We start from the raw sequence: 57,671 nt of genomic DNA, 5'->3' as shown, positions 1-57,671 counted from the left end.
ATCGCGAACGACGCGTCCGGTGCGAACGCGAGCTCGTCGAGCATCCCCTGCACGTAATCGGCCAGTGCGCCGTGCGACACGACGACGCCCTTCGGCGTGCCGGTCGAACCCGACGTATAGATCAGATAGGCGCCCTGCTCGGGATGCGGCGCGACGCGTACGTCGCCCGCATGCGCGAGCGTCACGTCTTGCGCGAGTGTGTCGACGTCGAGCGGCTGTGCTGCGCTGCCGGCCGGCCACGCGGCCACATCCCGGCCCTGCGCGACGAGGGCCCAGCGCGCGCCGCAATCGGCGGCTGCGGCCGCGATCCGTGCGGCCGGCTGGGCCGGGTCGAGCAGCACGGCCAGCGCGCCGGCCTTCAGTGCGCCGAGCAGGCCGACGACGAAGCGGGCCGAGCGCTCGATGCAGACGATGACGGGTGCTTCGGCCGCCGCGCCGCGCAGCTTCAGCGCATGCGCGATGCGGTTCGACGCGTCGTCGAGTTCGGCGAACGTCAGCGACGCCGACGCATCGACGAGCGCGCCGCGATGCGGATAAGCGGCAGCCTGCCGCGCGAAGGCGGCGACGATGTCGGCGTGCTCGACGTTCAGCGCACGGCCGTCGCGCGGCAGGCGCGACGCCGGAGAGGCATCGCACGGCAGCGCGGCCGTCGTGCGGTGCGGTTCATTTGCAGCGCACGCGACGAGCGCCGCATAGCTGTCCAGCCACGCGCGCGCGGTGTCGGCATCGATGCAGTCGGTTGCATAGGCGGCGACCAGTTCGATTCCGTGCGCGTCGTCGGTGAAATCCAGTGCGAAGTCGAAGCGCGCGGCGAGATCGGGCCCCGGCGTCGCAACCGCGGTCGCGCCCGGCAGCACGCTGTCGTGCCGTGCATCGAACTGCTGCGCGAACTTCACGCGCAGCCATTCGTCGCCGCGCTTGACGGGCGGCTTCACCGCATCGACGACGCGCTCGAACGGCACGTCCTGGTGCGCAACCGCATCGAGCGCCGCCGTGCGTGCCGCGTCGACCAGCGCGCGGAACGGCAGCGTCGGCGCCACCCGCACACGCAGCGCGACCGTATTCAGGAACAGCCCGAGCAGCGCGCGCGTTTCCGGGCGCTGGCGATGCGCGACCGGCACCGCGACGACCACGTCGGTCTCGCCTGTCAGGCGCGACAGCCATGCGTCGAGTGCGGCCAGCAGCACCGTGAAGACCGTTGCCTGCGCGTCGCGCGCGAGACGCCGGATGTCGGCAGCGACCGCGTCGGGCAGGCGGACCGACACACGCGCGCCCTGCAGCGTGCGCGTCGCGCCCGGCTGGCGATCGACCGGCAGCGCAAGCGGGCCCGGCACGTCGCGCAATGCACCGCGCCAGTAGTCGAGCTGACGCTCGCCTTCGCCGCCGACAAGCATGTCGCGCTGCCAGTCCGCATAGTCGGCGTACTGGATCGGCAGTGCCGGCAACGACGGTTCGCGGCCTTCCGCAAACGCGCGGTACGCGGCCGACAGCTCGTCGAATGCGCAGCGCGAGCTCCAGCCGTCGGTGATCGCATGGTGCGCGGTCAGGAGCAGCCGGTGGCGATCGTCGGCGAGCGCGACGAGCGTCGCGCGCAGCAGCGGCCCGTCCGACAGATCGAACGGCATGCCTGCGTCGCGCTCGGCGATGCGCGCGGCTTGCGCGTCGCGGGTGGCCAGCGGTTGACCGCGCAGGTCGAGCGTCTCGATCGTAACGGGCAGATGCGCATGGATGCGCTGCATCACGATGCCGTCGTCGTTGTCGACGAGCGTCGTGCGCCATGCATCGTGCCGCTCGATCACGTGATCGAGCGCGCGCTGCAGTGCGGCGTGGTCGAGCGCGCCGTCGATCGTCCAGTGCGCGGCGATGTGATACGCGGCGCTCGCGTCGCGCGTTTGCGCGAGCACCCAGAAGCGCTGCTGTGCGAGCGATGCGGCGCGATCGACGTACGGGGCGCCCGACGCAGCGGCATCGGCCGGCGCGCGGCGTGTGGCAATCGCGGCCAGCGGCTCGCCCGTTTCGCGTTCCGCGCGATCGACGTGCGCAGCAAGCTCAGCCAGCGCCGGATCGGCGAACAGCGTGTCGAGCCGCAGGTTCACGCGCAACGCGGCGCGGATCGCGGCCTGCAGTTGCATCGCGGCGAGCGAATCGGCGCCCAGCACGAAGAAGCGGTCATCGCGCGTCGGCGTCGCGTCGAGGCCGAGCAGTGTTTGCCAGAGGCCCGCGATCTGCTGCTCCGTCGGCGTGCGTGGCTCGTCGCCTGCGGGTTGTTCGGTGTCGCGGAGGCCGGCGATGCACTCGCGTAGCGCGGCACGGTCGATCTTGCCGTTCAGCGTATACGGCAGCGCGTCGCAGCGCACGAAACGGTGCGGCTGCCACGCGGCGGGCAACAGCGCGCCCACGTGCGCCTTCAGCGTCGCATCGTCGGCGGCCGCGCGCAGCGCGACGCACGCGATCAGCCGCGTCGGCCCGTTGCCGGTTTCGGCGATCACGGCCGCGTCGGCCACCGCCGGGTGCGCACGCAGGCACGCGGCGATTTCCGCGGGCTCCACACGCACGCCGCGCACCTGGACCTGGTCATCGAGGCGGCCGAGATAATCGAACGCGCCGTCGGCGCGCTGGCGTGCGAGGTCGCCGGTTCGGTACACGCGGGCCCCGGGTTCGCCGTGCGTATCGGGAATGAAGCGTTCGGCCGTCAACGCCGGGCGGCCGTGATAGCCGCGCGCGAGGCATACGCCGCCGAGCAGCAGTTCGCCGCCCTCGTCGCCATCGATGCGCGCGACGCGCGGGCCGATCGCGCGACCGATCGGCAGCGATGCATACGCATCGTCATCGGCCAGCACCGGCATTTCGCCCGGCTCGACCGGCCACAGCATCGGGGAGATCACGGCCTCGGTCGGCCCGTAACCGTTGATCAGGCGAACCGACGGGAACGTGCGGCGCACGAATTCGAATGCCTGTTGCGGCAGCGCTTCGCCGCCGAACGCGAGCACGCGCAACGCCGGCGGCACGCCGTCGCGCGCGGCGACGGCCGCGAATTCGCGCAGATATGCGGGCGGAAACGCGGCGACGCTGACGGATTCACTCACCATCAGCGCATGGGCGGCGTCCGGAGTGAACGGCTGCGGCGGCGCAATCGTCACGCTCGCGCCGACCGCGAGCGGCGCGAGCCAGCATTCGTGCGCGGCATCGAAATTGACCGACGCGAAATGCAGCAGGCGGTCGCCGCCCTCGATCGGCAGCGCGGCCGCGAGCGCGTCGCAATGCGCGGCGAGCGGCCCGTGCTCGACGACCACCGCCTTCGGCGTGCCGGTCGATCCCGACGTGTAGATCATGTAGGCCGCCGAGCGCGGATGCACCGGCACGTCCTCGTCGTCGACGAAGGCGGCGGCACCTGCCTCCACGGACATCGCGTCGAACGCGTGTTCGAACGGCGTGCCGAGCGCCGCGCGGCCGGCCACATCGACGATCCCGTGGCGCAGTTGCGCATCGCGGACGATCCAGTCCAGACGCGCGGCCGGATGACGCGGATCGAGCGGCACGAATACGCCGCCCGCTTTCAGCACGGCAAGCAGCGCGACGAACAGCTCGCACGAGCGTTCGACGCAGACGCCCACCCGCACTTCCGCGCCGACCCCGGCCGCGCGCAGCTGGCGGGCAAGGTGCGACGCACGCGCGTCGAGCGCGCCGCGCGACAGGCGCAGGTCGTTCTGGAAAGGCGCGGCGAGCGCGGGCGCGTCGGGCGCGCGGCGCGCCAGTTCGCGAATTCGGTGATGCAACGCAGTCGGGAAACTCGTCATGTGCGTGAAGTCCTTCGGTCCGGCCGCTTCGGCCAAGTCTCGGGGCCGCATGGGGCGGCTTCACTGGTGTGACGAACGGCGCGGCCGATTTTTTACCGTTTTGCGCGCAAAGCGAGAACGGATGCGTTTTTTGAAGGCATGGCTAAATATTTGCGCGCCCCGTTCGTCTATCAGGGAGGAAAGCCGCGACTGGCCCGTCCCGCGCGCTGCTTTCGCATCAATCCCGCCGTTTCCGCAGGATTTGCCTGCCCTTCATTTACCGATGTTGCCGATGACCGCCGCCCACGAGCCTTCTTCCCCGCCGTCCCTCGACGCCTCCCCCGGCCGCCCCGCGGCCCGCCTGATCCTCGCGCTGCTGCGCGAAAGCCGCGCGTCGCTCGCGCTGGCGCTCGTCGCATGCGTGCTCAATGGCGTCGCGAGCGTGCTGCTCGTCGCGACGCTGAACCGCGCGCTCGCGACGCCCGGTGCGGCCGACGTGTCGCTCGCGTGGCGCTTCGCGCTGTGCGCGGTGATCGCGCTCGTCACGCGCATCGTGTCGGGCACGCTGTTCGCCCGGCTGTCGCAGGACACGATGGCGCGGCTGCGCGTGCATCTCGCGCGGCGCGTCGGCGCGGCCGAGCTGCGCGACATCGAGCGGATCGGCGCGGCGCCCGTGCAGTCGGTGCTGACCGACGACGCGACCAACGTGTCGATGCTGTTCTTCGCGCTGCCGAACCTGGTGATGCACGGCTCGATCGTGTTCGGTTGCCTCGGCTATCTCGCGTGGCTGTCGTGGCCCGTGTGCCTGCTCGCGCTGACCGCGATCGTCGCGGGCTCGCTCGGCTATCACACCGGCGATCGCCGCGCGATCGCGTCGCTCGAGGCGGCCGGCCACGCGCAGGATCGCCTGTTCGGCCATCTCGGCTCGCTGTTCTCCGGCGCGAAGGAACTGAAGCTGCACGACGCGCGCGCGCGCCAGTTCGTCGACGGCCAGCTCGGCGCGGCGATCGGCGAAGTGCGCGACCACCGCCGCCGCGCGTTCAGCGCGTATGCGGTCGGCGTCGGCTGGATCATCTTCCTGTTCTACGTGTTCCTCGGCGCGGCCGCGTTCTGGCCGCAGCTGGGCGTGCATGCCGATGCAGGTACGGCGGCCGGCTACGTCGTCGTGTTCCTGTTCATGCTGGTGCCGCTCGACGGACTGCTGAACAACCTGCCGACCGTCAATGCGGCGCGCGTGTCGCTCGGGCGCATCGAAGGCGTGATGGCCGAATTCGGTGCGCTGCGCACGGTGCCGCCCGCCAGCGACGCCCCCGACGTACCGCCGGCCGGCGCCGTCACGCTGCGGGGCGTCACGCACGCGTATTTCCACGAGCGTGACGAACGGATGTTCCGGATCGGGCCGATCGACCTGACGATCCGGCCGGGTGAGCTCGTGTTCATCGTCGGCGGCAACGGCAGCGGCAAGACGACGCTCGCGAAGGTGCTGACGGGGCTCTACGAGCCGGAGGAAGGCGCGATCGAGGTCGACGGCCGGACGATCGGCTGGCGCGAGCGTGCTGCGTACCGGCAGCGCTTCAGCGCGGTGTTCAACGATTTCCATCTGTTCGATGCGCTGCTCGGCATCGTCGATCCCGACGATCCGGCGCGCGCACAGGCCGATGCGCGCGCGAACGCGCTGGTCGCGAAGCTCGCGCTCGATCACAAGGTGAAGGTCGTCGACGGCGCGTTCTCGAACCGCGCGCTGTCGACCGGGCAGCGCAAGCGGCTCGCGCTCGTCGTCGCGTATCTGGAGGACCGGCCGTTCTACCTGTTCGACGAATGGGCGGCCGACCAGGATCCGTCGTTCAAGGCGGTGTTCTACGAGCAACTGCTGCCCGAGCTGCGCGCGCGCGGCAAGGCCGTGATCGTGATCACGCACGACGACCGCTATTTCGATCTCGCCGATCGGCTGCTGAAGCTCGACAACGGGCAGATCGTCAGCGACACGACGCCCGCGCGGTCACGCGCACGGGACGGTGCCGATGCGCTGAGCGCGTAGGCACGCGTGAACACCGGCCGCCTGCGCGCGGCGATTGCGGCGCGCAGGCAGTCGGTATTCGGCTCGGCGGAGCGCAACGGACCGGAAAAGTCGAAAGGAAATATCGTTCGTCATGCTGACGTATAGATGACGCCATCGCGACGCCGCGACACGCGAACAACTACGCGACGCTCGGCCACGCGCTTCCCCTGCCCGCGACGACGATTCGCTCGCTCAGCGCACGGCCGGCAGCTTCAGCATCGTATCGGTCATCACGTCGGCCAGCTTCAGCGCCGACATCGGCCCGCCGAACCCCCAGATGTTCCGTTCGACGAGCGCGATCCTGCGTTCGCGCAGCGCGGGCACGAAACGCCACACCGGCGAGTCGAGTTTCGACGACAGCGGCACGTCCATCCCCGTCGCGGTGACGAACAGCACGGCGAGATCGCGTTGCCGGAGCAGGTCGGCGGATGTCACGTAAAGCGTGCCTTCGCGCGTCGGCTTCTTCGGCCACGGGTCGAGCCCGAGCGCGCGCGCGAGGCCCGCCGACGTGCTGTTGCCGGTATATGCCCAGTAGCGGTCGGGCAGCCCGAGATCCTGCAGCAGTGCGATGCGATCGCCGCTGCGGCCCGCGGCCTTGAGCCGCGATGCATTGCGCGCGATCCCCGCGTCGAGTTGTGCTTCGACCGCCTTCGCGCGCGCGTCGCGTCCGGTCACGGTACCAATCGTCCGGAAGATCCGGCGCATCCAGTCGAGCTGCGTGACGAGCACGCCGCCTTCCGACACGTTCGGGCTGAACTGGAACAGGATCGTCGGCGCGATCCGGTCGAGCGCGGCGAAGATCGGCGCATGCCGGAAGCCGACGCCGAGGATGAGGTCGGGCTTCACGGCGGCGATCGCCTCGAGCCCCGGCTCCTGGCGCGAGCCGATGTCGGTCACACGGGCGAGCCGGTCGCTCTCGTAGCCGAGCCAGCCCGGATAGAACGCGGTATCGGCCATGCCGACCGGCACGATGTCGAGCGCGATCACGCTTTCCGCGAACATGAAGTCGAGCGCGACCACACGTTGCGGCTGCACCGGCATCGTCGCGCTCGCCTGCGATACGACGGGGTTGCCGGCGAGCGAGCGGCCCGATTGCGAAGGCGTGCTGCCCTGCCCGTCGCGCGCGTCGTTCGCGACCGCGGCGGCCGGCGCCGCATGCGCGCCGCAGCAAGCAGCGCCGAACGCGGCCAGTGCGGCAAGCGCATGGCGGCGGCCGGCATGCGGTGCCGGAGTCACCGGATCGCATCCTGCTCGGCCAGCGCCGCGTCGTCCATCGTCAACAGCAGGGGGCAGCTTCCACACAGTTGCGTTTCTCCAGGAATTTCATAGCGCAGGCAGCACACGCGGCGCGCGCGAAACGGCGTCGGCAGCAGCGGCGAGCGCGGCACGGCGTCGCGTACCGGCAGGCGCAGCGGATTCGGCTCACCTTCGACGCAGGCCGCGCCGAACAGCCAGTCGGCATCGCGAGCGGGATCGGCCGCGCACGGCAGCGAACGGTACGTGTCGAGCAGATAGTCGAGCAGGTTGCCCGCGTTGCTCCACAGCACGCGCGGCGTGACGCGGCCCATCGCCGCGAGCAGGCCGATCACCGCGCCGAGATGGGCGACGAGCCCCGCATAGCGCGGCGCGGGCGCGATGCACGGCGCGCCGAGCGCGTCCGGCGCGAAATACAGCGCGGCCGGCATCCCGTCGTCGAGCGCGACGAACGTGCGGTCCGGCGTCATGTCGAGCGGCCGGCCGAGCGTCAGCGCGGCGACGACGCCGGCCGGCGCCGCGCGGCCGAAATAGTATTTGCTCCATTGCGACATCAGCGCGCGCGCATGCAGCGCGGGATCGCCGCCGTAGTGGCGGACCATCGCGTCGAGCAGCGCATCGCGATGATCGGGCAGCGCGGCGACCGGCACGATGATCCGGCCCGGCGCGTGCGCGTCGTCGGGCATCCCGAGCCACACCGCTTCGAGATGCGCGGTGAACGGTTCGGGGGCGAACGCGGAGAAGCGCGTGGCGCGTGCACCGTCGAGCGCCGGTGTCATCGCCCCGCGCGCCGCGCGCGGCGCCCCTCGAGGATCAGCAGCCCGAGCAGATACGGCGCGCCGATCAGCGCGGTCAGCACGCCGGCGGGCACTTCGCGCGGCGCGACGACCGTGCGGGCGGCCAGGTCGGCACACCCGAGGATCAGCGCGCCGCATGCGGCCGCGAGCCACAGCCGCGTGCGGTGCCGGCGCGCGCCGAGCATCGTCGCGACGTGCGGCGCCATCAGTCCGATGAAGCCGACCGGCCCGACCGCCGCGACGGCCGCGCACGCGGCGAGCGTCGCGATCGTCAGCGCGAGCGGCCGCAGCGCGGCGACCGGCAGGCCGAGCGCGGCCGCCTGGTCGTCGCCGAGCGCGAGCATGTCGAGCGGCCGCGCGAGCCAGGCGAACACGGGGACCGCGAGCACGCACCACGGCAGCAGCATCGACACCTCGCCCCAGCCGCGGCCGTAGGTGCCGCCGACGAGCCACACGACGAAGCGCGCGGGCTGCACGCTTTCCTGCGTGATCAGCCATTGCGCGAGCGTGGTCCACAACGCACCGATCACGATGCCGGTCAGCGCGACCGCGAGCGGTGCATAACGGTGCCGGTGATTCAGCGCGAGCGTGATCGCAAGCGACAGCGCACCGCCGCTCAACGCGGCCACGGCGAGCGTCACGTGCCCCATCAGCGGCCACGTCGACAACGCGAACAGCGTGACGAGCCCCGCGCCCTGCGTGACGCCGAGCACTTCGGGGCCGGCGAGCGGGTTGCGCACGACGCTCTGCATCGCGACGCCGCTCACGGCGAGCAGCGCACCCGCGAGGAGCGCGCACAGCAGCCGCGGCAGGCGCAGGTCGATCAGCATTCGCGCGACGGCATCGTGACCCGACAGCGCGGCGGACCAGCGTGCCGGCGACAGCCATTCGGGGCCGGCCGACACGCCGGCGAATACGACGAGCACGCCGGCCGCGACGAACAGCGCGGTGCGCAGCGGCCAGCCGAGCTCCTCGAGCCAGGCGACCACCCGCGTCGACCCGCTGCCGGCCGCGCGTTCGGCATGAGCATGCAGCACGCCCGACCAAGCAGCACCGCGCCGGATCATCGCGAGCATCAGCGGCGTGCCGACGAGCGCGATCGCGACGCCGGTCGACAGCGTCGCGTCGAGACCCGACGCGAGCACCGCACTGTCGGTGACGAGCACGAGCGCGCCACCCGCAAGCGCCGACAGCGGCACCAGCACGCCGAGCCGGGCCGCGCGTGCGCCGCGCACCTGGCGCACCAGGTTCGGCGCGACGAGCCCGACGTACGACAGCGGACCCGCGATGCTGACGGCCACGCTCGTGAACGCGACCGCGACGATCGTCGCCGCGAGCCGCGCCGCGTCGACGCGCACGCCGGCCGTGGCCGCCGCCTCGTCGCCGAGCGCGAGCGGATTCAGCGGCCGGATCACGAACGGCAGCGCGAGCAACGGCACGACGAGCCAGCGCGCGGCAAGCGCGAGCCCGGTCGCGCCGGGTTGATAAAGACTGCCGTTGGTCCACAGCGCCGCGCCCGCGATGTTCTGCTCGAAGAATGCGAGCACGAGCGTCGACAGTGCCGCGAACAGCAGCATGCACACACTACCCGCAAGCACGAGCCGCAGCGGCGTCGCGCGCCAGCCGCCGGCCGCGACGATCGCGCACGCGGCGGCGATCAGCCCGCAGACGAACAGCAGCGGCACCGACGCGACACCGGCGAGCGCCGGCACCAGCATCGCCGCGAGCAGGCCGAGCTGGGCGCCGCCCGTCACGCCGAGCAGGTCGGGCGATGCGAGCGGGTTGCGCGTGAGCGACTGGAACAGCGCGCCCGCGATGCCGAGGCAGCCGCCCGCGACGAGCGCGGCCGCGACACGCGGCAGGTTGAGGTCGAACAGGAACACGCCCGCGAGCGCGGCAGCGTCGCTGCCCGGCATCGCGCTCCACCACGCGCGAAGGTCTGGAGCGATGCGCAGCACCGCCAGCACCGCGATCAGCACGACGAGGCCGAGCGCGAGCGCGCCGGCACGGCCGCCGGATGCCGCGCCCTGCCCGCTCGCCGCGAGCCGCTTGCGCATCGCGAACGTCGTCATACGGCGATATCCCGGTGAACGGCGCGATCGAACCCGTCCGCCGTGCCGGATGCCGGCGGCCCGTATGCCGGCACGCACATCGGCGCGCCCGTCTGCGGATGCGCGAGCTTCAGCATGTCGACGCCGAACGCCGCGCGCAGCCGCGCCGGTTCCAGCATCGCGTCGGGCGAGCCCTGCGCGACAAGGCGACCGGCACGCATCAGCACGATGTCGTCGCTGAACGCGGCTGCCTGGTTCAGGTCATGCAGGACCCACACGATCGTCAGCCCGCGCGCGCGGTTCAGTGCGCGCAGCGCGTCGAGGATGTCGAGCTGATGATGGATGTCGAGATAGGTCGTCGGCTCGTCGAGCAGCACGATCGACGCCTGCTGCGCAAGCGCCATCGCGATCCACGCGCGCTGCCGCTCGCCGCCCGACAGCGCGCCGACGTCACGCCCGGCGTCGCTGGCCAGGCCGCTCGTCTCGAGCGCCTCGTCGATCGCCGCATGGTCGGCGCGCGACAGCCCACGCAGGAAACCGCCATACGCGTAGCGGCCGTACGCGACCAGCTCGCGCACGGTCAGCCCCGACGGAATCTGGTTGAACTGCGCGAGCATCGTGAGCTCGCGCGCGAGCGCGCGACGGCGAAACGACGCGAGCGGCTTGCCGTTCACGTCGATGCGGCCCGCACGCGCGGGCTGCAGGCCCGCGAGCGTGCGCAACAACGTGCTCTTGCCGCAGCCGTTCGGGCCGCACAGCGCGGTCACGCGGCCGGCCGCGATCGACAGGTCCAGCCCGTCGATCACGACATGGTCGCGATAACCCACCGTCAATCCGCGCGCGGCCAGCGCGGCGGTACTACGCGTCATCGGTCCTCCGTTCGGCCGCGCGCGGGACCGTATGACTTTGCGCCATCGCGACGACCACCTTGCGCGGCCCTTCGAACGGGTCGCGTGCGTGCGCGGTCAGCATGTTGTCGAGCATCAGCACGTCGCCCGTGCGCCACGGGAACACGATGCGCTGGCGATCGAGCACGCCGCGGATTTCCGCGAGCGCGTCGGCCTCGAGCGGCGCGCCGTCGCCGTAATACACGTTGCGCGGCACGTTCTCGAGCCCGACCGCGTCGACGAGCGCTTCCTGCATGTCGTCGTCGAGCGCCGACAGGTGAAACAGGTTCGCCTGGTTGAACCACACGCGGTCGCCCGTGCACGGGTGGCGTGCGACAGCCTGGCAGCGTTCGCGCGTGCGCAGCAGCAGTTCGCCGTCGTCGTCCGTGCGCCATGTGCATTCGATGCCGCGCGCCGCGCACATCCGCTCGACCTCGGCCGGCTCGTCGGTGCCGAACGACTGCTGCCACGGCAGGTCGAGCCCCTGGCCGAAGTTGCGCACGTACAGCAGCTCGCGCTGCTCGAAGCGCGCGACCAGCGCCGGATCGAGCGCGCGGTAGACGACGCGGCTGTCCGCGATCGGCGTCGCGCCGCCTTTCGGCGCCGCGAGCGCGCAATGGAACCAGATCCGCAGCGGCCACTCGCGCGTGTACGACTGCTCGTTGTGCAGCGGAATCGCGCGATGCGGCGGGTATTCGGTCGACGTGTAGACGGCGCCTTCGACCTGGCTGCGCGGCGTCGACGCGTATTCATAGCCGATCAGCGGATCGCCGAACGACGCCGCGAACTGCTGGAACGCGTCGATCGACGGCACGTGAAAGCCCGTGAACAGCACACCGCCCGCCCGTTCGAGCGTGTCGGCCGCGATCGCATGCGCGAGCGGCGCGATCTCGTCGATCGACATGCCGCCGGCGCCGCGCGGCGACACGACGGTGGGCAGCCCCGGCTCGATACGCAGGTCGTCGAGCGTCGGCAACGAAAGCAGGGTCATGCAACGTCCTCTTCAGGTGGCGCGCCGCACACGCGGCGCAGCGGGTCACGACGCGCGCGTTGCGCGATCGCCGTCCATCGCGCGGCGCAGGCTCGCGGGGCGCATGTCGGTCCAGACGGTCTCGATGTGCGCGAGGCAGTCGGCTTTCGGGCCGCGCACGCCGACCTCGCGCCACCCGGCCGGCACGGGCCGGAACGTCGGCCAGATCGAATACTGTTCTTCGTCGTTGATGACGACCGTGTAGACGAGGTCGTCGGTGTCGGCGGAAGGCGTCGTGGCTTGCGTCATGATCGAAAAAAGCGGGAGGCGGTTGAAGGAGGCGAAGCGGCGAACTGTCGGATCGGCCGCTCCTGTCTTGAAGACGATTGGCCGGCGCGATTTTTTACCGGCGCCGCGCGCGGCCGCCGAGAAACACCGGGCACGCGTCACCGCGATGGCACGCGTCGAGGCATTCCGCGCAGTGCCGCTCCGCGTCGCGCACCATGAAATGCACGAGTGTCTGCGACACGTTCAACGCGCGCGCCGCGGTCTGCAGCGTCTCCTCGCGCAGCCGCACCATCTCGAACGCCGCGCGGCTGCGCGCCGGCAGGTCGTCGAGCGCGGCCCACACGCGGCGCAGCGTGTCGCGCGTCATCAGCGCGGCCTCGGGCGTCGGTTCCGGCGACGGCACGTCGAAGCCGTCGTCCTCTTCCGTGTGATAGACGTTCTCGAGGCTTTGCCGGCGGCACGCATCGATCGACGCATTGCGCACCATCCGCGTCACGTATGCGATCGGCTGGCGCACCGCGTCCTGGTTCGGGAATTCGACGAGCTTCACGAACACGTCGTGCACGACGTCCTCGGCGCGGCTCGCACAACCGACGAAGCCGCGCGCGACGTTGACGAGCATCGCGCGATGGGCGATCAGCACGTCGAGCAGCGCACCCTGCGCATGCGGCTCGGCGGTACGGCGCGCCCGCGGCGCGGGACGCGACGGCAGGTCCGGATAACTGCCGAGGAACGGGTTCGCCGTTGCCGCTGCCGGTCGTTCGAGCACTTCCGCCATAGCCATCGATCTGCTCCGTCAAATTCCGAGATAGCGCAATTTAACGTAAACGCAAATCATTCTCAATCCGATTACGAGATGACCCTTTCGGTTGTCAGGATTTGTCTGATTAATTGACGGATTCGGTGTTTTGACGAACGGGACAGGCCGAACGACAGGATCTCGACGAAGACGCCTCCGCCACCGTCGCACGGTTCGTGCCGGCCACCGCCGAAGCGCATCCGCGCCGCGTATGCGACTTCGCGCATCGCCATCACAAGGTGTGTCGCCGGGTGCTTTGAGCGGCGCGCCGCGAGCCTGGAAAAAAGCGCCGGCATGCCGGCGCTTGCACGTGAGGTGCGTGCGGTGCGTCGAGCCGCGCTCGCGCGGCTCGCGTCAGTAGATGAACAGCCGGATCGTTGCAGTCGCATCGAACCGCCCGATCTTCGGCGGCCCGAACGACTTCAGCACCGCGTCCATCAATACGCTCTGGTTCATGACGTTGGACGGAAACTGAGCGAGGTTGAACTGTTGGTTGAACGGAATGGCCTTGCCCTGGCTGTCCTCGATCCCGATACCGAAATTGCTGTCCTTCGCCGGCACCAGCAAGCCGTTCTGAACCGGATAGCTCGTTTCGAAATATCCGTCGACGCGTACCGCGACGTTGCATTTCTTGGTCAACGACAACGAGAACCGCTTGCGCGGCACCGCCGGCATGAAGCCGTTGCCCACGGCCTGCACCTGTCCGAAATTGACGATGCCCGGTTCGGGCGTCACGAGCACGTCGACGAAGCACGGCGTCGGCTTGAGGTTGCGCAGGCCGCTCAGGCGGTACTGGAAGCTCGGGTTGTATGCATTCAGCCCGAACTCGCCGTCGAACTGGAATACCGTGTAGATATCGCTCGGTGGCTGGACCCAGTTGCCCTTCTTGCGCACGACGACCTGATAGTCGATGCTGATACGGGTCTGCTCGCAACGTCCGCGATCGAAGTCGTACTTGCTGCACGGCGGTACCGAATAGCCGGTAAACACCCCTCCGCCGCGATTACTCGTCTTGTCGAAATAGTCGATTCCCTTGTAGCGGATGCCGATCTCCAGCCCCCACGCCGCCGGGTTCGTGCGATTCGGGTTCGCGTAGAAATAGATGTTGTCGACGACTTTCAGGCTGCCTGCATCGCCGAGGTCCTTGTAGCAATACCCTGACGTGGTGCGGACCGGCGACACCCAGATCACGTATCCGTCCGGCGCGTCGGTCGGATACGACGCGACACCGCCGATCGGCTCGGTCAGCGAGGTCGCACCGCTGTTCGTCAGGCATCTTAGCGCCCACGCCGGCTGCGCGGCCGCGACCAGCAATCCCAGCACGAGCCAGCGCAGCCACGCCGCCGGCAACCGCCGTTCGCGCATCCCGCCGCTCATTTCTTCACGCTCTTGCAGGCACCGGCCTCACACGCATACTCGACCGCCACCTGGCCGCCGTAATCGTCCACGTGCGTGACGAACAACGTCGACGGCGTCGCGACCTTGAACGGCACGTCGGCCGTGCTCATCGGGCTCACCATCACCGGGTCCAGCGGCACATGCGTCTTCTGCGCACCTGAAGCCACGTCGACGATCGTGATGTGATACGGCGTCGGATTGTCGAACACGAGCTTGTGCGCCCCCGCGTCGACGCGCAGCGTCATCGGCAGCGTCCAGTCCTCGTCACGCGCGGGCTGCACGCCCTTCGGCCGGTAGAACAGCTTCATCTGCGTATGCAGCGCGATCTGCAGCGTGTTCGGCGTATCGGTCTTCGGCGGCACTTCGCGGATGTTCAGGTAGAACACCGATTCACGATCGGCCGGCAGTTCGGTGCCCGGCAGCTTCGCGATGCGCAGCACGTTGCGCTCGTTCGCCTCGACCCGCTGCAGCGGCGGCACGACCATCAGCGGCGACGTGATCTTGTTGCCTCGCGTGTCCTCGAGCCACGACTGCACGAGATACGGATACGTCGTGCTCTTGTTCGTGATGGTGACGATCGCGGCCGGTTCGCCTTCGTTGAAGATCACGCGCGTGCGGTCCGGCACGATCGCCGCATGCGCGACGCCGGCGAGCAGCGCGCTGGCCACGGCCAGCATGCACGATGCGCGGCGCGGGAAGAAAAGAGAGAAAGCGTGGTTCATCGCTGGATCCGTCAAATCATCGTTCGGTCCGTGCGGCCGTTGCATGCGGCTCGCCGGGCGTCTGGCACGTCACCGGAATCGGCGTGCCTTCGAGTTGAAGCTGGTTCGGCAGTGCATTCACCGCGCACAGCGTGCGTTCGCCCGCACGCACCACGAGCGCGGATTTCGGCTGCACCTGGGTCAGGAACGCGGCGCCGGCTTCGCCGACGATACCGAGCTCCTTGCCGCTCGCCGCGTCCTGCACGGATGCGCCGAACGGCACCGGCTTGCCGGCCGCATCAGTCAGCGTCAGGTACAGGTTGCTGCCGCGTGCGGTGGAGAACTTCACGAAGCCGATCGCGCCGTCGGTCAGCACCATGCGCTGGATCGGGTTCGACACCTGCACCTCGAGCGGCAGTTTCTCGACGTTGACGGTCGCGTCGTACACGTTGTACGGGGAGATCCCGTCGAGCACCGCGTAGCCGCGCGAGTCGGTATGCGTGAGCGTGCCGGACAGCGGCACGTCGGGCACGCCGTCGGTCGATACCAGCAGGCGCGTATCGCCCGCGTTGCCGTTCGCATGCGCGGATACGCCGTACTGCGTCGCGACGAGCGAGCCGTCGACTTCGAGCGACGCGGCCGCGTACGCGTTGGCGAGCGTCGACGCCTGCGCGCTCAGCTGGTAGGTCGACGTGCGCTGGCGGAAGCTCGCGTTCGCCGACGCGCGGCCGTCGGTCGCGCCCGCATTGATCTGGTAGGTGCGGCCGTCCGGATCGTCGTAGATGTAGCCCGCGTTCACGCTCGTGCTGCCGCTGCCCGTCGTCAGGTTCGACGTGACGGTGTGGCGGCCGCCGATCGGCAGCGTCGCGGTCACCGAGAACTGGTTGCCGCTCGCGCCCGCACTCTGCGTGCGGAACGCCGACACGCTGACGTTCAGGTTGCGCAGTGCGCCGACCGAGAACGCGCGCGTCAGCGTGAGACCCACGCGCTGCTCGGACGAGCGCGCCCAGTAGGTCGTCTGGTCGTACGAGAAATAGGTCGACGTGTCGCCGAAGCGCTTCGACATCGTCGCCGAGTAGCGCTGCTTGCTGTTGGCGAGGCCGTACGCGGTCGGGTCGCCCGAGAACTGCGCGAAGTTGGTGTACTCGCGCTCGGAGAAGCGATAGCCGAAGAAGCGCACGTCCGCATCGAGCCCGTCGAAGTGCTTCGAATAGTTGATACGGTACGAGTTGCCGTTGCGCGTCGCGCCGTTCCACCACAGCCGCGCGCGTGCGTGCGTGACGTCGGCCGACACCGCGCCGAACGTGCCGAAATCGCGGCCGACGCCGAACGCGATCGACGTATAGCCCGATGCGGCGATGAAGCCGCCGTACAGCGTGATGTCGAACGGCAACCCGTAGGCGGCTTCGCCGAACCCGAAGAACGGCGTGATGCCGGCGCCGCCGAACTGCCGCGGCTTGCCGACGGCGGCCTTGTAGCGCAGTTGTCCGGTGCGCGCGAGGAACGGCACGGCGGCCGTCGTCACCTGGAAGCGCTGCACGCTGCCGTCTTCCTCGTCGACCGTGACGTCGAGCGTGCCCTGCACGCTCGTATTGATGTTCTGCAGCGCGAACGCGCCGGGCGACACGCGCGTCACATACAGCACGCGGCCCGCCTGCGACACGGTGACGGTCGCGTTGGTGCGCGCGACGCCCGAGATCAGCGGCGCATAGCCGCGCAGCGAAGGCGGCAGCATCCGGTCGTCGCTGCGGATCGACGCGCCGGTCAGCGCGAACGTGTCGAAAATGTCCGAGCTCAGGTAGTCGTCACCGAACGTCACCGTCGACTGGATCGACGGTAGCGCGCGAAACGCGTAAAGCCGGCTGAAGCGGAACGTGCGGTCCGCATACGCCGTGTTGCCCACGTTCGACTGCACCTGGTAGTCGCCGCGAAAGCGCCACGCGTCCCAGTTCGCGCCGATCGTTCCGTAGGCCTGGACCGAATTCGTCTGTCCGCCGCCCGAACCGAAGTTGCGGTTCGTGTTCGCGATCACGCGATAGTCGAGCATCGCGCCCGGAATCCCGTCGGACCAGCTCGACGGCGGCAGGTACGTCGAATCGGTGAATTCGAGCGCGGCCTGCGGAATCGTGATCTTCAGCCGTCCGTCGCTCTTCAGGTAGCGCACGGTCGCGCCCTCGATCGCGCCGAGATCGACGCAACGTCCGCCCTGAAAGCGCGGCAGGTCCTTCGCGAGCGATGGTTTCAGCCCGAACCGCGCGACGAGTTCCGGCGGCAGGCACGGCTTGCCCGCGCCGGATGCGTCGAGCGCGATGAACTGGATCGCCTGCAGCCCGTAGAACAGGTCGTTGACCTGCACGTCGAGCATGTATTCGCCGGGCAGCGTGAAGTCGGGCTGCGAGAACTGCGACAGGTCGACGTTGTTCGTGCCGTCGATGTCGAGGAACGACGAATTGAATTCCGTCGCATGGCTCTGGCTGCCGACCACCAGCACGGAGACGCAAAGGAAGGAATGTCTGATTCGCACGCGGCGCTACCGGAAATCCGGGGAAGGTGAGACGTGAAGGAAAGGAAGCCGGAGAAAGGGTGCGGACACCCCTTCCCCGGTACGGCCGCTTACTGGTAGCGGACCGTGAAGTTCGCGACGCCGTCGGCCGTACCCGGCGTCACGCCGGCGGCCGTGGCTTCGTACATTGCCGCGAAGCGTGCGGTGTTGGTGCCGTTTTGCAGCAGGGTCGGCGCCTTCTGTTCGGCGCCGTTGTCGAGGTATTCGCCCGACGCGGCCTGCAGGCGGATGCCGACGTTGGTTGCCGAACCGATCGTGGCGAGCAGCTTCGGCTGGCCCGCGCTCGACGTGCCCGTGAACGTGAAGTACGCGTTCTGCGCGATGCTGGTGTCGCAGTCCGTCAGCTTGATGTCGAACGACACCGCGTCCGACTTGTCGCCGGCTTGCTTGAACTTGTTGGTCGGCACCTTGCCGAGCTGCACGGTCTGGTTGACGGAGTTCGAATCGATGCCGCATGCGCCCGCGACGATCTCGCCCGTGAAGTTGATCGTGCCGGTGCCCGCTGCGAAGGCCGAGGTGGACAGGGCTGCGAGTGCGACCGCGCTCAGGAGGATTTTTTTCATGACGTTTTCCATGAGAATTGCAAAGGGAATGGACGACGTGGCGGATACAAAAGGCAGCGTGTGGTTGGCTCCCGTCCGTCACGAGGCGGCATTATCGAGATAAGAGTGAAAGAATTTTGTAAATCATTGTCAAATCTCAATGACAATCTTTGTTTTACGCATTTTTAAACCCCATTCCTTCCTGCCAATTCTCAATTACGACATTTTCTTCCGCAGTCCTTTTCTATTTTTCGGAACCGACTGAAAATTAAAGACAATTCGTTTTATCGATTGAAATATACCGGCTTCTCTTTGCTGGGCATGGACTTCCCAGATACCGGATGTGAGCCGACAAAATTCGGTCCGATCCCGCCATCGTTGCATGACCACAACGAAACAATTCAACGATTTTCAACCAACAAGAAATTAACGGGCGATATTCAACGACGCGAAACTTTCGCGCAAACGATTGCAATATCTGCACAAACGTTTCACCGCGACACTTCGTCGCCCCTGATTATTCGCAATGCGTGAATTAATCGAATCGTCAACCCGGAATTAAAGCGGCCGCATAAAGCCGTGCGCCGGGACGACATTCGCGACACTGGATGGAGTCGAAACTGGAGGAAGTCCGGCACGATCGGAGGCCGGCGGCGACGCAATCGGTCGCCGGGATGCGAGTCGAGTGAAAGGCGGCCCTTCAACCCGACTGCGTGGGGGAAAAACAGGCGCGACGAAGCGCGCATGCGCGTGTCGTCGATCGCGGCCGGTGACCCGACCGCAGCAACACCGACCGGGGTAGCGGCGACGCATCGCCATGCGCGGCCGCTACCTGCCCGGTCCCGGTCAAGACATCACGCGGCAGCTTCGCCAGCGGTGGCCGGCGCCCACCCGCCGCCCAGCGCGCGATACAGCGCAATCGCATTCGCGAGCCTGCGCTCCTTGAGCCGGATCAGCTCCTGTCCCGACTCGTACGTGCTGCGCTGCGCGTCGAGCAGTTCGAGATACGTCGCGACGCCGCCCGCATAGCGGCGCTCGGCGAGCTTCAGCCGCGCGCCGTCGGCCGCATAGACGTCCTGCTGCGCCGCGAGCTGGCGATCGATCCAGTCGCGCGCGGCGAACGCGTCGGCCACCTCGCGGAATGCGGTCTGCACGGTCTTCTCGTATTCCGCGACCGCGATGTGCTTGCGTGCGTTCGCGACGTCGAGATTCGCGCGATTGCGGCCGCCCGCGAAGATCGGCAGCGTGATGCGCGGCGCGAACGTCCACACGCTCGTGCCGCCCGCGAACAGGCTCGAGAACGCATCGCTGACCGAACCGTAGTCGGTCGTCAGCGCGATGCGCGGGAAGAACGCCGCGCGCGCGGCGCCGATCTGCGCGTTCGCGGCCTTGAGCCGCGACTCGGCCTGCCGGATGTCCGGCCGCCGTTCGAGCAGCGCGCTCGGCGCGCCGGGCGCCACCGGCGCGATCGCGAGCGTGTCGAACGCGGTGCCGTCGGCCGGCACGGTGCGTGCGAAATCGCCGGCGAGCAATTGCAGCGCGCGCACCGACTGCGCGTGTTCGCGCTGCAGCGCGGCCTGCGACGCACGCGCGGACGCGACCAGCATCTCGGCCGAACGCAACTCGATCGCGTCGCTCGTGCCGGCCGCGTAGCGGCGCTGCGTGAGCGCGGCGATGCGCTCGCGCGCGTCGAGCGTGCGCTGCGCCAGCGCCAGTTGCTCGCGCAACGACCGTTCGGAAACATACGCGCCGGCGACTTCGGCAATCACGCCGATGCGCACCGTGCGCTGCGCGTCGGCCGTCGCGAAATACTCGGCGAGCGCCGCATCGGACAGGTTGCGCACGCGACCGAACAGGTCGAGCTCGTACGCGCTGACGCCGACGCCCGCGCGATACAGCCCGCTCACCGCGCTCTCGCGCACGACCGGGTCGTACTGGCGCGTGCGTTCGTAGCCGAGGCTCGCGTCGACCGACGGCATCAGGTCCGCGCGCTGCACGCCGTACAGCGCGCGCGCTTCGTCGAGCCGGCCGGCCGCGATCCGCAGGTCGCGATTGTTGGCGAGCGCGGCATCGATCCACGCCTGCAACGCCGGATCGGTGAAATACGCGCGCCAGTCGTCGAGCAGCGCGGCATCGGCGAATGCAGCCGACTCGACCGCCGGCTGCGTGTCGCCATCGACCGGCGTGTAGCTGGCCGGCACCGGCGCGGCTGGGCGCTCGTAGCGCGGTGCGAGCGAGCATCCGGCGAGCGCGAACGCGAGTGTGGCGGCCAGCGCGACCCGAGCTCGCGGCGGCGCGCATGCCTTCAGGTAAAACGTCATTACGAACCCTCCATCGTCGCCGGCTGCGATCCGCCGCGCCGGCGCGGGCCGACGTCGAACAGGCGACCGACGCTCACGAAAAATAGCGGAACGAGAAACACCGCGAGCACCGTCGCCGTGATCACGCCGCCGAGCACGCCGGTGCCGATCGCCATCTGCGCGCCGGACGCGGCGCCCGATGCGAACGCGAGCGGCAGCACGCCGACGCCGAACGCCAGCGACGTCATCACGATCGGCCGCAGCCGCAGGCGCGCGGCCTCGAGCGCGGCGTCGACGAGCGACATGCGCTGCGCGACCAGGTCCTTCGCGACTTCGACGATCAGGATCGCGTTCTTCGCGGACAAACCGATCGTCGCGATCAGCCCCACCTTGAAATAGATGTCGTTCGGCATCGCGCGCAGCGTGACGCCGAGCACCGCGCCGATCAGGCCGAGCGGCACGACCAGCATCACCGCGAACGGGATCGACCAGCTCTCGTAGAGCGCCGCGAGCGCGAGGAACACGACGAGCACCGACAGCGCGAACAGCATCGGCGCCTGCGCGCCCGACAGCCGCTCCTCGAACGACTGCCCCGACCACGCGTGGCCGATGCCGGCCGGCAGCTTCGCGGCGAGCCGCTCGATCGCGGCCATCGCCTCGCCGCTGCTGTGGCCGGCCGCGGCCGATCCGTTGATCGTGAACGACGGATAGCCGTTGTAGCGCGTGAGCTGCGGCGGCCCGAGCGTCCAGTGCAGCGTCGCGAACGCCGCGAGCGGCACCATCTCGCCGCGCGCGTTGCGCACGCGCAGCTTCTTCACGTCGTCCGGATCGAGCCGGCGCAGCCCGTCGGCCTGCACGATCACGCGGCGCACCTGCGTGCCGTGCATGAAGTCGCCGATGTAGTCGGAGCCGAACATCACCGCGAGCGTCGTGTTGATCTCGTCCATCGACACGCCGAGCGCCGACGCCTTCGCGCGATCGATGTCGAGTTTGAGCTGCGGCGCATCCTGCGTGCCGGCGAACATCAGGTCGGTGAGCGCCGGATCCTTGCCGCCCGCCGCGAGCAGTTGCTCGCGCGCGGCACTGAACGCCGCGTAGTCGAGCCCGCTGCGATTCTGCAGCCGGAAGTCGAAGCCGCTGGTCGAACCGAGATCGGGCAGCGCCGGCGAGTTCATCGCGAACACCGTGGTGTTCGCCGCACCCGCGAAGCGCTCGTTGATGCGCGCGACGATCGCCTGCACGTGATCGCGCCCGGCCTTGCGTTCCTTCCAGTTCTTCAGCGTGACGAAGATCATCCCGCCGTTCGGCCCTTCGCCGTACAGGTTGAAGCCGCCGAGCGCGAACGTGTACGCGGCCGGCTCGTCGTTGCGGATATACGACTCGACCTCGCGCACGCTCTGCATCGTTTCCGCGAGCGGCGTGCCCTGCGGCCGGATCACCATCACCATGAAGTTGCCCTGGTCCTCGTCAGGCAGGAACGCGGTCGGCAGTTGCGTGAGCATCAGCGCGGCCGCCGCGGTCAGCGCGCCGTACACGAAGAGCCAGCGCACCGGCTTCTTCAGCATCGTGCCGACGCGCGTCGCATAGCGCTGCGTCGCACGCGCGACGAAGCGGTTGAACCAGCCGAAGAAGCCGCGCTTCTCGTGATGGTCGCCGGACACCGGCTTGAGCAGCGTCGCGCACAGCGCGGGCGTCAGCGACAGCGCGAGAAACGCCGAGAAGCCGATCGACACCGCGAGCGCGAGCGCGAACTGCCGGTAGATGTTGCCCACCGCGCCGCCGAAGAACGCCATCGGCACGAACACCGACGTCAGCACGACCGTGATGCCGACGATCGCGCCGCTGATCTGCGTCATCGCCTTGACGGTCGCGTCGTAGGGCCCGAGCCCCTCCTCGACCATCAGCCGCTCGACGTTCTCGACGACGACGATCGCATCGTCGACGAGGATGCCGATCGCGAGCACCATCCCGAACATCGTCAGCACGTTGATCGAGAAGCCGGCCGCGTACATCACACCGAACGTGCCCGCGAGCGCGACCGGCACGACCAGCGTCGGGATCAGCGTCGCGCGCAGGTTCTGCATGAACAGGAACATCACGAGGAACACCAGCACGCCGGCCTCGATCAGCGTCGTGACGACCTTGTTCATCGACACGCGCACGAACGACGACGTCTCGTACGGGATCTGGTATTTCACGCCCGGCGGGAAGTACGCGGACAGCGCGTCCATCGTCGCGCGCACGCGCTTCTCCGTTGCCACCGCGTTGGAGCCCGGCGCGAGCTTGATGCCCATCCCGGTCGCGGTCTTGCCGTTCACGTACGACGGATAGTTGTAGTCGTTGCCGCCGAACTCGACGCGCGCGACATCGCGCAGGTAGAGCGCCGAGCCGTCCGGCTGCGTGCGCAGCGCGATCGCGCCGAAGTCGGCCGGCGACTTCAGCGGCGCGTCGGCGAACACCGTCGCGGCGATCGGCGCGGTGTCCGGCACCGCGCCGCGGCCGATGTCGCCGATCGTCACGCGCGCGTTGTGCGCGCGCACGGCCGACGAGATATCCGACGCGGTGAGGCCGTGCCCGGCCATCTTCACCGGGTCGGGCCAGATCCGCATCGCATATTCGGCGCCCCAGAACTGCACGCGGCCGACGCCGTCGACGCGGCGCAGCGCCTGCACGACGTTCGCCGACGCGTATTCGCCGAGCTGCACGTCGGTCATCCGGCCGTCGTCCGACGTCAGCGACACGACGAGCTGGATGTTGTCAGCGGCCTTCTCGACCTGGATGCCGTCGCGCCGCACGGGCTCGGGCAGCCGCGCCTCGACGGTCTTCAGCCGGTTCTGCACCTCGACGGCCGCGAGATCGGCGTTGACGCCCTGCTTGAACGTCAGGTACAGCGACGCGGCGCCGGCGCTGCTCGTCGCGGACGTGTACAGCAGCCCCGGCGCGCCGTTCATCTCGCGCTCGATCAGCGCGGTCACCGATTCCTCGACGACCTGCGCGGACGCGCCCGGGTACGTCGCATAGATGCTGACGACGGGTGGCGCGATGTCCGGGTACTGCGCGACGGGCAGCGCGCGTATCGCGAACGCGCCGCCGAGCATGATGAAGAGTGCGATCACCCACGCGAAGACGGGGCGATCGATGAAGAAACGTGCCATGTTGGTCTCGGTGAACCGGTCAGGTTTGACGGGCGGCCGCCTGTGACGCAGCCTTCGTCGGCGTTGCCTGCTCGACGGGCTTGACGGCGGTATCGGGGGCGAACTGCGCGGCGTTGTCGACGATCACGCGCTCGCCGCCCGCGAGGCCGCGCGTGATGCGCCAGTCGCGTCCGCTCATCCGGTCGGCGACGACCTCGACGTCCTTCACCTTGCCGTTCGCGCCGACCACGCGCACCGACGTGCGGTCGGCCGTGCGCAGCAGCGCATCGCGCGGCACGAGGATCGCGCGCTGGTCGACGGCCGCGTCGAGCGCGATCCGCACGTACGCGCCCGGCAGCAGTTCGCGTTCGGGATTCGGGAACAGCGCGCGCATCTCGACGGTATCGGTAGTCGGGTCGACCGCGAGATCGCTGAACAGCAGCCTGCCCTTCAGCGGATACGCGGTGCCGTCGGCACGCAACAGCGTCACCGTGACGTCGTGCTGCGCGATGCCCGTCGCGCGACCGCTCTTCACCGCACGGCGCAACGCATCGACGTCGGCCGCCGGCTGCGAGAAATTCACGTAGATCGGATCGAGCTGCTCGACGGTCGTGAGCGGCGTCGCCTGGTCCTGGCCGACGAGCGCACCTTCGGTCACGAGCGCGCGCCGCGCGCGGCCCGAAATCGGCGCGGTGACGGTTGCATAGTCGAGCTGCAGTTGCGCGCGGGCGAGTTCGGCCTTCGCGGAAGCGACGCCGGCCTTCGCCTGCGCGTCGTCGGCAACGGCCTCCGTGTGATCGCGCTCGCTGACCGCGTGGTCGCGCACCAGGTCGTCGTAACGGCGGCGCTTGTCGCTCGCCGCGAGCGCGGCGGCCTGCGCCTTCGCGAGCGCACCCTGTGCGGCGTCGCGTGCGGCCTTCAGCGGTGCCGGGTCGATGCGGAACAGCACCGCGCCCTGCTTCACTTCCTGGCCTTCTTCATAAGTCCGCGCGGTGACGATGCCGGCGACCCGCGCGCGCACTTGCGCTTGCCGATACGCGTCGAGCCGGCCGGGCAATTCGACGGTCATCGGCACGGCCGTCGGACGCACCGTGACGACCGTCGCGTGCTGAATGGCCTCCGGCGCCTTGTCCTGTTCGCCCTTTCCGCATCCGGTCACGAGCAGCGTGGCTGCGAGCGCGAACGGCGCCAGCCGAAGGCGGCGCCCCAGGGAGCGTTTGTTGTTCATGTATGACCTCGGATCGTTCGCCGCCGATACAATGCGGCGGCTCAGGGTGGCCGATTATAATCAGTCACGACTGATTAAATACATGTGGTTGCAATCCGACCGCGTCACTGTGTCAATTAAGCGACAGCGAACTGTAAGGAAATTCACGCCATGGCCCGCAAGACCCGGGAAGAATCGCTCGCCATCAAGCACCGGATCCTCGACGCCGCCGAACTCGTCCTGCTCGAGAAAGGCGTCGCGCAAACCGCGATGGCGGACCTCGCCGAGGCCGCCGGGATGTCGCGGGGCGCCGTGTACGGCCACTACCGCAACAAGATGGAAGTGTGTCTCGCGATGTGCGACCGCGCGTTCGCACGCACGTCGGAAGGCTTCGACACGGTCGACAGCCTGCCCGCGTTCGCCACGCTGCGCCGCGCGGCGTCGCACTACCTGCAGCGATGCGGCGAGCCGGGCTCGATGCAGCGCGTGCTCGTGATCCTCTATACGAAGTGCGAACAGAGCGAGGAGAACGGCACGCTGCTGCGGCGCCGCATGCTGCTCGAGCTGCAGATACTGCGCATCACCTAGGCGCTGCTGCGCCGCGCGATCGCGGCCGGCGAACTCGCCGCCGATCTCGACGTGCATCTCGCGGCCGTCTATCTCGTGTCGCTGCTCGAAGGCGTGTTCGCGTCGATGATCTGGACCAACCGGTTGCGCGGCAATGTGTGGAACGACGCGGAAGCGATGCTCGACGCCGGCTTCGACGCGGTCAGGACGTCCAGCGCGCTACGGGTGCCCGCGCAAAAATTGCCTGCTTGAAGAAAAGCCGCGCAATAAATGCTGATTTAACCCGATTTACCGCAGTGCGAAACGAATGAGCTGACCCTCTTTAAAATTTTTAACGTTTCGCGGAACATCGGTAGACTGACGCTGTCATCTTTCTTTAGCGTCTTCGTGGTAATCCGGGTGCGACCCGGAAAGTTCACGCCGCCGTTCGAAGCGGGCCTGCCCGCGAGTTGGGTCGAACGGAAACGACACAGGCCCCTGGCGGGGCCTGTTTTGTTGCACGCCCGTCGCCTGCCCCCGTCGCCACCCGGCGGACATGCCGCCGATGGCTCCCGCCCACACCTCTTTGAACCGCTTTCCTGGATGTGGACACCTTTGGTCAAGCCTGCCGCAACCCCTGATGCTTTCGCGCCCGGCCGCGCGCAGCGCCTCGTGCGCGCGCTCGTGCCGGCCGCCGTCCTCGGCGCCCTCGCCGCCTTCGGTCTCGCCGCCGCGCTGCCGGCCGTCTCGCAACTGCCGGGGGCCGTCGATTCGGGCACGGCCGCGCTGCCGCAGCGCGTGCTGTCCGACACGCCGTTTCCCACCGCGCAGCATTTCGTAACGAGCGAACTCGCGCGCACGATCGGCGAGCGCAACGAACTCAATGAACGCGGCGAGCGCAGCCTGCAGCCGGGCCTGTTCGCGCCGCTCAGCGCGCACCGCAACGACATGCTCGGCTATACGAGCCTGTTCCAGTTCGCGCCGCCCGAACAGCAGCACGGGATGCGCGCGGGCGACATCGAACTCACGCTGTCCGATACGCTGAACCGTCTCGACGTACCGCCCGAGGTGCGCATCCAGCTCGGCGATCTCGTCACCGGCAAGGTCGATATGCGCGCCGGCGCACGGCGCGGCGACTACTACCGCCTCGCGTACGACACCAACAACGGCACGCCGCACCTCACCGCGCTCGAGCTGCGCGTCGCGGGCCGCACGTTCGGCGCGATCTGGTTCCGCGCGCCGGGCGCCGACCACGGCGCGTACTACACGCTCGACGGCGCACCGCTGGAGGCGGCCGCGTTCACGATGCCCGTCAAGTGGACGCGCATCAGCTCCTTCTTCGGCGAACGCATCCACCCGCTGTCGCAGGCGATGGCGTTCCATACTGGCGTCGACCTCGCCGCGCCGTCCGGCACGCCCGTCAATGCGGCGGCCGATGGCGTCGTGTCGTTCGTCGGCACCGATCCGGGCGGCTACGGCCACTACGTGATCGTCGATCACGCGGACGGTTATTCGACCTACTACGCACACCTGTCCGCGTACGCGCGCGGACTGAAGACCGGCGAAACCGTGAAGCAGGGGCAACGCCTCGGCTCGGTCGGGATGACCGGCGCGGCCACCGGCCCGCATCTGCACTTCGAAGTGCGCGTCGCGAACGATCCGGTCGATCCGCTCGTCACGCTCGCGAACGCGCAGACCGGGCTGTCCGACATGCAGCTCACGGCGTTCCGCCAGGAAGCGACGCAATGGCGCTTCCGCCTCGCGTCGATCAGTACGACGCCGTTCGCATTCGCGCAGACCGACGGCCCGCTGTGGGGCGACTTCGCGACCGGTCCGTCGACGCTGCGCGCGGTCTTCGATACGCACTACAGCGCGTCCTGACGCCGACGCACCGACGCACCCCGAACCTCATCACGCCCGTCGCCGCTCGAGCAGCGGCGACGCGGCCCGCAGCGGATCGCCGCAAGCGCCCGATCTTCATCGCCGGCCATGCGCCGCAGGCATCGCACGCGCCCGCCGTCACCGCGCGGGTTCCGTGCGCTCGGCCGCCGCCCGCGCGACGCGCTCCGCACGCGGGCGACGCGACAGCAGCCAGCGCGCCGCGCCGTCGAGCGAGGTGCAAAGCACCAGATAGATCGCCGCGACGAACAGGAAGATCGGCGCCGGATAGACCATCAGCCGGTTGTTCACCTGCGTCGCGACGAACGACAGTTCCGGCACGCCGACGATGTACGCGAGCGACGTGTCCTTCACGAGCGCGACCCACTGGTTGACGAACGACGGCGTCATGATCCGGATCGCCTGCGGCAGCAGCACGTAGCGCACGGTCTGCCAGCGCGTGAGCCCGAGCGACAGCCCCGCCTGCCACTGCCCGTCGCCTGCCGCGACGATGCCCGCATGCACGGCATGCGCGAGATACGCACCGCCGATCAGCGCCAGCGCGCACACGACCGTCGCGAGCCCCGGCACGTCCATGTGCAGCAGCATCGGCATCAGGAAATACGTCCAGAAGATCAGCATCAGCACGGGAATCGCGCGGAAGAAGCCGATGAACGCGAGCAGCAGCACGCGCAGCGGGCCGCGCGCGAGCGCCATCGCGACGCCGAGCGCGCCGTCCGGGAACGCGCCGACGAGCAGGTACGGCAGGTTGTCGAGCAGCAGCGAGAAGTCCATCGTCAGCGCCCCGCCCCGAGCCGGTCGCGCCATTGCGTGGCCGCATATGCGCCGGCCTCGATCGCGGCCACCGCGGCGATGTACAGCACGGTCGCGACACCGAACGCGGCGAAGGTCTTGAACGTCTCGGTCTCGACCTGCCGCGACGCATACGACAGCTCGGCGACGCCGATCGCCATCGCGAGCGACGAGTTCTTCACGAGATTCATGTATTGGCCGAACAACGGCGGCAGCGCGATGCGCACGGCCTGCGGCAGCACGACGTAGCGCAGCGACTGCATTGGCGTGAGGCCGAGCGCCGCAGCCGCATCGTGCTGCGCGCGGCGCACGCCGCGCAGCCCGGCTTCGCATTCCTCGGCGACGAACGCGGCCGTATACGCGCTCAACCCGAACCAGCCCGCGACGAACTCGAACGACGGCCACGCAAGCGTGAACGGGCCCGCGCTCAGTTGATGGCGCGCGTTCAGCCACGCGACCCACGTATCGGGCAGCAACGACGCGACGCCGAAATACCAGAACAACAACTGCACGAGCAGCGGCGTGTTGCGGAACGCGACGACGTAACCGGCCGCCAGCGTACGCGGCACGGTGCCGCGCACATGCCGCATGACGGCGAGCAGCAGCCCGCCGACGGTCGCGGCGAGCGCCGACGCGGCCGCGAGGCCGAGCGTCAGCAGGAAGCCCTGCCAGAGCCAGGACAGATATTTGGGAGCCAACCCGAGCATGCCGTGGTGCGCGCGCGAAGCGCGCGATCGAAAAGAAACGGAAAGCGCCGCGGCCCCTGCGCACCGGCGTGGCCGGCGGCGGAACGCGGCGCACCTGGCGTGGGACTCAGGTCTTGTCGCCGATGCGGAAGATGCGCGTGAGCGGCGTCTTCGTCGTCGGCCCGAACCACGCGTCGTAGATCTGCCCCGCGCGGCCGTTTGCCTCGAGGCCCTTCAGCGTGTCGTTGACGAAGCCGAGCAGGCGTGTCTCGCCCTTCGGCACGCCGACGCCCATGTAGTCGTTCGAGATCGTGAACGCCGGGATCTCGTAGTTCTGCTTGTCGGGCACGTTCGCGAGCAGGCCGATCAGTTTCGGCCCGTCCTGCGTGATCGCCTGCACGTTGCCGGCGCGCAGCGCGGCGAACGCGAACGGCGTGTCGTCGTACGCGACGATCGTCGCTTTCGGGAATTTCTCGCGCAGCGTGATTTCGTTCGTCGTGCCCTTGTCCGCGCCGACGCGCAGGCTGTTCAACTGGTCGGCCGATTTCAGCACGCCCTTCTTCGCGAGAAACTGCTGGCCCGACGAGAAATACGGGATGCTGAAGTCGACCTGCTTCGCGCGCTCGTCGGTGATCGTGAAGTTCGCGAGCACCAGGTCGACCTTGCCGGAAGTCAGGAACGGAATGCGGTTCGCGGGATTGGTCGGCTGCAGTTGCAGCTTCACGCCGAGCTTGTCGGCCAATGCCTTCGCATAGTCGACGTCGAGGCCGACGATGTGATTGCTCTTGCCGTCGACATAGCCGAACGGCGGATTGCTGTCGAAGGTCGCGACGCGCAGCACGCCGGCCTTCCTGATGTCGTCGAGGCGGTCCGCGTGCGCGACCGTGCCGGCCGTGACGAGTGCGGCCCCGACGAGCCACGTAGCGAGAGTGTGGATTTTCATGAGCACGACCTGATTTGTTTTGAAGGCCGCCGCGGATCGCGCGGCGGCCGGTTCGAGGAACATCGCGACGCTGTGTGTCGTCGCGAAGCCGCTAACGTATCAGCGCGTGCGGCGATTCCGAACCAACAAATGGTGCTTTGCTCTGCGGCTTTCGTGATGAGTCTTGCAGACGGCGGGCACCGCGGAACGCTTCGAAAAAAAAGACGCCCGCTGCACGCAGCGGGCGCGAATCCCAGTCAAGGAGGTGTCACACGAACTACGGGTTCAGAATAAAAGCACCGCCCGCGGCGAACAACGAAGCGATTCCGATATCGATATCGCGCGTCCCGCGATGAGCTTGCACGCGTCCATGCGAAGCCGTCGCGCATGAAAAAACGGCGCGCCGCCTGTGAGGCGGAGCGCCGTCCCGTTGCACGTTGCCGGTCGATGCGGGCAGCCTCGCGAGGCTGCCCCGCCGATCACGGCTCGTGACGCAGATACCCTACCTTGCTCGGATCGCGCATCCGCCACGACACGAGCAGCGAGATCGCGCACAGCGCGGTCACATACCAGTAGAAGGTTTCCTCGCTGCCCTTCGACTTGAACCACAGCGCGACATACTCGGCCGAGCCGCCGAAGATCGCGTTCGCGACCGCATACGACAGGCCGACGCCCATCGCGCGCACTTCGGGCGGGAACATCTCGGCCTTGATGAGGCCGCTGATCGACGTGTAGAAGCTGACGATCGCGAGCGCGATCGTGATCAGCACGAACGCGGCCGTCGGGCTCGTCACCGTCTTCAGCGCGTGCATCAGCGGCACCGTGCCGATCACCGCGAACACGCCGAACAGGATCATGGACGTGCGGCGGCCGATCTTGTCGGACAGCGCGCCGAACACCGGCTGGATCAGCATGTAGACGAGCAGCGCGACGGTCATCACGTTGCTGGCCGTCTTCGCGTGCATGCCGGCCGTGTTCACCAGGTACTTCTGCATGTACGTGGTAAACGTGTAGAAGATCAGCGAGCCGCCGGCCGTGAAGCCGACCACCGTGAAGAAGGCGCCCTTGTGACGCCACACGCCGCGGATCGTGCCCGCATCCTTCTTGTCGCGCGATGCGCTCGTCGACGTCTCGTCGAGCGATTTGCGCAGGTACAGCGAGATCAGCGCGGCCGCCGCGCCGCAGACGAACGGAATGCGCCAGCCCCACGCCTTCAGTTCGTCATTCGACAGCGCCTGCTGCAGGATCACCAGCACCAGCAGCGCGCACAGCTGGCCGCCGATCAGCGTCACGTACTGGAACGACGCGAAGAAGCCGCGCCGCCCTTTAAGCGCGACCTCACTCATGTAGGTCGCGCTCGTCCCGTATTCGCCGCCCACCGACAGGCCCTGGAACAGACGCGCGACCAGCAGCAGCGCCGGTGCGAGCGCGCCGATCTGCGCGTAGGTCGGCAGCACCGCGATCACGAGCGAGCCGCCGCACATCATCAGCACCGAGATCATCATCGCCGCGCGGCGGCCATGACGGTCGGCGATACGGCCGAACAGCCAGCCGCCGATCGGACGCATCAGGAAGCCGGCCGCGAACACGCCGGCCGTGTTCAGCAGCTGCGTCGTCGTGTTGCCGCTCGGGAAGAACGCCGGTGCGAAGTACAGCGCGCAGAACGAGTAGATGTAGAAGTCGAACCACTCGACGAGGTTGCCCGACGAGGCGCCGACGATGGCGAATACGCGCCGCCGGGTGTCTTGCGCGGACAGCGCAGCTTGGTCGGTCTGGACGTCCATGGGTTGGTCTGTTCCTTTTAGTGCTTTCTGGGCGAGACGGCTGGGGGCCGCCGCGTGCGGTCGCACGTGGCACCGGTTCCGGCGCACGGCGCTACGGGATTTTAGCGAAATGTAAAGTAACAGGCTTTCCGGGTTCGTCCGGATGTAGAAAAATTTTCTCGCGCCACGCGTTCGTCATATGAAAACGCCAGCCGCGAGGCTGGCGTCCGGTGCAAACTATTCCCGGTCTCGATGCTCAGACACGCACCTCCGGCGGCACGTAGCGGCACTCGTAGCGCTTGCGCACGGTGCCGGCCTCGTCGACGCTTTCCAGGAACACGTCGAACTGCCAGAGCCGCGCCATGTGCTTGAGCACTTCGTCGCTGTCGTTCGACAGATGGCGGTTGTCGGTCATGAAGTGGCGCAACGTGAGGCTGCGGTCGCCGCGCGTGTTCACCGCCCACACCTGGATGTTCGGCTCGCGGTGATGGATGTCGTACTGCCGCGACAACGCCTGCCGCACGTACTGGTAGCCGGACTCGTCGTGGATCGCCGATACCTCGAGCGAATCGCGCATGTCGTCGTCGAGCACCGAGAACAGCCGCATCTCGCGGATCAGGTTCGGCGACAGGTACTGCGCGATGAAGCTCTCGTCCTTGAAGTTGCGCATCGCGTAGTGCATCGCCGGCAGCCACGGTGTGCCCGCGATCTCCGGAAACCACTTGTAGTCCTCTTCCGTCGGCGCCTCGCAGATCCGCCGGATGTCGCTCATCATCGAGAAGCCGAGCGCATACGGGTTGATCCCGCTGTAGTACGGCTTCGTGACGGGCGGCTGATAGACCACGTTGCTGTGCGAATGCAGGAACTCCATCATGAAGCCGTCTTCCAGCTTGCCCTGGTTGTACAGCGTATTGAGCAGCGTGTAGTGCCAGAACGTCGCCCAGCCTTCGTTCATCACCTGCGTCTGCCGCTGCGGATAGAAATACTGGCCGATCTTGCGCACGATGCGGATCACTTCGCGCTCCCACGGCTCGAGCAGCGGCGCGTTCTTCTCCGCGAAATACAGCAGGTTCTCCTGCGGCTCGGGCGGATAGCGCTCCTCCTGCTCCTCCATCTGCTCGGGCTTCTTGCCCGGCAGCGTGCGCCACAGCTCGTTGACCTGCGACTGCAGATACGCCTCGCGCTCGCGCCGCAGCGCGGCTTCCTTCGACAGCGACGGCTTCTGCGGCCGCTTGTAGCGGTCGACGCCGTAGTTCATCAGCGCATGGCACGAATCGAGCAGTTCCTCGACGCGGTCGAGCCCGTAGCGCTCCTCGCATTCGGCGACGTAGTTCTTCGCGTACACGAGATAGTCGATGATCGCGTGCGCGTCGGTCCACAGCCGGAACAGATAGTTGCCCTTGAAGAACGAGTTGTGGCCATACGCCGCGTGCGCGATGACGAGCGCCTGCATCGTCATCGTGTTCTCTTCCATCAGATACGCGATGCACGGATTCGAGTTGATGACGATCTCGTAGGCAAGCCCCATCTGGCCGCGGCGATAGCTCTTCTCGGTCGCGAGGAAGTGCTTGCCGAACGACCAGTGGCGATAGTTGACCGGCATCCCGACCGACGCGTACGCATCCATCATCTGCTCGGCGCTGATCAGTTCGAGCTGGATCGGATAGATGTCGAGCTCGTACTGCTCGGCGACCTGCGAGATGTGCGTGTCGTATTCCTCGAGCAATTCAAAGGTCCAGTCGGACGGGCACGGCAGCGGCTTGCGTTCGGCAACGTTCATACGCGCTTCCTTCTGCCCGGCACCGGGCAAGTCGGCGGCCGGCGCCGCCGGCTCGGTCCGGCCGCTTTGCTGCGATGCGGCAGGGCCGGCCATGTCGTCGCCGGAAGGGCGCGGCGCGTAGCCGCGCGACTCGTTGTGCAGATGGCGGGTCGTCATGACGTTTCCACCTGCTTTTCGAACAATTCGCGAAACACCGGGTAAATGTCGGCAGCCGATTCGACTTTTTTCATCGCGAGGTGCGGTTGCGACAGCGCCAGTTGCGCATACTCCAGCCACAGGTTCTGCTCTTCGGGTGCGACCTGGATATACGCGAAGTAACGCGTCTTGGTGAGGATATCCTCTTCCAGGATTTTGCGACACTTCGGCGAATCGTCGGTCCAGTTGTCGCCGTCGGACGCCTGCGCGCCGTAGATGTTCCACTCGGTCGGCGAGTAGCGCTCGTTCATCACCTTGCGCATCAGCTCGAGCGCGCTCGACACGACCGTGCCGCCGCTTTCGGTCGAATGGAAGAAGGTGTCCTCGTCGACCTCCTCGGCACGCGTGTGGTGACGGATGAATACGACCTCGATGCGCTCGTAGTTGCGCTTCAGGAACAGGTACAGGAGGATGAAGAAGCGCTTCGCGAGATCCTTGCGCTGCTCGTCCATCGAGCCCGACACGTCCATCAGGCAGAACATCACGGCCTGGCTCGACGGTTGCGGCTGCTTCACGCGATTGATGTAGCGCAGGTCGAACGGATCGATGAACGGGATCCGCCAGATGCGCCCCTTCAGGTGATGGATCTCGGCCTCGAGCGTCGCGATTTCCGCGCGGCGGTCTTCCGGGTCGAGCTTCATCGCCTCGAGCTGCGCTTCCAGCTCGCGCAACTCGTTGACGAGCGGCGAGCCGAGCGCGATGCGCCGGCCGAGCGCGCTGCGCAGCGAGCGCACGACGTCGATGTTGTTCGGTGTGCCTTCCGCCGACCAGCCCGCGCGCACGTTCTTCCAGCTCGGCACCGTCAGCAGGTGCGTCTTCACGAGGCGCGGCAGTTCGAGATCGTCGAAGAAATACTGCATGAATTCGTCGCGCGACAACTCGAACACGAAGTCGTCCTGCCCTTCGCCCTCGTTGCTCGCCTGACTGCCGCCGCCACCCGAGCCGCCCTGCGGACGCGGAATCTTGTCACCGCGCACGTAGTCTTCGTTGCCCGGGTGCACGTATTCACGACGCCCGCCAGGCCCGTGCCGGAAATTCGGCTCGGCGATGTCCTTGCGCGGAATCGTGATGCTTTGCGTGCTCTGGATATCCTTGATGCTACGGTCGCGCACCGCGTCGGACACGGCACGACGAATGTAGTTCTTGACGCGACGCAGAAAGCGTTCGCGGTTGGCGATGCTCTTGTTCTTGCCGGCCAGCCTGCGGTCGATGATTTGATGAAGCACTCCCGGTCTCCCGCTCGAAAATCGATCTGCCGGGGCACTCGCCGCGCATGCCGTCTGCCGTCATGCGGGCGGCGCCTCTGAAGGTGCCCGTACGGACTCGCCGTACGGGCGCGGTACCGCGCGCGTCATGACGACTTGCGCACGCGCAGGTACCAGTCGCAAAGCAGCCTCACCTGCTTCGGCGTATAGCCCTTCGCGACCATCCGGTTCACAAAGTCCTCATGCTTGCGTTGCTCCTCCGCCGACCCCTTCGCGTTGAACGAAATGACCGGCAACAGTTCCTCGGTATTCGAGAACATCTTCTTCTCGATCACGACGCGCAACTTCTCGTAGCTCGTCCACACGGGGTTCTTCCCGGCGTTCGCCGCCCGCGCGCGCAACACGAAGTTCACGATCTCGTTGCGGTAATCCTTCGGATTGCTGATCCCGGCCGGCTTCTCGATCTTCTCCAGTTCCGCATTCAGCGCGGCGCGGTCGAAGCTCTCGCCCGTGTCGTGATCGCGGAATTCCTGATCCTGGATCCAGAAGTCCGCATACGTGACGTAGCGGTCGAAGATGTTCTGCCCGTACTCCGAATACGATTCGAGATAAGCCGTCTGGATCTCCTTGCCAATGAAGTCGGCATAGCGCGACGCGAGCACATCCTTCACGAACGACAGGTATTTCTGCTCGGTCTCCGGCGGGAACTGCTCGCGTTCGATCTGCTGTTCGAGCACGTACATCAGGTGCACGGGGTTCGCCGCGACCTCGCTCGAATCGAAGTTGAACACGCGCGACAGGATCTTGAACGCGAAGCGTGTCGACACGCCCGTCATCCCTTCGTCCACGCCCGCGTAATCGCGATACTCCTGGTACGACTTCGCCTTCGGATCGGTGTCCTTCAGGTTTTCGCCGTCATACACCTGCATCTTCGAGAACAGGCTCGAATTCTCCGGCTCGTGCAGGCGCGACAGCACCGAGAACTGCGACATCATCTTCAGCGTGCCCGGCGCGCACACGGCTTCGGCCAGCGACGAATTGCGGATCAGCTTCTCGTAGATCTTCGTCTCTTCCGACACGCGCAGGCAGTAAGGCACCTTCACGACGAAGATCCGGTCGAGCAGTGCCTCGTTGTTGCGGTTGTTGCGGAATGCCTTCCACTCCGACTCGTTCGAGTGCGCGAGAATCACGCCGTCGAACGGAATCGCGCCGAATCCTTCGGTACCCTTGAAATTGCCTTCCTGCGTCGCGGTCAGGAGCGGGTGCAGCACCTTGATCGGCGCCTTGAACATTTCGACGAATTCGAGCAGGCCCTGGTTCGCCAGGCACAGGCCGCCCGAATAGCTGTACGCATCGGCATCGTCCTGCGCGTACTGTTCGAGCTTGCGGATGTCGACCTTGCCGACGAGCGACGAGATGTCCTGGTTGTTCTCGTCGCCAGGCTCCGTCTTCGCGATGCCGATCTGCCGAAGGATCGACGGATAGCGGCGCACCACGCGGAACTGGCGGATGTCGCCGTTGTATTCGTGCAGGCGCTTGACGGCCCACGGACTCAGGATGCTCTTCAGGTAGCGGCGTGGAATGCCGTATTGCTCTTCGAGGATCGGGCCGTCCTCGTCGTAGTCGAACAGCCCGAGCGGCGATTCGTTGACGGGCGAACCCTTCAGCGCATAGAACGGCACGCGCTCCATCAGTTGCTTCAGGCGCTCGGCGATCGACGACTTCCCGCCGCCCACCGGGCCGAGCAGGTAGAGGATCTGCTTCTTTTCCTCGAGCCCTTGCGCAGCGTGGCGGAAGTACGCGACCACCTGCTCGATCACTTCCTCCATTCCGTAGAACTCACGGAACGCGGGATAGACCTTGATAACCTTGTTCGCGAAGATCCGCGACAGGCGCGGGTCGTTGCGGGTATCGACTTGTTCCGGTTCCCCGATTGCAGCCAGCATGCGTTCGCCAGCCGTGGCGTACGCTGACGGATCGTTCTTGCAGAGCGCGAGGTACTCCTCCAGCGAGAGCTCTTCCTCTCGCGTTTTTTCGAAGCGGTTCGCGAAGCTGCTGTAAATATCCATGCTACCTCCCTCGCCTGAGTCTGAAGACGTGCCTGCCTTCTATGACTGCGCAGAAGCAAGCGCGTTCGAATTCATCCTAAACCCTTTCTTATTTTTTTTCACGAACTCTTCGTATGAAGTTCGTCATTCTCGACAACACCGCTTGGACAACGTATTTCGACGCTTTACAATCGATCTCCCGAGCCGCAGAAACTGCATCCGCCGCGTCTCGTCGAGCATCGGAACATCTCGTACGTTGGATGCCTCCGCCGTCGTCGCCGCGCCCTTCACTCCCCCCTTCATCCCTATACGTTCGAGCAGACGTTTTCGACGACACGCCGCGCGCACCGTTACAAATTTTTTTCGCATCGTCCGGAGATACCCGTAGCGCGGATGCGCACATGCAACGCGCGTGGCGACGCACGCACGTTCACGCGCGCTGTCACATTTCATCGGCCGTCGAAACGACGACGCCCGCATGTCGCGGGCGTCATGTGCTGCCTCGGGTGCTGCCTCGTCTGCTGCCAAATGGGGATAGATGCGCGGCGCGCGCGACTCAGAACGTTTCCCAGTCGTCAGCGCCGGCAGAGGCGGCCACCGGTGCGGGTGCAGCGGCCGCGGCCGCCGGCTTGCGAGCCGGCGCCGCGCGCTTCGGTGCTGCATCGCGGTCGTTGCGCGCCCCGGATGGTGCGGGCGGCGAAACCGGCACGACAGCCTGCACGACAGCCGGTGCGGCCACCGCGCGCGGCGCCTGGCGCGCAGCGGCGGCGACCGGCCCGGCCGCGTCGTCATCGATCCGGAACACCGACGCCGTTTCGCGCAGGCGCGCGGCCTGCTCATCGAGCGATTGCGCGGCGGCCGCCGCCTCCTCGACGAGCGCGGCGTTCTGCTGCGTGACCTCGTCCATCTGCGCGACCGCGCGCGCGACCTGGTCGATGCCGCCGCTCTGCTCCTCGGACGCCGCCGCGATCTCGCCCATGATGTCCGTCACGCGCTGCACCGCACCGATCACGTCGCTCATCGTGCGGCCCGCTTCGTCGACCAGCGTCGAGCCCGTCCGGATACGCTCCACCGACGCGTCGATCAGCGCCTTGATCTCCTTGGCCGCGCTCGACGAACGCTGCGCGAGGCTGCGCACCTCACCCGCGACGACCGCGAAGCCGCGGCCTTCCTCGCCGGCGCGCGCGGCTTCGACGGCCGCGTTCAGCGCCAGAATGTTGGTCTGGAACGCGATGCCCTCGATGATCGCGATGATGTCCGCGATCTTCGCCGAACTGTCGTTGATCTCGCCCATCGTGCCGACCACCTGGCCGACCACCGTATTTCCCTTGTTTGCAATCTCCGACGCGTTCGCGGCCAGCGCGCTTGCCTGCCGTGCATTGTCCGCGTTCTGCTTCACGGTGCCGGTCAGCTGCTCCATGCTCGATGCGGTTTCCTGCAGCGCGGACGCCTGCTCTTCCGTGCGCGACGACAGGTCGATGTTGCCGGCGGCGATCTGGCGGGCCGCTGTCGCGATCGATTCGCTGCCGCCGCGCACGGTCCGCACCGTGTCGACCAGCCCGCGCTGCATTTTCGCGAGACCATCGAGGAGCTGGCCCATTTCGTCGCGCCGATGCACCACGATCGAGCGGCGCAGGTCGCCCGCGGCGATCGCGTCGAAATGCGCGAGCGCGTCCGCGAGCGGACGACCGATCGCACGACTGAGCGTCAACCAAGACAGCACCGCGGCAACCAGACCAGCCGCCAGCAGGACGATCGACAGCAAGCGCAGCGTTTCGAACGTCGATTCCGAATGATCGAAGCCCGACTGCGCGGCGGTGAACTGAAAATTGCGCAGCGCCTCGCTCGCAACCGCGAGATCGTTGTAAAGCACCTGGAGCTGCTTGGCGCCATCGCCGATCCGGTCGTGGTCGCCCGTCGCGACAATGCCTCCGAACGTGTCGCAACTGCGCTGTAGCGCCTGCCGCTTCGCGGCGACGTCCTGCGCGAGTCGGTCCTCCTCCGCATCGCGCGGCAGCGCGAGGTACTTTTTCCACCACTCGTCGGACTGCGCGCGCATCGCGCGGCTCCGCTCCACCGCAGCAGCCGATTCGGGTGTCCCCGCCAGCAGCGCGGCGCGATCGAGCGCCAGGCGCTCGCGCGCCGCGTACATTTCGGCAGCCGCCACGTCGACCGCGCTCGGCATCTGGTTCGTGAAAATCTCGCGCGTCGCGTCGTTCGCACGCGTCATCCCGTACACGCCCAGCACGCCGATCACGCCCAGCAGTACCGCGAGAAACGCCATCGTCAAACCGATGCGTGCACGTATCGTCAGGTTTCCGATCACCATCATTCTTCCTGTATTGCGTCGTCATGAACGGGCAAGGCCCGTTTTTCGAAACGGTGTTTCGTCCTGATGTATTTACGACCGGATGCTGCGCAGCTTGATGGTATTCACGTCAATTTTTTCATCAATTCATCGGTTCATTACACATTTCCGAACAATAGGGTCGAAGCATCGCAGGCCTGCCTCGCGAAATCGCGTGGCAAGCATCGTGATCGTGCAATCGGGGGAGATGGCCGGCGCCTGCTTCCGCACGCGCCGGCCGAGAGGCGCGATCCAGCCCTATTCGGCCAGCTCGGCGAGGGTGGGAATCGACGGCTGCGCGCCTGCGCGCGTGACCGACAACGCCGCCGCGCGTTGCGCGAAGCGGATGGCCGTGTCGATCGCCTCGCCTGCCGCGAGCCGCGCGGCGAATCCGCCGATGAAGGTATCGCCGGCCGCGGTCGTGTCGACGGCCTTGACGACGGGTGCCGGATAATGGCGCGCCGCGCCGTCGGCCGTCAGCGCGCACACGCCGCGCGCACCGAGCGTGATCAGCACGTTGCGCGCGCCGGCCGCGTGCAGCGCACGCGCTGCGGCTTCCGCCTCGGCCGGATTGCGCACCGGCAGCCCGGTCAGCGCGGCCGCCTCCACTTCGTTCGGGATCAGGTAATCGACCAGCGGCAGCCAGCCGTCCGGCAGCGGCGCGACGGCTGGCGCCGGATTGAGCACCACGGTGCGGCCGAGCCGCCGCCCGGCCGACAGCGCCGCGAACACCGCGTCCGGCGGCGTCTCGAGCTGGCAGATCAGCACGTCGGTCGCGGCGAGCGCGGCCTCGTGCCGCGCCACCGTATCGGTCGTCACTTCGCCATTGCCGCCCGCGACGATCACGATCGCGTTCTGGCTCGCGTCGTCGACCACGATCAGCGCGACACCGGTCGACGCCGACGCGCTCGTCGCGAGCCGCGAACAGTCGATGCCTTCGGCCTCGAGGCCGGCCCGCAGCGCGGTACCGTGCGCATCCGCGCCGACGCAGCCGATCATCACGACCTGCGCGCCGAGCCGCGCCGCCGCGACGGCCTGGTTGCCGCCCTTGCCGCCCGCCGCCTGCGCGTATTCATGCCCGGCAAGCGTTTCGCCTGGCAGCGGCAGCCGCGGCGCACGCACGACGAGATCCATGTTGAGGCTGCCGACCACCGTCACGCGGCCGGCGCCCGCCGTACGCGCCGTCATGGGCGGCCGCCCGGCGCGGCCGGCTCGCGGTAGATCGCCGTCGATTCGCGCAGCACGAGACGCGGCGACACGACGCGACGACGGCTCGGCGCAGCCGTCGAACCGCCGCCGATGCGCTCGATCAGCGTTTGCGCGGCCATTTCGCCGAGCGCGCGCACCGACTGGCCTACCGTCGACAGCGCCGGGTACGTGTAACGGGAGAATTCGATGTCGTCGAAGCCGATGATCGAGCAGTCGTCCGGCACGCGCATGCCGCGCTCGGCCGCCGCGCGCAGCGCGCCGACGCCCATCAGGTCGTTGCCCGCGAAAATCGCGCTGGGATGCACCGACTCGAACAGTCGCGATGCCGCGTGGTAGCCGCCGAGGCACGAAAAATCGCTTTCCGCGATCGCGCCCGGCACGATGTCGATCCCACGCTCGGCCATCGCGCGGATGAAGCCGTGCACGCGCATCGCGCTGACGGCCGTGTCGGTCGGCCCGGTGATGCAGCCGATCTTCGCGTGCCCGAGTTCGAGCAGGTGACGCGTCGCCAGGTAGGCACCGCGTTCGTGGTCGATCTGCACGAGGTCGGCCGCAAGCCCCTCGATGTTGCGGTCGACGACGACGAGCGGCGCATGCGCGTCCGCGAGTGTCTGCGCGAGCACCGCGTCCTCGCCGGCCGATGCGACGATCAGCCCGTCGATGCGCTTTTCCTGCAGCACGCGCAGGTAGTTGCGCTGCTTCACGGGATCGTCGTCCGAGTTGCAGAAGAACACGCAATAGCCGTTGGCCGCGCACTGGTCCTCGATGCCGCGCGCAAGCTCCGCGAAGTACGGATTCGTGCTGTTCGGCACGACGAGGCCGATGGTCGCCGTCGAGCGCGCCTTCAGCGAGCGCGCCACGGCCGATGGCACGTAATTCAGCTCGCGGATCGCACCCTCGACCTTCGCACGCACATCCGCGGACACAGGCCGCGAATTGTTCACCACGTGCGAGACGGTCGTAAACGACACGCCCGCCATGGCTGCCACATCCTTGATCGTCGCCATTTCCCGTTTCTCTCTGGTCTGCTTTCCGTGTAGTAGTTCTATCGCGCGCGCGCGCGCCGGCTGCGATACGTGTCGAGCACGACCGCGACCACGATCACCGCCCCGGTGATGATCCGTTTGGTCGGCTCGTTCGCGCCGATCTGCGCCAGCCCCGCGGCCAGCACGGAGATGATCAACACGCCGAAGAACGTGCTGATCACCGAGCCGCGCCCGCCCATCAGGCTCGTGCCGCCGATCACGACGGCTGCGATCACCTGCAGCTCGACGCCCGCGCCCGCGTTCGGATCGGCGGCCTCGAGCCGCGAGATCTGGAACAGCGACGCGAGCCCGGCGAGCGCGCCCATCAATGCGAATACGAGGATTTTATACGGACGCGGGTTAACCCCGGCAAGCCGTACCGCCTCTTCGTTCGTGCCGATCCCGACGAGATAGCGTCCGAACACGGTGCGCGTGAGGACGAACTGTGCCGCGATCATCACTGCGACCGCGATCAGGAACGCCGGCGAGATGCCGAGCGCGATCGGATTCGACAGGAAATCGAACGCGTCGCCGATGTAGGCCGTGCGCGAATTCGTCAGCTGGTATGCGACGCCGCGCGCGGCCTCGAGCACGCCGAGCGACACGATGAACGACGGAATCCGCCAGCCGACCGTGATCGCGCCCGTCAGCGAGCCCGTCGCGGTCGCGACCGCGATCCCGATCAGCGCGGCCGGCAGCGGCCCCCACTGCCATTTCAGCGCGGCCACGCTGACCATCGACGCGGCCAGCGCGAGCACCGAGCCGACCGACAGGTCGATGCCGGCGATGATCAGCACGAAGGTCATCCCCACCGACATCACGACGAGATCGGGGATCTGGTTCGCGATCGTACTGAACGTATCGTAGGTCAGAAAATGCGAACTCAGCGCCGAGAACAGCGCGATCATCGCGGCGAGCGCGCCGGCGAGCCCGAGATAGTTCGACACGCCGAGCCGCGTGCCGGACAGCGTACGCGCGCGGCGCCCCGTCACGGTCTGCTGCGCGCCTGCGTCGCTCGGGGATACGGGAGGCTGAGTCATTGCTGTCGTCCTGTGGTCGAAGTGCCGGAAGCCGCGCGCGGCGCGCCTTCCGCATCCGGATGCCGCACGCCGTCCGGCAGCGCTTCGCGGCCGAAGCCGGCGAACGCCGCGGCCAGCAGCGCATCCTGGGTCCAGTTGCCGCGTTCGAACACGGCGGTCATGCGGCCGGCCGACATCACGCCGATCCGGTCGCAGATCAACATCAGCTCGCGCAGGTCGCTCGATACGACCACCAGCGCACGGCCCTCGCGCGCGAGCGCGCCCATCAGCGTGTAGATCTCGAACTTGGCGCCGACGTCGATGCCGCGGGTCGGTTCGTCGAACAACAGCACGCCCATGTCGCGCGCGAGCCAGCGGCCGATCACGACCTTCTGCTGGTTGCCGCCCGACAGTTCGCCGACCGCCTGCGCGGCGCCGTGCGTGCGGATCCGCAACGCGTCGATCTGCTGCTCGGCGAGCGCCGTCTCGCGCGTCGTATCAACGATGCCGCCGCGCGCGAGCCGGTCGAGCTGGCCGAGCGACACGTTCGACGTGACCGACTGCGACAGCAGCAGCCCTTCGCCCTTGCGGTCCTCGGTGATCAGCGCGATGCCGTGCCTCACCGCGTCGACGGGCGAGCCGATGTGCGCCGGTTTCAGCGGATCGCCGACTGCGATCATCCCGGCGTCCGGCGTATCCGCGCCGTAGATCAGCCGCAGCAGCTCGGTGCGCCCCGCCCCGATCAGCCCGGAAATGCCGAAGATCTCGCCCGAGCGCACTTCGAGCGACACGTCCTGCACGGCCGTGCCGCGCGTCATGCCCGACACGACGAGTCTCGGCGCGCCGATATGGCGCGCGCCGAGATCGATGTGCTCGCCGAGCTCGCGCCCGACCATCAGCGTGACGAGCCCGTCGGACGTCGTCGCGGCCATGTCGCCGACATGCACGAGCCGGCCGTCGCGCAGCACCGCGACGCGCTCGGCGACGCGCGCGAGCTCCTCGAGCCGGTGCGAGATGTAGACGATCGCCACACCGCGCGCCTTCAGCCGGTCGATCTGCTCGAACAGCAGTTCGACCTCGCGCGCGGTCAGCATCGCGGTCGGCTCGTCGAGGATCAGCACGCGGCAGTCGCCGATCAGGTTGCGCGCGATCTCGACCATCTGCTGGTGGCCGATGCCGAGCGCGCCGACCGGCGTATCGGGGTCGACCGCGTCGAGCCCGACCTGCGCCATCGCGGCACGCGCATCGTCGCGCAGCCGCGCGCGATCGATGATGCCAAAGCGCCGCGGCAGACGGTTCAGAAACAGGTTTTCGGCAACCGTCAGCGTCGGCAGCAGGTTCAGCTCCTGCATCACCATGCGCACGCCGAGCGCCTCGGCCTGCGTGCGGCTCGCCGGCGCATAGGCCTGGCCGCCGAGCTGCATCGTGCCGGTCGTCGGGTCGACGAGCCCGCCGATGATCTTCGACAGCGTGCTCTTTCCTGCGCCGTTCTCGCCCGTCAGCGCGAGCGCCTCACCCGGCGCGAGCGTCAGCGTGACGTCGGCGAGCACGGGTTCGGCGTAGGTCTTGCCCACGCCGGAGACGGACAGCACGGGAACAGCTGAACGGGAGGGTTGGAAGGTCGGTTCCATCGCGATCCTGGTTGCGGCCGCGCGCACGCGGCGCGCGGGTATGACGCTCACTAGTGCATGTGCATGCAGTGGCCGTGATCGCGCTCACACCGGATAACGGCCGCCGCGCCGGATTCTTGAGGGCGGCGGCCGCACCGGCGCGGCGTCACTTCGTCACGAGATCCACCGGCGTCTCGACCACGCCGGTCATGTCGGCCTGCTTGCGATGCTCGGCGATCGCCTTGAGCGCCGTGTCGATGCCGAATACGGCCTGCTTCGCCGCGTACTGGTCGGCGGTCGCGATCACGCGGCCGTCCTTCAGCATCGGCTTGATCGCGTTGATGTTGTCGTAGCCGACCACGAGCACCTTGCCCTGCTTGCCCGCCGCCCGCACGGCCGACACGGCACCGATCGCCATGTTGTCGTTGCCGCACAGCAGCGCCCGCAGGTTCGGGTATTCGTTCAGCATCGCGGACGCGACCGCATTTCCCTTGTCGATCTCCCATTCGCCCGATTGCACCGACACGACCTTCATCCCGCCCGCCTTCATCGCATCCTGGAAGCCGGCCGTGCGCTGCTGCGCATTGGTGGTCGTCGACACGCCTTCGATGATGCCGACCTGGTCGCCCGCCTTCAGCCGCTTGGCGAGGTAGTCGCCGATCTTGCGCGCGCCCTTGCGGTTGTCGGGGCCGACGAACGGCACGTTCAGGTTCTTCGACTTCAGCACGTCGGGATCGAGCCGGTTGTCGATGTTCACGACGATGATGCCCGCGTCGACCGCCTTCTTCACGACCGGCACGAGCGCCTTGGAATCGGCCGGCGCGAGCACGATCGCATCGACCTTCGACACGATCATCTGCTCGACGATGCGGATCTGGTTCGCGGTGTCGGTCTCGTCCTTGATCCCGTTCGTGATCAGGTCGAACTGGCCGGCGTTGTGCTTCTGGTATTCCTTCGCGCCGTTTTCCATCGTCAGGAAGAACTCGTTGGCGAGCGACTTCATCACGAGCGCGACCTTCGGCTTGCCCGCGGATTGGGCATGGACGGCCGGTGCGGCAGCGACCGCGACGGCGGCAAGCGCGGCGGTCAGGAAGCGACGGCGAAAGCGGACATTCATACATATCTCCTGGCGACTGGCCCGACGGGCCGGACTGTTGTTTTAATGCGAGCAAACGTTTGCGCCACACTACCCGGGCATTGGCCATCGATGCTGCTTGTCGGTACCACGGAATGGAAGCGAGGCAGACGGCCGACTGCCTGGCGCGTGCTGTCGTCGACGCGCCACCGCCGGCGGGGACGCCGGCGGAGTGAGGGCTATGCTGTACCGTTTCGGGTCGACGCGCAACCCGTCTGATCAATATTTAAGGGTTTATTCGGAGCGCGCGATTGCGCGCTCCGATTGCGGCGCGTTACACCGGGTGCGGCGGCGCCGCTTCGTCGCGGCCGCCCAGCGGGGGCCTGCCGCGCCCCCGAAACATCGCTTGCTCGATCAGACCGCTTCGCGCAGCAGCCCGGCGATTTCGGCTTCGTTCAGGTGCGGCGCGAACATCTCGATCAGCCGGTATGCATACGCGCGCAGGAACGCGCCCTTGCGCAACCCGACGCGCGTCGTGCTCGCCTCGAACAGGTGCTGCGTGTCTAGCGCGACGAGCCCGGTGTCGCGTTGCGGATCGAAGGCCATCGCCGCGACGACGCCGATCCCCATCCCGAGCTCGACGTAGGTCTTGATCACGTCCGCGTCGATCGCGGTCAGCACGACGTCGGGCACGGCGCCGGCCTGCGCGAACGCCTGGTCGATGTGCGAGCGGCCCGTGAAGTCCTGGTCATACGTGATGATCGGGTACTCGGCGATTTCGTCGAGCGTCAGGTTTTCGCGGCCGACGAGGGGATGCCCCTTCGGCACGACCACCGTGTGGTGCCACGAATAGCACGGGAACGTGACGATATCCGGATAGCGATCGAGCGCCTCGGTCGAGATGCCGAGGTCGGCTTCGCCGTTCAGGATCATTTGCGCGATCTGCTGCGGGCTGCCCTGGCGCAGCGCGAGATGCACCTTCGGGAACACGTCGGTGAACTGGCGGATCACCTTCGGCAGCGCATAGCGCGCCTGCGTGTGGGTCGTCGCGACGACGAGGTGACCGCTGTCCTGGTCCGCGAACTGGCGCGCGACGCGGCGCAGGTTCTCCGCATCGAGCAGCATCCGCTCGATCAGCTGGTGCACGGCCTTGCCCGGCTCCGTGAGCCCCGTGAGCCGCTTGCCGCGCCGGATGAAGATGTCGACGCCCAGTTCATCCTCGAGATCCTTGATCTGCTTCGACACGCCCGACTGCGACGTGTACAGCACGTTAGCGACTTCCGTCAGGTTCATGTTCTGGCGCACGGCTTCGCGCACGAAACGCAATTGCTGAAAATTCATGGGTATGCCTCTTGGGCTGTCGTTGTTCGAATGTGATCCGGAGCGGTATCCGCCCTCTTCTCATTACGGGCGTCAGTGTGCGGGAAATACGCGAACCGCGCGCGGCACGGCCGTCGCGCCGTCGCCGACCTGCAGCGCGAGCGCACGCCACGCATCGCGATCGAGTTCCGCTTCGAGCGCGCCGCCCGTGCGCGCCTCGAGTTCGACCCGCACCGAGCCGCCGAGCGGGATCACGCGGCGCACGTCCACCGCGATGCCGTCCCGATGCCCTTCGCCTGCCGGCCAAAGCTGCAGGTCGTGCGGCCGCACGTACGCGTTCGCGGGGCCCGCGAAGTCGGCGTCGACCTCGATCGGCGCAGCGGCGCCCTCGGCGACGAAGCCGCGCCCGGCGACCGTCCCCGGCAGCCGGTTCGCCGCGCCGAGAAACTCGTAGACGAACGCGCTTTGCGGATGGTCGTACACATCCTGCGGGCTGCCGACCTGCTCGACGTGACCGCGGTTCAGCACGACGATCCGGTCGGCCACCTCCAGCGCTTCCTCCTGGTCGTGCGTGACGAAGATCGTCGAGATGTGCAGGTCGTCGTGCAGGCGACGCAGCCAGCCGCGCAGTTCCTTGCGTACCTTCGCGTCAAGCGCGCCGAACGGCTCGTCGAGCAGCAACACCTTCGGCTCGACCGCGAGCGCGCGGGCCAGCGCGATCCGCTGGCGCTGGCCGCCCGACAGCTCGGACGGATAGCGCTGCGCGAGCCAGTCGAGCTGCACGAGCTTCAGCAGTTCGTGCACCTTGTCGCGGATCACGGCTTCCGACGGCCGCTCGCGGCGCGGCTTCACGCGCAGCCCGAACGCGACGTTCTCGAACACGGTCATGTGGCGGAACAGCGCGTAATGCTGGAACACGAAGCCGACCTGGCGATCGCGCGCGCCGACCGACGCGACGTCGAGCCCCTGCAGCACGACCTGGCCGGCGTCCGCGTGCTCGAGGCCCGCGATCACGCGCAGCAGCGTGGTCTTGCCGCAGCCGGACGGCCCGAGCAGCGCGACGAGCTCGCCCGGCGGAAAGTCGAGCGATACGTTGTCGAGCGCGGTGAAATCGCCGAAGCGCTTCTGAAGGTGACGGACGGTGATACCCATTCTGGTTGCCTCTTTACGATTTCGACGAAATGGCGGCGACGGGGCCGGCATGAGCGGGAACGTCGTCGCGTGCGCCGGCCAGTTCGGCGGCGAGGTGACGTTCGGCGAGCAGCTTCAGCGCGAGCGTGACGAGCGCGAGCAACGCCAGCACCGACGCCACCGCGAACGCTGCCGCGAAGTTGTATTCGTTGTACAGGATCTCGACGTGTAGCGGCATCGTGTCGGTCACGCCGCGAATGTGGCCGGACACGACCGACACCGCACCGAATTCGCCCATCGCCCGCGCATTGCACAGGATCACGCCGTACAGCAGGCCCCACTTCACGTTCGGCAGCGTCACGCGCCGGAAGATCTGCCAGCCCGACGCGCCGAGCACGCGCGCGGCCTCTTCCTCGTCGGTGCCCTGCGCCTGCATCAGCGGGATCAGTTCGCGCGCGACGAACGGAAACGTGACGAAGATCGTCGCGAGCACGATGCCCGGCACCGCGAAGATGATCTGCACGTCGTGATCCTGCAGCCACGGCCCGAGCCAGCCCTGCGCGCCGAACAGCAGCACGTAGACGAGACCCGAGATCACCGGCGACACGGAGAACGGCAGGTCGATCAGCGTGGTCAGCAACGCCTTGCCGCGGAATTCGAACTTCGCGATCGCCCACGATGCGCACACGCCGAACACGAGGTTCAACGGCACCGCGATCACGGCGACGGTCAGCGTCAGCTTGATCGCCGACCACGCGTCGGGATCGGCGAGCGATTCGAGATAGAAGCCGACGCCCTTGCGCAGCGCCTCGAAGAACACCGCGGCGAGCGGCACGACGAGGAAGAACGCGAGGAACGCCAGCGCGACGCCGATCAGCAGCCAGCGCACGGCGCGCGGCTCGCTGACGGGGTCGAGCCGATTCGCGGCACGGCCTTGCGCGGCCGACGGCGGGGTTTTCAGCACGACGGTGGCCTCCTGGTTCATTGCTGGCCTCCTGCTGCGACGGTGACGGTCGCCGGCGCGGGGCCGCTCGCGCCCTTGCTCGTGCGGCGTTGCAGATACCACTGCAGCGAGTTGATCAGCAGCAGCATCAGGAACGACACGACCAGCATCACGACCGCCAGCGCGGTCGCGCCCGCATAGTCGTACTGCTCGAGCTTCGTGATGATCAGCAGCGACGTGATCTCGGATTTCATTGGCACATTGCCGGCGATGAAGATGACCGACCCGTACTCGCCGAGCGCGCGCGCGAACGCCAGCGCGAAGCCGGTGAGCAGCGCCGGCAGCACGGCCGGCAGCACGACGCGGCGGAACGTCAGCCAGCGCGATGCGCCGAGGCACGCGGCGGCCTCTTCCTGCTCGCGCTCGAAATCCTCGAGCACCGGCTGCACGGTGCGCACGACGAACGGCAGCCCGATGAAGGTCAGCGCCACCAGCACGCCGACCGGCGTGAACGCGATCTTGATGCCGAACGGCGCGAGATACTGGCCGACCCAGCCGTTGGTCGCATAGACGGCGGCAAGCGAGATGCCGGCGACCGACGTCGGCAGCGCGAACGGCAGGTCGACGATCGCATCGACGAGGCGCTTGAACGGGAACGTGTAGCGCACGAGCACCCACGCGACGAGAAAGCCGAACACGGCGTTGATCAGCGCGCCGCCGAGCGCGGCGGAGAACGTCAGCCGGTACGACGCGAGCACGCGCGGCGACGTGACGGCGGTGACGAACTGGTCCCACGACAGCGTCGCGGTCTTCATGAACGTGGCGGCGAGCGGAATCAGCACCACGAGGCTCAAATAAGCCACCGTGATGCCGAGCGTCACGCCGAAACCGGGCAGCGCGCTCGGCTTGCGAAAGGTGTACGTCGTCATCGGATGCTCTTGCTGGGTCGATGCTGCTCATGGGTCCGACGCAAACCGCCGGCGCGATGCAGTGCGCCGGCGGCCCGTCGGGGATGCGACGCGCTCTCGTGGCGCGCCGCTGTCGTTATGGCTTGCTGCGTCGCGTTACTGCGGCTTGTAGATCGAATCGAACACACCGCCGTCCGCGAAATGCGTCTTCTGCGCATTCGTCCAGCCGCCGAACGTGTCGTCGACCGTGTACAGCTTCAGCTTCGGGAACTGCTTCGTCAGCTCCGCCGGCACGTTCTTCGAGCGCGGCCGGTAGTAGTTGCGCGCCGCGATCTCCTGGCCCTGCGGGCTGTAGAGGAAGTTCAGGTATGCGTCGGCCAGCTTGCGCGTGCCCTTCTTGTCCACCACCTTGTCGACCACCGCGACGGGCGGCTCGGCCAGGATGCTCACCGACGGCACGACGATCTCGAACTTGTCGGTACCGAATTCCTTGACCGACAGGAATGCCTCGTTTTCCCATGCGATCAGCACGTCGCCGATTCCGCGCTGAACGAAGCTCGTCGTCGCGCCTCGCGCGCCGGAATCGAGCACGCCCGCGTTCTTGTACAGCTTCGTGACGAATTCCTTCGCCGTCTGCTCGTTGCCGCCCGGCTTGTGCACCGCATACGCCCACGCGGCCAGGTAGTTCCAGCGCGCGCCGCCCGACGTCTTCGGGTTCGGCGTGACGATCGAGACGCCCGGCTTGGTCAGGTCGTCCCAGTCCTTGATCCCCTTCGGATTGCCCTTGCGCACCAAGAACACGATCGTCGACGTGTACGGCGAGGCGTTGTCGGGCAGGCGCTTCTGCCAGTCCTTGTTGACAAGGCCCTTGTTGGCGAGCGCGTCGATGTCGTAGGCGAGCGCAAGCGTCACGACGTCGGCCTGCAGGCCGTCGAGCACCGAGCGCGCCTGCGCGCCCGAGCCGCCGTGCGACTGCTTGAAGTTGACGGTCTCGCCCGTCTTCGCCTTCCACTCCTTGCCGAACGCCTGATTGAAGTCCTGATACAGCTCACGCGTCGGGTCGTAGGACACGTTCAGGAACGTCACATCGGCCTGGGCGTGCGTCGCGACGCCCAGCGCCGCCGCCGCGCCCAGCGCGAGTGTTGCGATCAGGCGGCCCGCTCCGCCCACCAGCCCCGTATTGCGCTTGCCCATCCTTGGTTCTCCAGTGTTGTCGGTATTGCGATGTCGGGCCAGTCTAACGAACGGGTTACATGATTAAAAATAATCGTTCTTCATTTTTTAATACTCAAAAGTGCTAACGCAGACGGGACGGACGGTTGCGGCAGACAAACCGGCGTCCGGACGTCGCGAAATCGCGCCGGAACCGGCGTGATCGCGTCGAACCTCAAGTAACACTTGAAATTCGCGAAGTACTGTATAAAAATACAGCTCACTGTCTATCCATACAGTTCAGCCATGACCAAACTCACCGCCCGTCAGCAGCAAGTGTTCGACTTGATCCGCCGCGCGATCGAGCGCTCCGGTTTCCCGCCCACGCGCGCCGAAATTGCGGCAGAGCTGGGTTTCAGCTCGCCGAACGCGGCCGAGGAACACCTCCGTGCGCTGGCGCGCAAGGGCGTGATCGAGCTGGCCGCCGGCGCGTCGCGCGGCATCCGCCTGCTCGGCATCGACGACGCCCCGCACCAGTTCACGCTGCCGCACGCCGGCCTGATGCAACTGTCGCTGCCGCTCGTCGGCCGCGTCGCGGCCGGTAGCCCGATCCTCGCGCAGGAGCACATCTCGCATCATTACGCGTGCGATCCCGCGCTGTTCACCAGCAAGCCCGATTACCTGCTGAAGGTGCGCGGCCTGTCGATGCGCGACGCCGGCATTCTCGACGGCGACCTCCTCGCCGTGCAAAAGCGCACGGAAGCGAAGGACGGCCAGATCATCGTCGCGCGTCTCGGCGACGACGTCACGGTCAAGCGCCTGATGCGCCGGCCCGGCGGCCTCGAGCTGATCGCGGAGAACCCGGATTACGAAAATATCTTCGTCAAGGCCGGCAGCGCGGAGTTCGCGCTGGAAGGCATCGCCGTCGGGCTGATCCGCTCGGGCGAACTCTGACAATCGGTCTCGCTGAGGAGAACATCATGGAACGCCTTTCCCGTCTGCTGCCTTTCCGTCAATTCGGCCGCCTGCGTCACCTGCGCGGTCGCACGCCCTGCGCGCCGCTGTCCGCCGCGGCGCCCGTGGTGAGCCAAGAAGTCGCAGTTGAACGGCAGGCGTCGCTGCTGCCGTCAGCACTTCCCGCATTCGCGCGGGTCTCGCTGAACGCCGGCCTGAATCACGCGGAACCGGCGCGCCGTGCGCCCGTGCGCGTCTATCACGGCCGGTCGCGCCTGATCATGGTCGGGACGATCGATGCCGTGTGCCGGATGATCGATCGCTGCATCGCCGAGGAACGATCGGCCACGCACGGCGGTCTCTGATTGCGGAACGTGTCCGCACCGGAGGCATCGTGACTGGATCTTCGGGCCGCGCGTGGCGGCTCAAGCCATTGCTGATCGTCGTGCTGGCCATCGCCGTCCTGGTGGCGATCGGTTATGCGTACGCATCGCCGTACGTCGCGCTCGGTCGCCTGAAATCGGCGATCGATGCGCGCGATGCGCAAGCGGTCAGCGAGTATGTCGATTTTCCGTCGCTGCGCATCAGCCTGAAGCAGCAGGTCACGGAAGAGTTGATGCGCCGAATCGACGCGGTGAAGAAAGACAATCCGTTCGCGGTGATTGGCGCGCTGATCGGATCTGCGTTGATCGGCCCCCTGGTCGATGCCTATGCGACACCGGAAGGTGTAGCGGCGCTGATGAGCGGCATTCCCCCGCGCGGCAATCCGGGCGAACGACCGCCCGAATGGTCGGGCCCGCCGTCAGGCGCTGCGCCCGACAATGCACCGGCCGCACCGCCGGTCAATCCGGCGAGCGCCCCCGTACCGGCCAGCAATGCCACCGCCTCCGCCGCATCTGCGCCAGCCACCGCACCCGCACCGGCCAGCCCCGGCGAGGCGGCCCATCCGCGGCAAACGAGCGCCGGCTACCGGAATATCGATGAATTTGTCGTGACCTACCAGCGCAGCGCGGACGGCACGCGCTATGCGGCGATCTTCCACCGCTTCGGCTTGTTTTCGTGGAAGCTGTCCGCGATCGACCTGCACGCCTGAGCGGCCGCAATCGGCGTGGATGCCGCTAGCGGCACTGCGCGTGACCGGCGCGAATCGCGATACGACCCGGCCGGCCACACAATCGTTGCGTCACTTGCCGCTCGCGGTGGCCGCTTCGCGTTCGCGTGCGATCTCGGCCTTTTGCTCTTCCGCCGACGAACATGCGACCAGAATGCTGCAGTTCACGCGATCGAGCAGTTGTGTGTTGCCCGAACCCATCCACCATCTCGACAACCCGCTGCGGCACCGATGGCCGACGACGACGAGGTCGGCCTTCAGTTCCGTCGCGAGGTTCGCGATTTCGTCGATCGGATAGCCGAATGCGAAATGGCCTTCGGCCTGAACGCCGCGCTCGCGCAGCCAGTTCACGCCTTCCTGCAGTATCTCGCGCGCCGTTTCCTCGAAGCGGCCGCACGCGACGTCGGTCAGCAGCCCTGCGCTTTGCGCGATGCTCGAGCGCATGTCGACGACCGACAGCAAATGCGTTTCCGCCTTCAAGTCCAGCGCAAGATTGGCACCGCACCGCAATGCCTTGCGTCCTTCGAGCGTGCCGTCGTAGCAAAGCAGAATCTTGTTGTAGCTAGCCATGAGACCTCCCTGTCGCGACTTCGTACCCTATGCACTCATCATGGTGCGCCGCAATTCCGGACGCAAGGGATGGAAAACGCTGATTCGCCACGCGGGGCGCGTCGGCGATGATGCGGTGCACGATCCGTGCGCGCATGCACCGTGTCGCGCGAGCCTGCCCTGAAGAGACGCAGCCGATGCACTAGAATGGCCCGTCCGTGCCGTCGACGCGCGTTCGCCTCGGTCATGCCCATGTGACACGCATTCACCCGATCCGTTCGCCGGCCGGCATGCCCGTCCGACCGGCCGCGAAACGCGTCCGCGTCCGCTTACAACGACAACCTGCCCATGTCCGTTGCACCGATCGATTTCCGGAACGTCGAAAAGCGCTATGGCGACAAGCTCGTCGTCAACGATCTGTCCTTCCACGTGCAGGCCGGCGAATGCTATGGCCTGCTCGGGCCGAACGGCGCCGGCAAGACCACGACGCTGAAGATGCTGCTCGGCCTCGCGTATCCCGACGCCGGCACCATTTCACTTTGCGGCGAGCCGGTTCCGTCACGCGCACGGCATGCGCGCCAGCGCGTCGGTGTCGTCCCGCAGTTCGACAACCTCGACCCCGACTTCACGGTCCGCGAGAACCTGCTCGTGTTCAGCCGCTATTTCGGCATGTCGGCACACGCCGCACGCGCGCTCGTGCAACCACTGCTCGAATTCGCGAAGCTGGAAAACAAGGCGGATGCGAAGGTCGGCGAATTGTCGGGCGGCATGAAGCGCCGTCTGACGCTCGCACGCGCGCTCGTCAACGATCCCGACGTGCTGGTGCTCGACGAGCCGACGACGGGCCTCGATCCGCAGGCGCGGCACCTGATGTGGGAGCGGTTGCGGTCGCTGCTCGCCCGCGGCAAGACGATCCTGATCACCACGCATTTCATGGAAGAAGCAGAGCGCCTGTGCGACCGGCTGTGCGTGATCGAGGAAGGCCGCAAGATCGCCGAAGGCGCGCCGCACGCGCTGATCGAATCGGAGATCGGCTGCGACGTGATCGAGATCTACGGGCTCGACCCGGTCGCGCTGCGCGACGAACTGGCGCCGTTCGCGAAGCACACCGAGATCAGCGGCGAGACGCTGTTCTGCTACGTGACCGATCCCGAGCCGCTCAGTGCGCGACTCAAGGGTCGCACGGGATTGCGTTATCTGCACCGTCCGGCCAATCTGGAGGACGTGTTCCTGCGGCTCACGGGCCGCGAAATGCAGGACTGATCGATCATGGACGTACGCAACTATTCCGCCGCCGCGCCGTCCGCACCGCCACGCGAATCACGCTTCGCGATCGCGCTGCCCGCGAATGCCACCAACTGGATTGCCGTGTGGCGACGCAACTACCTCGTGTGGCGCAAGCTCGCGCTCGCCTCGCTGTTCGGCAATCTCGCCGATCCGATGATCTACCTGTTCGGGCTGGGGTTCGGGCTCGGCCTGATGCTCGGCCACGTCGACGGCGTGTCGTATATCGCGTTCCTCGCGGCCGGCACGGTCAGTTCGAGCGTGATGATGTCCGCGAGCTTCGAATCGATGTATTCGGGCTTCTCGCGAATGCACGTGCAGCGCACCTGGGAAGCGATCATGCACACGCCGCTCGCGCTGGGCGACATCGTGCTCGGGGAGATTGTCTGGGGCGCGAGCAAGGCGCTGCTGTCGGGCGTCGCGATCATGCTCGTCGCGGGACTGCTCGGCTATGCGCGGTTTCCGTCGATGCTCGCGGCACTGCCCGTGATCGCACTCGCCGGCCTCGCGTTCGCGAGCACGGCGATGATCGTCACCGCGCTCGCGCCGTCCTACGACTTCTTCATGTTCTATCAGACGCTCGTGCTGACGCCGATGCTGCTGCTGTCGGGGGTGTTCTTCCCGATCACGCAGTTGCCGCCGGTCGCGCAGCACGCGGCACACATGCTGCCGCTCGCGAACGCGGTCGAACTCATCCGCCCCGCGATGCTCGGCCGGCCGGCGACGGACGTCGGCCTGCATCTCGCGGTGCTCGCCGGCTATGCGGTCGGCGGATTCGTGGTCTCCGCGTGGCTGTTCCGGCGGCGGATGATGCGCTGACGGCCGGCGCGCACGGCGCCCGCTCGATGCTGCGATGAAATGGCGACGACGTTACTCGTCGTCGTCGCTCCACGGGATCTCGACGTCGGTCAGGAATGCGACGGTCGCCAGCGGGCCGCCTTCGTGGCGGCCGAGCTTGCCGTCAGCGCGGTGCCATTCGACGCGGAACTGCGTTCCCGGATCGTCGGCGACGAGATAGACCGCGCGCAGCTCTTCCGCGTCGGCCTCGTCGACCGGACCGTCGAACGACACCAGCATCTTCTGCGGCCACAGGCCGTTCACCGGATCGTAAATGCGGTCGCCTTGCGGAATGTCGATGCTGGCCTCGACGCCGATCGTGGCGGAGGCTTCGATGATCATCGTGCCGAGCGCATTCAGCACGGCAGTCGCCCGCGCGGAATTGGCCTGGCGGATCGCGAGATCGCCGCGCGTCAGCGCCTTTTCGAGTCGAGGATGAATCTTCGGTTGGGTCATGCGTTTTCCTGTTTGCTTCTTGTAAAGGGCACCGCACGCGTGAAGCGGCGGCGCCGGATGAATACGGCCGTCGCGCGGCGGAATCGGTCGGCGCGCGGCACGGCAGCCATCGCGCAGGCCCGCTCGCCTTCCCGCCCGCGTGTCCGTCAGAACCCGAACGCGATCGCGAGCAGCCCGCTCACGATCCCGAACACGACGACGAGGCCCGTGACGATCGCCAGCATGTAGGGCTTGAACGAACGCGCGAGCATCGCGAGCGACGGCACGCTGATCGGCGGCAGCGTCATCAGCAGCGCGGCAGCCGGGCCGACGCCCATGCCGAGCGACAGCATCGCCTGGATGATCGGCACCTCGCCGGCCGTCGGGATCACGAACAAGGTGCCCGCGACCGCGAACGCGATGATCCAGCCGAGATGATTGCCGATGTCCGGGCCGATATGCGGGAACAGCCACGCGCGCGCCGCGCCTAGCAGCAGCACGAGCACGATGTATTCGGGCACGAGCCGCACGGCCATGCGTGCGAGCAGCTTCATCCAGCGGACGAACGGATTGCCCGCGGCGGCCTGCTCGGCTGCCAGCGCGGCGAGTTGCGCGTCGTCGACGCTGCGATCCTCGGGGCGCGCGACACGGTTCAGCAGATAGCCGATCCCGAATACCATCGCGACGCCGAGCACGAGCCGCAGCGCGCTCCAGTGCCAGCCGAGCACGAAGCCCATGAACACCAGCGCGGCCGGATTCAGGACCGTGTTGCCGAGCCAGAACGCGACCGCGCCGCCCGGCGACGCGTGCCGCGCGCGCAGGCCCGCGACGACCGGCGCCGCGCAGCACGTGCACATCATGCCGGGCAGCGAAAGCAGGCCGCCCGCGGCGACGCTGCCGAAGCCCGTGCGGCCGAGCGCACGCGCAACCCAGTGCGCCGGCAGCAGCGCCTGCACGGCCGAACCGAGCAGCAGGCCGAGCACCATGGCCTGCCAGATCGCCTTGCCGTACGCCCACGCGTAGTCGAGCGCCGCCTTCAGCGACGGCTCGGGAGCGCTCGCCGACGTGCCCATCAGGATCGACTGGCCGATCGAATGATGCTCGGCGGCGACGAACGCCTTGTTGTAATACGGGAACCATTTCACGTAGAACAGTCCCGCGACCGCGATCAGCAGGAAGGTCATCCAGCCGAGCGCTGGACTGGGTTGAGGGCGTGTGGTCGTCATCGTGTGGAGGTCGTAGGGTTGTTGTCGGTGTCGGCTCGCGCCGCCGCGCCGGCGGCGGGCGATGCCGGCAGCCCGGCCAGCGCGAGCGCGTCGAGCAGCGCGCGCGCCTGCTGGCGCCCGTCGGCCGCATTCGGCCGGAACGTGAACGTCAGCACGCGGTTCGGTTTGTCGTACGACGAACGATAGGTGCGTGCATACGCAGGATCGTAATGCTTGTCGATCAGCGTACGGAACAGCTCGGTGCGCTCGTTCGCGTCGATCAGTGCGTTCCAGCGCGCGACCTCTTCACGGCTATGCAGGCCGATCAGTCGATCGAGCTGCGACTTGAACGTGGCCGGTTCATCGAACAGATGGGCGTAGTCTTCGAGCAGGAAAGCGATACGTTCGTCATGCGCCGCCTCGACCTGCACCCACGGCCCCGCACGAAACGCGTCCAGCAACGCGAGCGGCAGCTGCACGAGCCCGATCTTGCGGCTTTCCGATTCGACGAACACGGGCCAAGCGGGGTCGAAACGCTCGAGCGTACCGACGAGCCCCGAATCGAAGGACTTCTGCGTCGGCTGCGGCACACCCGGCAGCGCACCGAGCAGCGAGCCACGGTGACACGCGAGCGCCTCGAGATCGAGCGTCTGTGCCCCTTCGTCGCGCAGCGCGTTCAGGAGCCGCGTCTTTCCGCAGCCCGTGTGACCGACGAGCACGATATAGCGAAACCGGGTCGGCAACGTATCGAGCGTCGCGCACACCGAGCGGCGGTACGCCTTGTACCCGCCCTCGAGTTGGCGCGCCTGCCAGCCGATCAGGTTGAACCAGGTCGTCATCGAACCCGAACGCTTGCCGCCGCGCCAGCAGTAGATCAACGGTCGCCAGTTGCGCGGACGGTCGGCGAACGTGGTGTCGAGATGGCGCGCGATGTTGCGCGCGACCATCGCCGCGCCGACGCGCGTCGCTTCGTACGGCGACACCTGACGGTACAT

Annotated in this window: 46 protein-coding genes and 1 pseudogene (2 of these 47 cut by a window edge); 10 read left to right on the top strand and 37 right to left on the bottom strand. The window is 67.6% G+C overall.

The features are described 5' to 3' along the window. A protein-coding gene (locus LGM71_RS05265) for a non-ribosomal peptide synthetase (protein WP_226114252.1) crosses the window boundary here: on the bottom strand, positions 1-3,797 show its 5' end (the start). Its footprint begins 5,878 nt before the window's first position; the window shows 3,797 of its 9,675 coding nt (coding positions 1-3,797); it begins with the start codon at positions 3,795-3,797; the stop codon falls past the left edge of the window. Positions 3,798-4,068: 271 nt separating this feature from the next. On the opposite strand from LGM71_RS05265, the gene LGM71_RS05260 reads away from it, so the two are divergent. Then, on the top strand, positions 4,069-5,814 hold the full coding sequence (locus tag LGM71_RS05260) for a cyclic peptide export ABC transporter (RefSeq protein ID WP_226114165.1): 1,746 nt from the start codon (positions 4,069-4,071) through the stop codon (positions 5,812-5,814). A 213-nt stretch (positions 5,815-6,027) separates the two neighbouring features. Here LGM71_RS05260 and LGM71_RS05255 read toward each other — a convergent pair whose 3' ends face one another. The 7 genes from LGM71_RS05255 to LGM71_RS05225 all read right to left on the bottom strand — a co-directional run bounded on the left by LGM71_RS05255 (position 6,028) and on the right by LGM71_RS05225 (position 12,866). Then, complete coding sequence (locus tag LGM71_RS05255; RefSeq protein WP_413226851.1) at positions 6,028-6,876, bottom strand: ABC transporter substrate-binding protein; 849 nt, start codon at positions 6,874-6,876, stop codon at positions 6,028-6,030. A gap of 191 nt (positions 6,877-7,067) precedes the next feature. Beyond that, positions 7,068-7,868: a siderophore-iron reductase FhuF gene (gene fhuF / locus LGM71_RS05250; RefSeq protein ID WP_226114163.1), complete on the bottom strand. Its 801-nt coding sequence runs from the start codon at positions 7,866-7,868 to the stop codon at positions 7,068-7,070. Then, entirely contained in the window at positions 7,865-9,958 is a 2,094-nt protein-coding gene (gene fhuB, locus LGM71_RS05245) for a Fe(3+)-hydroxamate ABC transporter permease FhuB (protein ID WP_226114162.1), read from the bottom strand. The genes fhuF and fhuB overlap by 4 nt, the downstream gene beginning before the upstream one ends. After that, entirely contained in the window at positions 9,955-10,806 is an 852-nt protein-coding gene (locus tag LGM71_RS05240) for an ABC transporter ATP-binding protein (RefSeq protein ID WP_124902466.1), read from the bottom strand. The genes fhuB and LGM71_RS05240 overlap by 4 nt, the downstream gene beginning before the upstream one ends. Next, on the bottom strand, positions 10,796-11,815 hold the full coding sequence (locus LGM71_RS05235; RefSeq protein WP_226114161.1) for a TauD/TfdA family dioxygenase: 1,020 nt from the start codon (positions 11,813-11,815) through the stop codon (positions 10,796-10,798). The genes LGM71_RS05240 and LGM71_RS05235 overlap by 11 nt, the downstream gene beginning before the upstream one ends. A 45-nt stretch (positions 11,816-11,860) precedes the next feature. After that, entirely contained in the window at positions 11,861-12,103 is a 243-nt protein-coding gene (locus LGM71_RS05230) for an MbtH family protein (RefSeq protein ID WP_059510746.1), read from the bottom strand. 94 nt (positions 12,104-12,197) lie between these two features. Further along, positions 12,198-12,866 carry an RNA polymerase factor sigma-70 gene (locus LGM71_RS05225; protein WP_059606711.1) on the bottom strand — a complete coding sequence of 223 codons (669 nt, stop codon included), beginning with the start codon at positions 12,864-12,866 and terminating at the stop codon, positions 12,198-12,200. Between the two features lie 191 nt (positions 12,867-13,057). On the opposite strand from LGM71_RS05225, the gene LGM71_RS05220 reads away from it, so the two are divergent. Further along, on the top strand, positions 13,058-13,141 hold the full coding sequence (locus tag LGM71_RS05220) for an HHHH-motif protein (protein ID WP_413226850.1): 84 nt from the start codon (positions 13,058-13,060) through the stop codon (positions 13,139-13,141). A 94-nt stretch (positions 13,142-13,235) separates the two neighbouring features. On the opposite strand, the gene LGM71_RS05215 is transcribed toward LGM71_RS05220, so the two are convergent. From LGM71_RS05215 to LGM71_RS05200, 4 genes are all read right to left on the bottom strand, one after another. Beyond that, positions 13,236-14,258: a fimbrial protein gene (locus LGM71_RS05215; RefSeq protein ID WP_151051726.1), complete on the bottom strand. Its 1,023-nt coding sequence runs from the start codon at positions 14,256-14,258 to the stop codon at positions 13,236-13,238. Continuing rightward, positions 14,255-15,001 carry a molecular chaperone gene (locus LGM71_RS05210; RefSeq protein ID WP_226114160.1) on the bottom strand — a complete coding sequence of 249 codons (747 nt, stop codon included), beginning with the start codon at positions 14,999-15,001 and terminating at the stop codon, positions 14,255-14,257. Before LGM71_RS05210 ends, LGM71_RS05215 begins: the two co-directional genes overlap by 4 nt. A 16-nt stretch (positions 15,002-15,017) precedes the next feature. Continuing rightward, complete coding sequence (locus tag LGM71_RS05205) at positions 15,018-17,471, bottom strand: fimbria/pilus outer membrane usher protein (RefSeq protein WP_226114250.1); 2,454 nt, start codon at positions 17,469-17,471, stop codon at positions 15,018-15,020. 122 nt (positions 17,472-17,593) lie between these two features. After that, positions 17,594-18,106, bottom strand: coding sequence for a fimbrial protein (locus LGM71_RS05200; protein ID WP_226114159.1), 513 nt, complete (start codon positions 18,104-18,106; stop codon positions 17,594-17,596). Positions 18,107-18,376: 270 nt separating this feature from the next. Between LGM71_RS05200 and LGM71_RS05195 the strand changes: the two genes are divergently transcribed. Further along, positions 18,377-18,619 (top strand): hypothetical protein, encoded by a 243-nt coding sequence (locus LGM71_RS05195; protein WP_226114158.1) that lies wholly within the window; start codon positions 18,377-18,379, stop codon positions 18,617-18,619. A 320-nt stretch (positions 18,620-18,939) separates the two neighbouring features. Here LGM71_RS05195 and LGM71_RS05190 read toward each other — a convergent pair whose 3' ends face one another. From LGM71_RS05190 to LGM71_RS05180, 3 genes are read right to left on the bottom strand one after another with little or no spacing between them, the layout of a single operon-like run. Continuing rightward, positions 18,940-20,406: an efflux transporter outer membrane subunit gene (locus LGM71_RS05190; RefSeq protein ID WP_226114157.1), complete on the bottom strand. Its 1,467-nt coding sequence runs from the start codon at positions 20,404-20,406 to the stop codon at positions 18,940-18,942. Continuing rightward, positions 20,406-23,540: a multidrug efflux RND transporter permease subunit gene (locus tag LGM71_RS05185; protein WP_226114156.1), complete on the bottom strand. Its 3,135-nt coding sequence runs from the start codon at positions 23,538-23,540 to the stop codon at positions 20,406-20,408. The genes LGM71_RS05190 and LGM71_RS05185 overlap by 1 nt, the downstream gene beginning before the upstream one ends. Before the next feature lie 19 nt (positions 23,541-23,559). Continuing rightward, on the bottom strand, positions 23,560-24,747 hold the full coding sequence (locus LGM71_RS05180) for a MexX/AxyX family multidrug efflux RND transporter periplasmic adaptor subunit (protein WP_226114155.1): 1,188 nt from the start codon (positions 24,745-24,747) through the stop codon (positions 23,560-23,562). A gap of 150 nt (positions 24,748-24,897) precedes the next feature. Between LGM71_RS05180 and LGM71_RS05175 the strand changes: the two are divergent. Together LGM71_RS05175 and LGM71_RS05170 are read left to right on the top strand one after the other, a co-directional pair. Then, positions 24,898-25,545, top strand: a pseudogene (locus LGM71_RS05175) (TetR family transcriptional regulator). Between the two features lie 330 nt (positions 25,546-25,875). Further along, the gene (locus LGM71_RS05170) at positions 25,876-27,153 is read left to right on the top strand and encodes a M23 family metallopeptidase (protein WP_226114154.1); all 1,278 of its coding nucleotides are present in this window, start codon (positions 25,876-25,878) and stop codon (positions 27,151-27,153) included. 138 nt (positions 27,154-27,291) lie between these two features. Here LGM71_RS05170 and LGM71_RS05165 read toward each other — a convergent pair whose 3' ends face one another. From LGM71_RS05165 to LGM71_RS05080, 18 genes are all read right to left on the bottom strand, one after another. Continuing rightward, positions 27,292-27,945 carry an amino acid ABC transporter permease gene (locus LGM71_RS05165; RefSeq protein WP_226114153.1) on the bottom strand — a complete coding sequence of 218 codons (654 nt, stop codon included), beginning with the start codon at positions 27,943-27,945 and terminating at the stop codon, positions 27,292-27,294. 2 nt (positions 27,946-27,947) lie between these two features. After that, complete coding sequence (locus tag LGM71_RS05160; RefSeq protein ID WP_226114152.1) at positions 27,948-28,670, bottom strand: amino acid ABC transporter permease; 723 nt, start codon at positions 28,668-28,670, stop codon at positions 27,948-27,950. 106 nt (positions 28,671-28,776) lie between these two features. Beyond that, positions 28,777-29,592: an ABC transporter substrate-binding protein gene (locus LGM71_RS05155; protein ID WP_059606940.1), complete on the bottom strand. Its 816-nt coding sequence runs from the start codon at positions 29,590-29,592 to the stop codon at positions 28,777-28,779. A 458-nt stretch (positions 29,593-30,050) separates the two neighbouring features. Then, entirely contained in the window at positions 30,051-31,355 is a 1,305-nt protein-coding gene (locus LGM71_RS05150; RefSeq protein WP_124626126.1) for an MFS family transporter, read from the bottom strand. Positions 31,356-31,590: 235 nt separating this feature from the next. Then, positions 31,591-33,270, bottom strand: a complete 1,680-nt coding sequence (locus LGM71_RS05145; RefSeq protein WP_226114151.1) for a SpoVR family protein — start codon at positions 33,268-33,270, stop codon at positions 31,591-31,593. Beyond that, on the bottom strand, positions 33,267-34,535 hold the full coding sequence (locus LGM71_RS05140; RefSeq protein WP_059606685.1) for a YeaH/YhbH family protein: 1,269 nt from the start codon (positions 34,533-34,535) through the stop codon (positions 33,267-33,269). The genes LGM71_RS05145 and LGM71_RS05140 overlap by 4 nt, the downstream gene beginning before the upstream one ends. Positions 34,536-34,660: 125 nt before the next feature. Beyond that, complete coding sequence (locus tag LGM71_RS05135) at positions 34,661-36,583, bottom strand: PrkA family serine protein kinase (protein WP_226114150.1); 1,923 nt, start codon at positions 36,581-36,583, stop codon at positions 34,661-34,663. A gap of 535 nt (positions 36,584-37,118) precedes the next feature. Next, a complete protein-coding gene (locus tag LGM71_RS05130; protein WP_226114149.1) occupies positions 37,119-38,891 on the bottom strand; it encodes a methyl-accepting chemotaxis protein in 1,773 nt (590 codons plus the stop codon). A 276-nt stretch (positions 38,892-39,167) separates the two neighbouring features. Next, a complete protein-coding gene (gene rbsK, locus LGM71_RS05125) occupies positions 39,168-40,097 on the bottom strand; it encodes a ribokinase (protein WP_226114148.1) in 930 nt (309 codons plus the stop codon). After that, positions 40,094-41,125, bottom strand: a complete 1,032-nt coding sequence (locus LGM71_RS05120) for a LacI family DNA-binding transcriptional regulator (protein WP_059606677.1) — start codon at positions 41,123-41,125, stop codon at positions 40,094-40,096. The genes rbsK and LGM71_RS05120 overlap by 4 nt, the downstream gene beginning before the upstream one ends. Positions 41,126-41,163: 38 nt before the next feature. Further along, on the bottom strand, positions 41,164-42,183 hold the full coding sequence (locus LGM71_RS05115; RefSeq protein WP_124626120.1) for an ABC transporter permease: 1,020 nt from the start codon (positions 42,181-42,183) through the stop codon (positions 41,164-41,166). Next, positions 42,180-43,793 carry a sugar ABC transporter ATP-binding protein gene (locus tag LGM71_RS05110; protein ID WP_226114147.1) on the bottom strand — a complete coding sequence of 538 codons (1,614 nt, stop codon included), beginning with the start codon at positions 43,791-43,793 and terminating at the stop codon, positions 42,180-42,182. The genes LGM71_RS05115 and LGM71_RS05110 overlap by 4 nt, the downstream gene beginning before the upstream one ends. A 145-nt stretch (positions 43,794-43,938) precedes the next feature. Then, complete coding sequence (locus LGM71_RS05105; protein ID WP_059606671.1) at positions 43,939-44,889, bottom strand: sugar ABC transporter substrate-binding protein; 951 nt, start codon at positions 44,887-44,889, stop codon at positions 43,939-43,941. Between the two features lie 372 nt (positions 44,890-45,261). Further along, positions 45,262-46,188, bottom strand: coding sequence for a CysB family HTH-type transcriptional regulator (locus LGM71_RS05100; RefSeq protein WP_059606665.1), 927 nt, complete (start codon positions 46,186-46,188; stop codon positions 45,262-45,264). 72 nt (positions 46,189-46,260) lie between these two features. Continuing rightward, positions 46,261-47,319 carry a sulfate/molybdate ABC transporter ATP-binding protein gene (locus LGM71_RS05095; RefSeq protein WP_059683287.1) on the bottom strand — a complete coding sequence of 353 codons (1,059 nt, stop codon included), beginning with the start codon at positions 47,317-47,319 and terminating at the stop codon, positions 46,261-46,263. A gap of 13 nt (positions 47,320-47,332) precedes the next feature. Then, the gene (gene cysW / locus LGM71_RS05090; protein ID WP_124906107.1) at positions 47,333-48,283 is read right to left on the bottom strand and encodes a sulfate ABC transporter permease subunit CysW; all 951 of its coding nucleotides are present in this window, start codon (positions 48,281-48,283) and stop codon (positions 47,333-47,335) included. Continuing rightward, entirely contained in the window at positions 48,280-49,170 is an 891-nt protein-coding gene (gene cysT, locus LGM71_RS05085) for a sulfate ABC transporter permease subunit CysT (protein WP_226114146.1), read from the bottom strand. The genes cysW and cysT overlap by 4 nt, the downstream gene beginning before the upstream one ends. Positions 49,171-49,305: 135 nt before the next feature. Beyond that, entirely contained in the window at positions 49,306-50,343 is a 1,038-nt protein-coding gene (locus tag LGM71_RS05080) for a sulfate ABC transporter substrate-binding protein (protein ID WP_226114145.1), read from the bottom strand. Between the two features lie 264 nt (positions 50,344-50,607). On the opposite strand from LGM71_RS05080, the gene lexA reads away from it, so the two are divergent. The 3 genes from lexA to LGM71_RS05065 are packed head-to-tail and all read left to right on the top strand — an operon-like array spanning position 50,608 to position 52,348. Further along, positions 50,608-51,255, top strand: coding sequence for a transcriptional repressor LexA (gene lexA / locus LGM71_RS05075; RefSeq protein ID WP_059606655.1), 648 nt, complete (start codon positions 50,608-50,610; stop codon positions 51,253-51,255). A gap of 26 nt (positions 51,256-51,281) precedes the next feature. Next, positions 51,282-51,620 carry a hypothetical protein gene (locus tag LGM71_RS05070; protein ID WP_040144136.1) on the top strand — a complete coding sequence of 113 codons (339 nt, stop codon included), beginning with the start codon at positions 51,282-51,284 and terminating at the stop codon, positions 51,618-51,620. A gap of 29 nt (positions 51,621-51,649) precedes the next feature. After that, positions 51,650-52,348 carry a DUF2939 domain-containing protein gene (locus LGM71_RS05065; protein WP_175816683.1) on the top strand — a complete coding sequence of 233 codons (699 nt, stop codon included), beginning with the start codon at positions 51,650-51,652 and terminating at the stop codon, positions 52,346-52,348. A 90-nt stretch (positions 52,349-52,438) separates the two neighbouring features. Here LGM71_RS05065 and LGM71_RS05060 read toward each other — a convergent pair whose 3' ends face one another. Further along, positions 52,439-52,936, bottom strand: coding sequence for a universal stress protein (locus LGM71_RS05060; protein WP_044843612.1), 498 nt, complete (start codon positions 52,934-52,936; stop codon positions 52,439-52,441). Positions 52,937-53,263: 327 nt separating this feature from the next. On the opposite strand from LGM71_RS05060, the gene nodI reads away from it, so the two are divergent. Together nodI and LGM71_RS05050 are read left to right on the top strand one after the other, a co-directional pair. Beyond that, positions 53,264-54,178 (top strand): nodulation factor ABC transporter ATP-binding protein NodI, encoded by a 915-nt coding sequence (gene nodI, locus LGM71_RS05055; protein WP_059606650.1) that lies wholly within the window; start codon positions 53,264-53,266, stop codon positions 54,176-54,178. Between the two features lie 6 nt (positions 54,179-54,184). Continuing rightward, on the top strand, positions 54,185-55,018 hold the full coding sequence (locus LGM71_RS05050) for an ABC transporter permease (RefSeq protein WP_124906100.1): 834 nt from the start codon (positions 54,185-54,187) through the stop codon (positions 55,016-55,018). Between the two features lie 51 nt (positions 55,019-55,069). On the opposite strand, the gene LGM71_RS05045 is transcribed toward LGM71_RS05050, so the two are convergent. The 3 genes from LGM71_RS05045 to mnmH all read right to left on the bottom strand — a co-directional run. Beyond that, a complete protein-coding gene (locus tag LGM71_RS05045) occupies positions 55,070-55,492 on the bottom strand; it encodes a hypothetical protein (RefSeq protein WP_059449632.1) in 423 nt (140 codons plus the stop codon). Between the two features lie 146 nt (positions 55,493-55,638). Continuing rightward, positions 55,639-56,697, bottom strand: coding sequence for a permease (locus tag LGM71_RS05040; RefSeq protein WP_124626104.1), 1,059 nt, complete (start codon positions 56,695-56,697; stop codon positions 55,639-55,641). Then, positions 56,694-57,671, bottom strand: partial view of a tRNA 2-selenouridine(34) synthase MnmH gene (gene mnmH / locus LGM71_RS05035; RefSeq protein ID WP_226114144.1) — the 3' portion only. It continues 150 nt past the right edge of the window; only the last 978 of its 1,128 coding nucleotides appear in the window; its start codon lies beyond the right edge, outside the window; it ends in the stop codon at positions 56,694-56,696. The genes LGM71_RS05040 and mnmH overlap by 4 nt, the downstream gene beginning before the upstream one ends.

Source organism: Burkholderia sp. AU33545, from assembly GCF_020419685.1.
Classification (GTDB): domain Bacteria; phylum Pseudomonadota; class Gammaproteobacteria; order Burkholderiales; family Burkholderiaceae; genus Burkholderia; species Burkholderia diffusa.
Note: the sequence above shows the minus strand (reverse complement) of the source record. Positions and strands in the feature narration are given on the sequence as shown.

What these genes read in the sequence shown, in the direction of transcription:
- LGM71_RS05260 (WP_226114165.1), top strand. Translation starts at nt 4,069, where the DNA reads ATGACCGCCGCCCACGAGCCTTCTTCCCCGCCGTCCCTCGACGCCTCC.
- LGM71_RS05255 (WP_413226851.1), bottom strand. Translation starts at nt 6,876, where the DNA reads ATGCCGGTGCAGCCGCAACGTGTGGTCGCGCTCGACTTCATGTTCGCG.
- fhuF (WP_226114163.1), bottom strand. Translation starts at nt 7,868, where the DNA reads ATGACACCGGCGCTCGACGGTGCACGCGCCACGCGCTTCTCCGCGTTC.
- fhuB (WP_226114162.1), bottom strand. Translation starts at nt 9,958, where the DNA reads ATGACGACGTTCGCGATGCGCAAGCGGCTCGCGGCGAGCGGGCAGGGC.
- LGM71_RS05240 (WP_124902466.1), bottom strand. Translation starts at nt 10,806, where the DNA reads ATGACGCGTAGTACCGCCGCGCTGGCCGCGCGCGGATTGACGGTGGGT.
- LGM71_RS05235 (WP_226114161.1), bottom strand. Translation starts at nt 11,815, where the DNA reads ATGACCCTGCTTTCGTTGCCGACGCTCGACGACCTGCGTATCGAGCCG.
- LGM71_RS05230 (WP_059510746.1), bottom strand. Translation starts at nt 12,103, where the DNA reads ATGACGCAAGCCACGACGCCTTCCGCCGACACCGACGACCTCGTCTAC.
- LGM71_RS05225 (WP_059606711.1), bottom strand. Translation starts at nt 12,866, where the DNA reads ATGGCTATGGCGGAAGTGCTCGAACGACCGGCAGCGGCAACGGCGAAC.
- LGM71_RS05215 (WP_151051726.1), bottom strand. Translation starts at nt 14,258, where the DNA reads ATGAGCGGCGGGATGCGCGAACGGCGGTTGCCGGCGGCGTGGCTGCGC.
- LGM71_RS05210 (WP_226114160.1), bottom strand. Translation starts at nt 15,001, where the DNA reads ATGAACCACGCTTTCTCTCTTTTCTTCCCGCGCCGCGCATCGTGCATG.
- LGM71_RS05200 (WP_226114159.1), bottom strand. Translation starts at nt 18,106, where the DNA reads ATGAAAAAAATCCTCCTGAGCGCGGTCGCACTCGCAGCCCTGTCCACC.
- LGM71_RS05190 (WP_226114157.1), bottom strand. Translation starts at nt 20,406, where the DNA reads ATGACGTTTTACCTGAAGGCATGCGCGCCGCCGCGAGCTCGGGTCGCG.
- LGM71_RS05185 (WP_226114156.1), bottom strand. Translation starts at nt 23,540, where the DNA reads ATGGCACGTTTCTTCATCGATCGCCCCGTCTTCGCGTGGGTGATCGCA.
- LGM71_RS05180 (WP_226114155.1), bottom strand. Translation starts at nt 24,747, where the DNA reads ATGAACAACAAACGCTCCCTGGGGCGCCGCCTTCGGCTGGCGCCGTTC.
- LGM71_RS05170 (WP_226114154.1), top strand. Translation starts at nt 25,876, where the DNA reads ATGTGGACACCTTTGGTCAAGCCTGCCGCAACCCCTGATGCTTTCGCG.
- LGM71_RS05165 (WP_226114153.1), bottom strand. Translation starts at nt 27,945, where the DNA reads ATGGACTTCTCGCTGCTGCTCGACAACCTGCCGTACCTGCTCGTCGGC.
- LGM71_RS05160 (WP_226114152.1), bottom strand. Translation starts at nt 28,670, where the DNA reads ATGCTCGGGTTGGCTCCCAAATATCTGTCCTGGCTCTGGCAGGGCTTC.
- LGM71_RS05155 (WP_059606940.1), bottom strand. Translation starts at nt 29,592, where the DNA reads ATGAAAATCCACACTCTCGCTACGTGGCTCGTCGGGGCCGCACTCGTC.
- LGM71_RS05150 (WP_124626126.1), bottom strand. Translation starts at nt 31,355, where the DNA reads ATGGACGTCCAGACCGACCAAGCTGCGCTGTCCGCGCAAGACACCCGG.
- LGM71_RS05145 (WP_226114151.1), bottom strand. Translation starts at nt 33,270, where the DNA reads ATGACGACCCGCCATCTGCACAACGAGTCGCGCGGCTACGCGCCGCGC.
- LGM71_RS05135 (WP_226114150.1), bottom strand. Translation starts at nt 36,583, where the DNA reads ATGGATATTTACAGCAGCTTCGCGAACCGCTTCGAAAAAACGCGAGAG.
- LGM71_RS05130 (WP_226114149.1), bottom strand. Translation starts at nt 38,891, where the DNA reads ATGGTGATCGGAAACCTGACGATACGTGCACGCATCGGTTTGACGATG.
- rbsK (WP_226114148.1), bottom strand. Translation starts at nt 40,097, where the DNA reads ATGACGGCGCGTACGGCGGGCGCCGGCCGCGTGACGGTGGTCGGCAGC.
- LGM71_RS05120 (WP_059606677.1), bottom strand. Translation starts at nt 41,125, where the DNA reads ATGGCGACGATCAAGGATGTGGCAGCCATGGCGGGCGTGTCGTTTACG.
- LGM71_RS05115 (WP_124626120.1), bottom strand. Translation starts at nt 42,183, where the DNA reads ATGACTCAGCCTCCCGTATCCCCGAGCGACGCAGGCGCGCAGCAGACC.
- LGM71_RS05110 (WP_226114147.1), bottom strand. Translation starts at nt 43,793, where the DNA reads ATGGAACCGACCTTCCAACCCTCCCGTTCAGCTGTTCCCGTGCTGTCC.
- LGM71_RS05105 (WP_059606671.1), bottom strand. Translation starts at nt 44,889, where the DNA reads ATGAATGTCCGCTTTCGCCGTCGCTTCCTGACCGCCGCGCTTGCCGCC.
- LGM71_RS05100 (WP_059606665.1), bottom strand. Translation starts at nt 46,188, where the DNA reads ATGAATTTTCAGCAATTGCGTTTCGTGCGCGAAGCCGTGCGCCAGAAC.
- LGM71_RS05095 (WP_059683287.1), bottom strand. Translation starts at nt 47,319, where the DNA reads ATGGGTATCACCGTCCGTCACCTTCAGAAGCGCTTCGGCGATTTCACC.
- cysW (WP_124906107.1), bottom strand. Translation starts at nt 48,283, where the DNA reads ATGAACCAGGAGGCCACCGTCGTGCTGAAAACCCCGCCGTCGGCCGCG.
- cysT (WP_226114146.1), bottom strand. Translation starts at nt 49,170, where the DNA reads ATGACGACGTACACCTTTCGCAAGCCGAGCGCGCTGCCCGGTTTCGGC.
- LGM71_RS05080 (WP_226114145.1), bottom strand. Translation starts at nt 50,343, where the DNA reads ATGGGCAAGCGCAATACGGGGCTGGTGGGCGGAGCGGGCCGCCTGATC.
- lexA (WP_059606655.1), top strand. Translation starts at nt 50,608, where the DNA reads ATGACCAAACTCACCGCCCGTCAGCAGCAAGTGTTCGACTTGATCCGC.
- LGM71_RS05070 (WP_040144136.1), top strand. Translation starts at nt 51,282, where the DNA reads ATGGAACGCCTTTCCCGTCTGCTGCCTTTCCGTCAATTCGGCCGCCTG.
- LGM71_RS05060 (WP_044843612.1), bottom strand. Translation starts at nt 52,936, where the DNA reads ATGGCTAGCTACAACAAGATTCTGCTTTGCTACGACGGCACGCTCGAA.
- nodI (WP_059606650.1), top strand. Translation starts at nt 53,264, where the DNA reads ATGTCCGTTGCACCGATCGATTTCCGGAACGTCGAAAAGCGCTATGGC.
- LGM71_RS05050 (WP_124906100.1), top strand. Translation starts at nt 54,185, where the DNA reads ATGGACGTACGCAACTATTCCGCCGCCGCGCCGTCCGCACCGCCACGC.
- LGM71_RS05045 (WP_059449632.1), bottom strand. Translation starts at nt 55,492, where the DNA reads ATGACCCAACCGAAGATTCATCCTCGACTCGAAAAGGCGCTGACGCGC.
- LGM71_RS05040 (WP_124626104.1), bottom strand. Translation starts at nt 56,697, where the DNA reads ATGACGACCACACGCCCTCAACCCAGTCCAGCGCTCGGCTGGATGACC.